The sequence below is a fragment of the Paenibacillus sp. NN59 genome, assembly GCF_057597225.1.
The window spans coordinates 1,095,757-1,153,427 of the sequence record NZ_CP199678.1; the positions used below are offsets into that span (position 1 = coordinate 1,095,757).

Annotated in this window: 46 protein-coding genes (2 of these 46 only partly in view); 33 read left to right on the forward strand and 13 right to left on the reverse strand. The window is 46.8% G+C overall.

The genetic code is table 11. From position 1 onward, the window contains the following. From gntC to ACT89M_RS04735, 7 genes are all read left to right on the forward strand, one after another. Positions 1-86, forward strand: partial view of a guanitoxin biosynthesis PLP-dependent (S)-gamma-hydroxy-L-arginine cyclodehydratase GntC gene (gene gntC / locus ACT89M_RS04705; RefSeq protein WP_308722292.1) — the 3' portion only. Its footprint begins 1,036 nt before the window's first position; 86 of the gene's 1,122 nt are visible here — the last part of the coding sequence; its start codon lies off the left edge, out of view; its stop codon occupies positions 84-86. Continuing rightward, positions 77-862: an alpha/beta fold hydrolase gene (locus tag ACT89M_RS04710; protein WP_253497057.1), complete on the forward strand. Its 786-nt coding sequence runs from the start codon at positions 77-79 to the stop codon at positions 860-862. Before gntC ends, ACT89M_RS04710 begins: the two co-directional genes overlap by 10 nt. Then, positions 859-1,710, forward strand: coding sequence for a DUF2785 domain-containing protein (locus tag ACT89M_RS04715; protein WP_308722293.1), 852 nt, complete (start codon positions 859-861; stop codon positions 1,708-1,710). The genes ACT89M_RS04710 and ACT89M_RS04715 overlap by 4 nt, the downstream gene beginning before the upstream one ends. 225 nt (positions 1,711-1,935) lie before the next feature. Further along, on the forward strand, positions 1,936-3,117 hold the full coding sequence (locus ACT89M_RS04720) for an alanyl-tRNA editing protein (protein ID WP_154891158.1): 1,182 nt from the start codon (positions 1,936-1,938) through the stop codon (positions 3,115-3,117). 20 nt (positions 3,118-3,137) lie between these two features. Beyond that, positions 3,138-4,526 carry a DUF1963 domain-containing protein gene (locus ACT89M_RS04725; protein WP_154891159.1) on the forward strand — a complete coding sequence of 463 codons (1,389 nt, stop codon included), beginning with the start codon at positions 3,138-3,140 and terminating at the stop codon, positions 4,524-4,526. A gap of 135 nt (positions 4,527-4,661) precedes the next feature. Beyond that, on the forward strand, positions 4,662-5,120 hold the full coding sequence (locus tag ACT89M_RS04730; RefSeq protein ID WP_154891160.1) for a GNAT family N-acetyltransferase: 459 nt from the start codon (positions 4,662-4,664) through the stop codon (positions 5,118-5,120). Between the two features lie 623 nt (positions 5,121-5,743). Beyond that, complete coding sequence (locus ACT89M_RS04735; protein ID WP_154891161.1) at positions 5,744-7,102, forward strand: amino acid permease; 1,359 nt, start codon at positions 5,744-5,746, stop codon at positions 7,100-7,102. A gap of 131 nt (positions 7,103-7,233) precedes the next feature. Here ACT89M_RS04735 and ACT89M_RS04740 read toward each other — a convergent pair whose 3' ends face one another. Together ACT89M_RS04740 and ACT89M_RS04745 are read right to left on the reverse strand one after the other, a co-directional pair. After that, a complete protein-coding gene (locus ACT89M_RS04740) occupies positions 7,234-8,214 on the reverse strand; it encodes an alpha/beta hydrolase (RefSeq protein ID WP_308722294.1) in 981 nt (326 codons plus the stop codon). A 16-nt stretch (positions 8,215-8,230) separates the two neighbouring features. Continuing rightward, positions 8,231-8,845, reverse strand: a complete 615-nt coding sequence (locus tag ACT89M_RS04745) for a TetR/AcrR family transcriptional regulator (protein ID WP_308722295.1) — start codon at positions 8,843-8,845, stop codon at positions 8,231-8,233. 330 nt (positions 8,846-9,175) lie between these two features. On the opposite strand from ACT89M_RS04745, the gene ACT89M_RS04750 reads away from it, so the two are divergent. From ACT89M_RS04750 to ACT89M_RS04760, 3 genes are all read left to right on the forward strand, one after another. Continuing rightward, a complete protein-coding gene (locus tag ACT89M_RS04750) occupies positions 9,176-10,483 on the forward strand; it encodes a WXG100 family type VII secretion target (protein ID WP_186809774.1) in 1,308 nt (435 codons plus the stop codon). A gap of 20 nt (positions 10,484-10,503) precedes the next feature. Then, on the forward strand, positions 10,504-10,869 hold the full coding sequence (gene cdiI / locus ACT89M_RS04755) for a ribonuclease toxin immunity protein CdiI (protein ID WP_154891164.1): 366 nt from the start codon (positions 10,504-10,506) through the stop codon (positions 10,867-10,869). Between the two features lie 529 nt (positions 10,870-11,398). Continuing rightward, positions 11,399-13,153, forward strand: a complete 1,755-nt coding sequence (locus ACT89M_RS04760) for a methyl-accepting chemotaxis protein (RefSeq protein ID WP_154891165.1) — start codon at positions 11,399-11,401, stop codon at positions 13,151-13,153. A 104-nt stretch (positions 13,154-13,257) separates the two neighbouring features. On the opposite strand, the gene ACT89M_RS04765 is transcribed toward ACT89M_RS04760, so the two are convergent. Then, positions 13,258-14,163, reverse strand: coding sequence for a LysR family transcriptional regulator (locus ACT89M_RS04765; RefSeq protein ID WP_154891166.1), 906 nt, complete (start codon positions 14,161-14,163; stop codon positions 13,258-13,260). 141 nt (positions 14,164-14,304) lie between these two features. On the opposite strand from ACT89M_RS04765, the gene ACT89M_RS04770 reads away from it, so the two are divergent. Next, positions 14,305-15,348 carry a 2,3-butanediol dehydrogenase gene (locus ACT89M_RS04770; RefSeq protein ID WP_154891167.1) on the forward strand — a complete coding sequence of 348 codons (1,044 nt, stop codon included), beginning with the start codon at positions 14,305-14,307 and terminating at the stop codon, positions 15,346-15,348. 198 nt (positions 15,349-15,546) lie between these two features. On the opposite strand, the gene ACT89M_RS04775 is transcribed toward ACT89M_RS04770, so the two are convergent. Together ACT89M_RS04775 and ACT89M_RS04780 are read right to left on the reverse strand one after the other, a co-directional pair. Next, complete coding sequence (locus ACT89M_RS04775; RefSeq protein WP_154891168.1) at positions 15,547-16,062, reverse strand: GNAT family N-acetyltransferase; 516 nt, start codon at positions 16,060-16,062, stop codon at positions 15,547-15,549. 123 nt (positions 16,063-16,185) lie between these two features. Continuing rightward, positions 16,186-16,953, reverse strand: a complete 768-nt coding sequence (locus ACT89M_RS04780; protein ID WP_154891169.1) for a helix-turn-helix transcriptional regulator — start codon at positions 16,951-16,953, stop codon at positions 16,186-16,188. A gap of 207 nt (positions 16,954-17,160) precedes the next feature. On the opposite strand from ACT89M_RS04780, the gene ACT89M_RS04785 reads away from it, so the two are divergent. From ACT89M_RS04785 to ACT89M_RS04800, 4 genes are all read left to right on the forward strand, one after another. Further along, positions 17,161-19,479, forward strand: a complete 2,319-nt coding sequence (locus ACT89M_RS04785; RefSeq protein WP_308722296.1) for a beta-L-arabinofuranosidase domain-containing protein — start codon at positions 17,161-17,163, stop codon at positions 19,477-19,479. A 693-nt stretch (positions 19,480-20,172) separates the two neighbouring features. After that, positions 20,173-20,904 (forward strand): hypothetical protein, encoded by a 732-nt coding sequence (locus ACT89M_RS04790; RefSeq protein ID WP_221789289.1) that lies wholly within the window; start codon positions 20,173-20,175, stop codon positions 20,902-20,904. Between the two features lie 12 nt (positions 20,905-20,916). Beyond that, a complete protein-coding gene (locus ACT89M_RS04795) occupies positions 20,917-22,605 on the forward strand; it encodes a vWA domain-containing protein (protein ID WP_487345003.1) in 1,689 nt (562 codons plus the stop codon). A 76-nt stretch (positions 22,606-22,681) separates the two neighbouring features. Then, positions 22,682-23,821 (forward strand): toxic anion resistance protein, encoded by a 1,140-nt coding sequence (locus ACT89M_RS04800; RefSeq protein ID WP_090917471.1) that lies wholly within the window; start codon positions 22,682-22,684, stop codon positions 23,819-23,821. Positions 23,822-23,912: 91 nt separating this feature from the next. On the opposite strand, the gene ACT89M_RS04805 is transcribed toward ACT89M_RS04800, so the two are convergent. The 4 genes from ACT89M_RS04805 to ACT89M_RS04820 all read right to left on the reverse strand — a co-directional run bounded on the left by ACT89M_RS04805 (position 23,913) and on the right by ACT89M_RS04820 (position 27,204). Then, positions 23,913-24,527, reverse strand: coding sequence for a hypothetical protein (locus tag ACT89M_RS04805; RefSeq protein ID WP_308722298.1), 615 nt, complete (start codon positions 24,525-24,527; stop codon positions 23,913-23,915). A gap of 112 nt (positions 24,528-24,639) precedes the next feature. After that, positions 24,640-25,359 (reverse strand): YoaK family protein, encoded by a 720-nt coding sequence (locus ACT89M_RS04810; protein WP_308722299.1) that lies wholly within the window; start codon positions 25,357-25,359, stop codon positions 24,640-24,642. 123 nt (positions 25,360-25,482) lie between these two features. Then, positions 25,483-26,526, reverse strand: a complete 1,044-nt coding sequence (locus ACT89M_RS04815; protein WP_487345004.1) for a cupin domain-containing protein — start codon at positions 26,524-26,526, stop codon at positions 25,483-25,485. 84 nt (positions 26,527-26,610) lie between these two features. After that, positions 26,611-27,204 carry a TetR/AcrR family transcriptional regulator gene (locus ACT89M_RS04820; RefSeq protein ID WP_308722301.1) on the reverse strand — a complete coding sequence of 198 codons (594 nt, stop codon included), beginning with the start codon at positions 27,202-27,204 and terminating at the stop codon, positions 26,611-26,613. Positions 27,205-27,399: 195 nt separating this feature from the next. Between ACT89M_RS04820 and ACT89M_RS04825 the strand changes: the two genes are divergently transcribed. Next, on the forward strand, positions 27,400-28,158 hold the full coding sequence (locus ACT89M_RS04825; protein WP_154891176.1) for an SDR family oxidoreductase: 759 nt from the start codon (positions 27,400-27,402) through the stop codon (positions 28,156-28,158). A 183-nt stretch (positions 28,159-28,341) separates the two neighbouring features. On the opposite strand, the gene ACT89M_RS04830 is transcribed toward ACT89M_RS04825, so the two are convergent. Next, a complete protein-coding gene (locus ACT89M_RS04830; protein WP_154891249.1) occupies positions 28,342-29,376 on the reverse strand; it encodes a LacI family DNA-binding transcriptional regulator in 1,035 nt (344 codons plus the stop codon). A gap of 448 nt (positions 29,377-29,824) precedes the next feature. On the opposite strand from ACT89M_RS04830, the gene ACT89M_RS04835 reads away from it, so the two are divergent. From ACT89M_RS04835 to ACT89M_RS04850, 4 genes are all read left to right on the forward strand, one after another. Further along, positions 29,825-31,114, forward strand: a complete 1,290-nt coding sequence (locus ACT89M_RS04835; RefSeq protein ID WP_154891177.1) for a sugar ABC transporter substrate-binding protein — start codon at positions 29,825-29,827, stop codon at positions 31,112-31,114. A gap of 68 nt (positions 31,115-31,182) precedes the next feature. Further along, complete coding sequence (locus tag ACT89M_RS04840) at positions 31,183-32,538, forward strand: carbohydrate ABC transporter permease (RefSeq protein ID WP_090917488.1); 1,356 nt, start codon at positions 31,183-31,185, stop codon at positions 32,536-32,538. After that, positions 32,535-33,371, forward strand: coding sequence for a sugar ABC transporter permease (locus ACT89M_RS04845; RefSeq protein WP_154891178.1), 837 nt, complete (start codon positions 32,535-32,537; stop codon positions 33,369-33,371). Before ACT89M_RS04840 ends, ACT89M_RS04845 begins: the two co-directional genes overlap by 4 nt. Before the next feature lie 229 nt (positions 33,372-33,600). Continuing rightward, a complete protein-coding gene (locus ACT89M_RS04850) occupies positions 33,601-34,887 on the forward strand; it encodes an MFS transporter (RefSeq protein ID WP_154891179.1) in 1,287 nt (428 codons plus the stop codon). 148 nt (positions 34,888-35,035) lie between these two features. Here the strand turns inward: ACT89M_RS04850 and ACT89M_RS04855 are convergent, their stop codons facing one another. Beyond that, a complete protein-coding gene (locus tag ACT89M_RS04855; RefSeq protein ID WP_186809776.1) occupies positions 35,036-37,192 on the reverse strand; it encodes an alpha-amylase family glycosyl hydrolase in 2,157 nt (718 codons plus the stop codon). 506 nt (positions 37,193-37,698) lie between these two features. Between ACT89M_RS04855 and ACT89M_RS04860 the strand changes: the two genes are divergently transcribed. From ACT89M_RS04860 to ACT89M_RS04870, 3 genes are read left to right on the forward strand one after another with little or no spacing between them, the layout of a single operon-like run. Next, entirely contained in the window at positions 37,699-39,090 is a 1,392-nt protein-coding gene (locus ACT89M_RS04860) for an alpha/beta hydrolase (protein WP_487345005.1), read from the forward strand. Next, positions 39,087-40,511: a cysteine peptidase family C39 domain-containing protein gene (locus ACT89M_RS04865; protein WP_487345006.1), complete on the forward strand. Its 1,425-nt coding sequence runs from the start codon at positions 39,087-39,089 to the stop codon at positions 40,509-40,511. Before ACT89M_RS04860 ends, ACT89M_RS04865 begins: the two co-directional genes overlap by 4 nt. After that, positions 40,508-41,860: an ANL family adenylate-forming protein gene (locus ACT89M_RS04870; protein WP_253497001.1), complete on the forward strand. Its 1,353-nt coding sequence runs from the start codon at positions 40,508-40,510 to the stop codon at positions 41,858-41,860. The genes ACT89M_RS04865 and ACT89M_RS04870 overlap by 4 nt, the downstream gene beginning before the upstream one ends. A 219-nt stretch (positions 41,861-42,079) precedes the next feature. On the opposite strand, the gene ACT89M_RS04875 is transcribed toward ACT89M_RS04870, so the two are convergent. Beyond that, entirely contained in the window at positions 42,080-43,852 is a 1,773-nt protein-coding gene (locus ACT89M_RS04875) for a glycoside hydrolase family 13 protein (RefSeq protein ID WP_308722305.1), read from the reverse strand. Positions 43,853-44,069: 217 nt separating this feature from the next. After that, entirely contained in the window at positions 44,070-44,645 is a 576-nt protein-coding gene (locus tag ACT89M_RS04880; protein WP_090917504.1) for a hypothetical protein, read from the reverse strand. Positions 44,646-45,124: 479 nt separating this feature from the next. Here ACT89M_RS04880 and ACT89M_RS04885 point away from each other — a divergent pair, with 479 nt between their 5' ends. The 10 genes from ACT89M_RS04885 to ACT89M_RS04930 all read left to right on the forward strand — a co-directional run. Next, positions 45,125-46,144, forward strand: coding sequence for an ABC transporter substrate-binding protein (locus ACT89M_RS04885; protein ID WP_154891182.1), 1,020 nt, complete (start codon positions 45,125-45,127; stop codon positions 46,142-46,144). Positions 46,145-46,240: 96 nt separating this feature from the next. Then, positions 46,241-47,254, forward strand: a complete 1,014-nt coding sequence (locus ACT89M_RS04890; RefSeq protein WP_154891183.1) for a FecCD family ABC transporter permease — start codon at positions 46,241-46,243, stop codon at positions 47,252-47,254. After that, positions 47,251-48,294, forward strand: coding sequence for a FecCD family ABC transporter permease (locus tag ACT89M_RS04895; RefSeq protein WP_154891184.1), 1,044 nt, complete (start codon positions 47,251-47,253; stop codon positions 48,292-48,294). Before ACT89M_RS04890 ends, ACT89M_RS04895 begins: the two co-directional genes overlap by 4 nt. A 13-nt stretch (positions 48,295-48,307) precedes the next feature. Beyond that, positions 48,308-49,132, forward strand: coding sequence for an ATP-binding cassette domain-containing protein (locus tag ACT89M_RS04900; protein WP_154891185.1), 825 nt, complete (start codon positions 48,308-48,310; stop codon positions 49,130-49,132). Positions 49,133-49,545: 413 nt separating this feature from the next. Then, entirely contained in the window at positions 49,546-50,568 is a 1,023-nt protein-coding gene (locus ACT89M_RS04905; protein WP_154891186.1) for an ATP-grasp domain-containing protein, read from the forward strand. Positions 50,569-50,640: 72 nt separating this feature from the next. Beyond that, entirely contained in the window at positions 50,641-51,996 is a 1,356-nt protein-coding gene (locus ACT89M_RS04910) for a diaminobutyrate--2-oxoglutarate transaminase (RefSeq protein WP_154891187.1), read from the forward strand. Then, complete coding sequence (locus ACT89M_RS04915) at positions 51,990-53,444, forward strand: MFS transporter (protein WP_253496984.1); 1,455 nt, start codon at positions 51,990-51,992, stop codon at positions 53,442-53,444. Before ACT89M_RS04910 ends, ACT89M_RS04915 begins: the two co-directional genes overlap by 7 nt. Beyond that, positions 53,401-55,134: an IucA/IucC family protein gene (locus ACT89M_RS04920; RefSeq protein WP_487345007.1), complete on the forward strand. Its 1,734-nt coding sequence runs from the start codon at positions 53,401-53,403 to the stop codon at positions 55,132-55,134. Before ACT89M_RS04915 ends, ACT89M_RS04920 begins: the two co-directional genes overlap by 44 nt. After that, positions 55,109-57,133 (forward strand): IucA/IucC family protein, encoded by a 2,025-nt coding sequence (locus tag ACT89M_RS04925; protein ID WP_487345008.1) that lies wholly within the window; start codon positions 55,109-55,111, stop codon positions 57,131-57,133. The genes ACT89M_RS04920 and ACT89M_RS04925 overlap by 26 nt, the downstream gene beginning before the upstream one ends. After that, positions 57,130-57,671, forward strand: the 5' portion of a protein-coding gene (locus ACT89M_RS04930; protein WP_487345009.1) for an HpcH/HpaI aldolase family protein. It continues 235 nt past the right edge of the window; 542 of the gene's 777 nt are visible here — the first part of the coding sequence; its start codon is at positions 57,130-57,132; its stop codon lies beyond the right edge, outside the window. The genes ACT89M_RS04925 and ACT89M_RS04930 overlap by 4 nt, the downstream gene beginning before the upstream one ends.

Below are 57,671 nucleotides of genomic sequence, written 5' to 3' on the forward strand. Positions count from 1 at the left end.
GGATTGGTTTCGGTCTCCATCCTGACAAATTTCGTGGCGCAATGGAACGGATGTCTCAATTCCTCACAGCAAAAGCATGGGAATAAATACTAATGGGTCTGGTTTTTTTAATAGGTATGACGAAGCTTATTATATATATGGGGATTGCAAATTGTATTGTAAATATTCACGAAATGGGACCCCAAGCGTTGTCTTTATTGCTGGCTTAGGCGACAGCTGTGAGACATGGAATCTGATTCAGGATCAGATATCAGAAGTAGCATCAACGTTCTCGTATGACCGCGCAGGGGTAGGAAAAAGTGAAGGAACTTCAGTACCTCGGACTTGTAAAGATCTGGTGAACGAGATGTTAGAATTGTTACTTGTACACAATATGAAATCGCCATTTATACTGGTGGGCCATTCTTTTGGAGGTTTAATAGCCAGATTATGCGGGAGCTTGTATCCAAATCTTGTATCAGGGATTGTTTTAGTTGATGGGGTTCCGGAATATAAGGAACTTGCCTATGAAAAGGTATTGACTGGAACACTGCGTGTAAGTAATAGGGAATATTACGAAAATCCACTTTTAAATCATGAGTTGATTGATAAGGTAGCTAGTTATGAACAGATTACTCAACACTCCCAGTTATATGATATTCCTCTCTCAATTATTACAAGAGGCTTGCCGGATCGGATGGAAGACACCTGGCCTGCTCAAGCCATTTTGGAAATTGAGCAAAAGTTACAATTTGACTTTCAGAAGTTGTCAACGTCAAGTAGACATAGGATTGCTTGTTGCAGTGGACATAATATCCATCATGATGAACCGGAAATTGTAATTGAAGAGATTATGGGCATATTAAAGGAGATGAAAAAATGAACGATTTGCGTGCAAAGCTTATCATGGATCTGCAGAGAATTGAAGCAGAGGATTACCACCTTCGTGAAGGGGAATATCTGCATGATATATTACCACTAATGCTGCGATATATCGGAGATCCGCATCCCGAACTTCGCGATGAGTTAATTTATCCAACGTTTTATAATTGGATACAAACCGAGAATTTATTTTCTCGAGAAGAATTATGTAATCTTCTAAATACTCTAATAGATGAGCAGCATTTGTTTTATCATATTGGCAATGTAGGAGATGAGACCGTATTCACAAGGACATTCTCTGCCCTACCAATTGCTTTAATTATTCGCAGCCATCGTCAGAATCCTTTTCTGAATTCATTTGATTTTATAAAGTTGAAGAATGTACTTCTTCGTTACTATAAGGAAGAGAAAGATTTGAGGGGTTACGTACCTCAAGGAGGGTGGGCTCATAGTGCAGCTCACGGTGCGGATATGTTAGTGGAGCTGATACAATGTCCAGAGAGTGACTCAGATTTGCAGTTAGACATTCTAAATTCGATTCAGAACATGCTGGAAAATAAAACACATATCTTCAGTGAAGAAGAAGATGAGCGAATGACAACCATTCTGGATACCATAATAGAACAGAGTTTGCTTTCGCAAAAGGATATCATATCATGGATTAACGGATTGGTTCGATGTAAAAGCTGGCCTAGAAATCGAGGTCAGGTTATATCCAGAGTGAATGTTAAAAACTTCTTACGCAGTCTCTATTTTCGTAGGTCCCAGGATGAACGAGATAATAATCTTGTTGAAGCAATCCGTTCAGCTGAGATGAATGTGAATAAATTCGCCAAGTCTAGGGTTTAGTTGAATAATAATAGGGACCGTTTTGTAGGCTAGCTTACAAAACGGTTTTTTTATCTTTGTAAACGGAGGATGCAGAGTGGAATATACAAATGTGCAGTTTATCCAATGGTATTCCTGATGTAAAAGCGAGGAATAAAAGTGGCAATATTGGCTTTTGCTATGGGAAATAGTGTAATCTGAGAGTAGAGGTAACTTACTTGAACGAGAAGGGAACGAATCCATTCAATGACTCAAAAAATTTACTATGACTCTGCCTACACGCGCGAGTGGCATACACATATTACCAATCGAATGACGAAAGAAGATGGCGTATACGTTACACTCGCCGAGACTGCATTTTATCCGCACGGCGGTGGACAGCCCTGTGATCTGGGACAGATTGGCGGCATTGCTGTTCTGGATGTGAACTTGGAAAACGGAGAAGTATGGCATAAGCTAGAGCGTTCCCCGGAGCAGGATGATGTGGACTGTGAGCTGGATTGGGAGCGAAGATTTGACCACATGCAGCAACATACGGGCCAGCATTTGTTATCAGCAATTACACTAAAACTGACGGATGCCATGACACTCAGCTTTCACCTGGGCATGGACTACGCTACGATTGATGTAGCTGCAGAGAATCTCAGCGCAGCACAGCTGGCTGAAGTCGAGCAAGAGGTGAATCGGCAGATTGTTCGCAATGCTCCGGTTCGTAGTTCATGGGTTACCGCGGAGGAAGCGACACGTTTACCTTTAGTGAAGCAACCGACAGTGACGGAGGACATTCGCATCGTGGAGATTGAAGATGTAGAGTACAATGCTTGTGGCGGTACACATGTGGCAGCTACAGGCGAAGTAGGCATCATTAAGCTGCTGAAAACGGAGAAGATCAAGAGCAGCACACGAATTTATTTTAAATGCGGTACGAGAGCTTTAAACGAGTTCATGGCCGTTCAGCAGGTGTTGAACGGTATTACGACCAAATTAAAGACAAGCCGGGACGAGCTTCTGGAGCGTATTGGGAAAATGGAACAGGAGCAGAAACAGCTGCAAAGCGAGCTGAATGCTGTCAAATCTGCCAACGACGCTTACTACGCACAGGAACTGCTTGCGGCACGGGAAGGGCTGGTCATTGCCCGGATTTTCGAGGACAAATCACTCAAGGACATGCAAAGTCTTGCTACCAAACTTACGGAAGAACATGAAGGTTTGGTGCTGTTTGCCAGCATCTCGGAAGCGAAGGTTGTGCTGGCTCAGAATGGACAGCCGTCCGAATGGGCGTGCGGGCCGTTTTTCAAAGGAAATCTCGGGGCTTACCAAGGCAAAGGCGGCGGTAGCGAGAAAATAGCTCAGGCAGGATTTGAGAGCAGTGAGGATGCGCTTGCGTTTTACGAATTCACCAAGGAGCAACTTGGACACCATTCCTAAAAATTGAAGGAGGCAGAAGCATGGCAGAACGTATTCCGTGTATACGTGAAGGATGCGACCATATGATTTTGCCAGCAACAGCGGCTAAAACAGGTGGGTATTGTATGCCTTGTAAGCAGGAGATGGAACGGGAGGCACATCAACGTTATATTGAAGCGAATCGGCGTGATGTTAATCTGTACGAGGGCGTTACGGACGCAGCGCAGATTCTGAAAATCATGCATGAACCCCGGACATATAACGAACTTATTCGATATGTACCGTATAAATACTCCATGGAACAAGTATATCTGTCCCTTGCGGTAGAGCAACAACGTGAGATGAAGCGTTACGCAATGGACTTGATCCGCTCAGATGACGGAGATAGCGGTAAGGATATCTTGCTGTATCTTGTTTGTTATCATGATCTGCCCCTGACGGCGGAAATTCCTGAACTTTTGGATAGGGATATCGTTTATCCAGCTGTTCTTTTTAAAAGTGCCTCTGGCGAGACGCGAGATCATCTGATTCAGCAGGTGAACAACGATAAGGAGAATCGTAACCACTTCCTGATCATGCTGGCCTACATCGGTGACGAAGTTGTTGTACAGCAGTTCTGGCAGTGGAAGCAGTCTCCGCCCGAATGGGCTGGCGAGCTATATGTCGAGCCTGAGCGTTATACGTTGCAGGCGGGGTGGGAGTTAACTGAAGAAGGTCAACGCAGAGAATTGTTTATCACCCCAAGTTATTTATTGTATGAAGCAGAACACAGTGATGTAGAGGCAGGCGAGAGTGAGAACCTGAATGGTTCTCCGATTTCTTTACTTGTGCCAAGCTCCAAGCTTTGTCCATGGTGTGGTAGTTCATTTATCAGCTTAATGAATTTACATGTGAAACATCCATCGCTTCGGTCTGTTCAATGGAACTTTCCACAACTTGATGTGCAAACCTGTTTGGTATGCAGCAGTTACAGCGTGGTGTACATGGAAATGGATACAGAAGGGAAACCAATCTGGAGTGAGTATAATGTGAAGCCGGACGGATTTGATGAAATTGATGTAGAAGAGATGAGCGTAGATGTTTCGGGAGTTAGCTCAAGTAGCTTAGATGTAGGTAGCCTTGCTGGCGAGGGAGAGTGGTCAGGAGGGGCGCAGGAGCAGGTACAGCGACGTTGGTTCCGTATCGCGCCGGAACCGCGTCAGCCTTTCCATGGTAGTGAGTGGGCAATGGAACCTTCTATATCACAGGTTGGGGGTCACCCCGGCTGGGTGCAAGATGCAGATTATCCAGTATGTCCAGCCTGCTCTGCTACGATGAAAGCTATCGGACAGTTGGACGGTGAGATGATTCAGGAGAATGGTGAAGGTGTGTATTACATGTTTGCGTGTGAGCCATGCCAGATGACAGCAGTATCGTATCAGCAATCATAATATAATCCACCCACTTTCTTATCGTTTTCCAGCAAGAAACCACTGTTGTTATAAAACCTGACATCGTTGTAATATATAATCATTGATCAGCTTCGTGGAGAGATAAATCACAAAATGTCGGCAGGAGTGGAAACGATGGAAATTAGAGTGGATGATTTGAGTGGGCATCAAGTAAAAGCACTAATCGCGGAGCATTTGTTAGGTATGGCGGCGGATTCCCCACCAGAGAGCATACATGCTTTGAATCTGGATGGGCTGAAGAAGCCCGAGATCACATTTTGGTGTGCATGGGAAGGCAATGAGCTACTTGGCTGCGGAGCCATTAAAGAATTGAACACGGGGCATGGGGAACTGAAATCGATGCGTACAGCTTCCGCTCATTTACGTAAAGGGGTAGCCCGCCATATTTTGACGCACATCATTGAAGAGGCTATGTCTCGTGGATATCAGCGCATCAGTCTGGAAACGGGTTCGATGGATTCGTTTATCCCGGCACGCAAGTTGTATGAAGACTTTGGTTTTGAATATTGCGAGCCGTTTGCTGATTATGTTCTAGACCCAAACAGTACATTTATGACCAAAGTTATCGGATAACATTATAGACGATGAATCTAAACGGAAACGGCCAGTCTCTCTAGTATAGGGGGGCTGGTTTTTAACGTTTATTTATGTGTTGAAGTGTTTATGGTTCTGAGGAAAAAATGAAACATTTGATACAGTTCATACAACGCAAAAAGTGGTAAACTTACATTTGAGATTTGAACGCTGTGACGCATCAATGAAATGGAGGGGCAAAAACATGCTCTACTGGTGGTTTGAAGGATTGAATCCCATTTTCGTTGTATTTGTGTTGTGCCCCTTAATCGCTTTTGTTCTGGGCGTCTGCTGGTACGCTACAAAATGGTGCAGCAGGGCGGTCGCATTAGGTATGTCTCTCTTGTTACCTTTATTGTACATCACCAGTAACTGGGCAACTTTCACCGCCAATTTGGGTGCGTGGGTGATGTATGGAGTGGGATATAGCCTGGTTACATGGGGAACATATCGATTACTTTGTACAGTTATGGGGTATAAATCATAGGCATGTCATAAGTTTGGGATGAATTGGCCATACAGATTGGGTGGGCTGTTTCATCATGGATAGGGTATACTGGACTTTATATTGCTCAAAAATAGACAAGGATTACAGACGTTTTTGTACCTCAGGAGGATTTCAATTGGCTCAGACTCAGACGGAAGAATCATTACAGAAAAAATTAAAACCCAGACACATTACCTTTATGGCGATGGGGGGTGTCATTGGGACAGGCATTTTTAAAGGCAGTGCAGGCACGATTGGACTTGCAGGCCCAGGTGTTATTGTAACGTACATTTTTGCCGGACTGTTGTTGCTTGTGGTTATGGCTGCGATGGCAGAGATGGCTACGGTGTACAAGAATAGAAATATGAAAGATTTCGTACAGGAAGCGTTCGGAAGCAGAGTTTCGTTTATAATGGGATGGATGTATTGCTTCTTGTGGTTATCTGTATGTGTTATCGAGGTCATCGCTGCGGGCAGTTTCCTGCAATATTGGTTCGCGGACGTGCCGCTCTGGATGCTCAGTCTGGCATGTGCGGCATTCATTATACTGGTTAATCTGCTCAGCGTTGGTGTGTTCGGGGAATTTGAGTTTTGGCTGGCCGGAATCAAAATTGCGATGATCATTATTTTTATCGTGCTCGGGGCAGGGCTGATCTTTGGTATTATTCCAAGTGACAACACACCATATCTGCAAAACTATACACAAGCTGGCGGGTTCTTCCCGAACGGATGGACATCGATCTTCTCGGCGCTTCTTGTTGTTATGTTCTCGTATGGAGGGTCGGAGCTAATCGGTCTGACCTTGACGGAAACGGAAAATGCGGAGAAAGTGATGCCAAAGATCGTGGGCAATTTCATGTTCAGAATCATCTTGTTCTTCACGTTGCCGATTCTGATTATCTGTGGCCTGATTCCTTGGAATGAGATTGGGCCGGAAAGCAGCCCGTTTGTACAGGTACTGGCATCAACTGGCCTGCCGGGTGCTGCACATATTATGAACTTTATATTGGTGACCGCGGTGCTGTCCGCAGCGAACTCGGGCATTTACGGAGCATCTCGTATGATGCATTCCATGGCTGTTGGCGGGGAAGCTCCTAAAGCACTTGCCAAGACCAACCGCAACGGAAGCCCGATTAATACCTTGCTGGTGTGTACCGTTGTGCTGCTGGCAGGTTCCATGTTAGGGCTGTTTGCCCAAGATCAGCTGTTTAGAGTGTTACTTGCGGTTCCGGGGTTTGTCGTGATTTTGGTCTGGATCTGCATCGCTGCTTCACAGCTTAAATTGCGCAAAAAGTATCCGGTTCAGCCTACATTCAAGGTATGGGGATTTCCATACATCACCGGAGTCGTTGTCTTGATCCTGAGCGTCATTGCTCTGATGTTTGTGTTTGATGAAGGCAACCGGTTCAGTATTAGCATCTGTCTCGGTGTACTTGCATTGCTGACGATCTGGTCTTTGATTCGATTCCGCAAGATGAATAACAAATCAGCTTAAAGAGGCTAAGTAAAAACAAGGTACAGATGATCTCACATTGTTGAGATGTCTGTACCTTTTTTGATAAGCATATCTATGTTGTTTCTTAGAAAAGATGATTTTGATTATACTGCTGACTTTAACAGATTAAATTATTTTCCTACATACTTATCCATAAAACGGTCCACTCTTGCAAAATACTCTGTTGGATAATGATTAATAGCATCAATGTGTTCGGTATTTGCTGGATACCATACCTCTGCATCAGGATTATTCTTCAAGTTCTCATAGATCTTTTCTGAATTTGTATAACTGATCTGTTGATCCCCAGTACCGTGGATGAGCATAACCGGTTTATTTTGCATCTTCTTAACCGCATCCATAGGCGACACAGAATCAAGATCAACGTCAAATGCCCAATTAGCCATCCATGTGGAGGTATAACCGAATGGAAATGCAGGTAATCCAGAGAATACAGGCAGACCCTCCCTTAAAAATAAACCGGCATTCCGAAACGGACTATCCGCTACAACCGCTTCAATATAATCACTTTCACTTGTAGCTAGCAGAGACGTAGCAGCTCCCATAGAGAAGCCAATGACGCCAATATGTTCGCCTACCTGACCTCTGGATTTCAAATAGTCAACAGCTGCAAGCAGATCATATTTCTCACGCAGACCGAGTGTGATCATCTCACCATCGGATTTACCTTGCGCGCTGAGATCAAAGGCCAATATATTATAACCTTTCGGAATGAAATGCTCTGCCAACTTTGGCGTACGTCCTTTGACGAGGCGATTACTTGTATATCCATGAACGACAATTAGCGTTTTGTTACTTGGTTTGTCTGAAGAAGTGTTTGCCGGGAAGAAGGTCCCTCTTATCGTATTATCATTTTTTAAACTCTTGAATTCAACGACCTCATAGGGGGTTTTATCCATGTTCAATTCATAACTGACATTGGTATCTCGTGGATGGTGTAACAGGATGTCTACGACTTTATAAGATATGAAGAATACGACAGTTAAGATAAGTACGAGTGCAATCGCCAGGCTCCATAATCGTTTCTTATGTTTTTTAATGCGATTTTTAAATGTCGAATTGAGTTCGAGTGACGGTTGTTGCTGCTTCATTTTCTTTCCTCCAGTGTTAGTTCTTGCTGTGTTGTACGGGGGCAAACAGATAATAGGCGTGTGCCTTTAGATTTTCCCATTCCGGATGATGAACAATATCTTCTCCGAGTGTTAACGCTACCCCATTTAAGAAAGAGATATAACTTCGTGAGATCATAGCCGGTGAGAAATCTGGGTTGAATTCTCCCAGGGATTGCCCCTTTGCATAAACAGCTTCAATCGTGTCCGTCATTACTTTTATACTGCTCAGAACCTTTTGAGTAAGCTCTGGGAACCGGATTCGCTGTCCCAATACAGACTGAACAAGTCGTAACTCATTGGTATAGAAGTAAATATGGTCGAATTGGTCTTTGACCATATTTTTAAGTAATTCGGCTGGCGTACCGTTTTGTTGGAGCATAGCAAGTGATTTCTTCTGGATATCTTCAAGCGGTTCCAGGACAGCCGCATGAAACAAAGCTTCTTTAGTTTGGAAGTATTGAAATATGGTTCCGGAAGTCACACCGATATTTTTAGCAATAAGAGCCGTTGTGGTGTTTGAGTATCCATTTTCCGCAAACAAGACGACAGCTTCTTCCAAGATGCGCTTACGTCGCTCAAGCCTTTTCTGTTCATTCACAGTTCTAGCCACAAAAATTCTCCTTTCTCTTATCTGCACATTAATTAATTTATTAATTAACTGATCAATTAATTAATAATATAGCCTAATCTATCTTATATGACAATAGTAAGTTTTGAATCGGTGCAGTGGGGGGCATCTAGGTCACAAAGACAGTTACAAATAGGGCGTACTGGGGGTAATAGGAACTAAAGGATTAAGTCAGGAGTCTCTACGAAAAGAATTTCAATCCAGTTATACTGAATCCCATGTGCTGGTGGATGAACTGGCATATATGAAACACAGAATTTTCGTGTAACAACGAAATACATAATTAGAACGATATCGATAACGAGGTACACCATGACAACGATTAAAGTAACCCCGGAACAGCTATTGTCCGTTTCAAAACAGTTCGCTTCAGCCCAAAGTCAGATTGCTCAGATGAATCACATCTTGAAACAACAGCTGTTCGAAATTGAAAGGCAGTGGAACGGGAGCACCAAGGAAAGATTTTATGCTGATTTCATCGCGGCGCAACGAGTGATGGACAACTTCAGTTCACTATCCCTCTCGATTGCCAAAACGCTTGAAGGACATGCGGAGAAGTTCAGACTGGCGGATCAGCAGACTACGCAATCCTACGATGCAAATTGTATGCCGCCTCCACCGAATGAATGCCGGGCTCCCACTGTAGACAATCGTAATGCTTTTCAAAAATCGGTGGATAGTTTGAAAGAACTGGGTACTGGTTTTATGCAGGCTGCAGATGACCGCTACCAGAAGCGTTACGACAGTGTCGGCGGATTTCTGGACTATTGGACGTTTGGTATCCCAAGTGGTCTGGTGGAAGGTTACATGGATAGAGCGGATAAAGCCTTTAATTCTGCCAATGATACAGCCAATTGGTTGACATTTGGCATCCATGGTACAATCCGTGAAGCGATATTCCCCACGAATGCCTGGTCCAGCGAACATTGGGCCAATATGATGGGCATGGGAGGCATGATGGTCGGCGGTGGCCTCACCGCTAAGATGATCAAACCGCATAATTTACTGACCTCGTCAGGAGGCGGCGCCAAGGTTAGTGCGTTTAATCGTTTGCCTGAGGCGGGACGGATGACGGAAAATAGTAAGATCACTCGAACAGGCGCAGAATGGGATGAGTACTTACGTTCAAAATATGGTGATGATAATGTTACATGGGTGAATAAAAATAATTTTGAGTATTTGGACGGTTTTGACGATCATCTAATAAATGCACAAAGTATTGTAAGGAAAAAGAATAAAGGGATTGTCGGAGGTCACAATTTAGAAAGTTTCGAAAGGATTTTAACAGACCAAGGTTGGAATCTTGAGGAACTTATTGTTTCGAAAACACCACATCCTACAATATCTGGAGTCCTCGAGATTGATTATAGAATTCCGGCACTTGATAGGGAATTGAAAGTAATAGCTGATCAGTATAAAAATATTCCAAGTCCTAAGACTGTATATGATCCAAAAGTAATTTCAAATGAACAAATGATACAATGGGGAAAAGAAGCGATGGCGAGTGGAGAGATTGTGGTTAGGGAAATTCGTGGAACAGCATCGAACGGTCTAAAATTCACAGGATATCTTAATGAAAGTGGAAAAGTAACCAACTTCTTTCCGACGATATCAGAATAATGTATAGGAGGATGATTTTGATGAATGCCAAATTAACAGAAAAAGAGTTAATAGATATGTATTATCGACATCTTGAGGGAAAATATTTTTTAGATGCACTTAAAAAATATAGCGTTGGAGAAGGGTATGGTGGTAGTGAAAGTGTTTGGTGTGTTTTTGCTGGTGAGATAGATGAGTGGGAAGAAGAATATTTCGGAGATACGGGGGTTTGTTATTTTTTTGATTATCCTGCGGTAGAGAAAGATCAGACAGTTGTACTGGATTACTCCACTTTTTATCAGTATCTATGGGAAGCCAGTATTGACTATTTAAAGAGTAATCCAAATGTTAAGGATGAGGTTGAAGTTCGACTAATAGAAATCAAGCAAAAGTTTAATATTGCATAAGCTGGGTAGGAGCATACCTAACTCATAGCATTACTTAGGTAGATAAACTAGTTAAACTTATTTTCTATGATTTTTTATGAATAGATATAATTACTTTCATTTTATACTCAAAATTGCAAAAGATTTAGATCTATCAGGTTGATTATGGTCAGATATTTTTCATGATTGACCTTTTATCCGATCAAATCATTTTATGTAGAAAATGAATATACAATTGTTATCTCAGACAGAGAGACTCTCTCGAAACATGACCCACATAAGATGATAAAGTAACTACAGACCTCCAACTACCATGTTGGAGTTTTTCTTTGCCTGAAATCCTCTAAAAACCTCGCTAAATAACTCTTTTTAAAGTCCCTAATACCAAAGCGAATACGGAAATGATAACGTTTTTATGTAAATCCAATATTTTCTTGCGTAATTCGACATATTCGTATACTATTTTCCCATACTTAGTGCTTCAAACATATGTTTTTTGGGTACGGCCTAGTCAAAAAGGCTTGGGTTCGTGGGGAGGAAGAGGGAGCAAATGATCGGTTTTTTCAGGAAACGTCTGGTTGTGCGCATTGCGGCTATTGTTACACTGGTCATTACGATTATAGCTGCGGGAAGTATGCTGACGCAGATCGCTAATGTGAAACTTGCTGCGCAGGGGGCTATCACAAGCTACAATATTCAGATTGCCGAGAGTTATGTGAAGCAATTGGATACAGCATCATATGTGGACTTTGCCAAGGACCCCAAGGAAAATGAGGAGTATCTTCGTATTCGGGATGAATTGGATGATTTTCGAGTGCGTATTGGTGCCATGTATGTGTATTTCGTCAAAATTGACGATAAAGGAACGCCACTGATCATGGTGGATGGCATGAAGGATGCGGATAAAGCTTCAGCAATTAACGAAGTAACGGACATTCCTGCAGATGCGGTGCAGAAGTTGCTACAAGGGGAAACAGCAAGTTCGCCGATCATTAACAATCCAGAGTACGGTAATTATATTTCTTCCTACGCTCCAATTCTGAATAGCAACGGTACTCTTGCGGGTGTAATTGGTATCGATACAGGGATTTCTGTTATCGGAGGTATCGAAACCGATATTTTGAGATCAAGTCTGCCGTTGTATGTGATCCTACTGCTCGCTACTCTTGCAGGTATTGCTATAGTGATGTGGTTTATCGTTAGAGGACTGCGCCCTCTACATCCGCTGAAATCAAGTGTGGAAAAGATGGCACAAGGTGAGCTTGCCGAAGCTAATCGCATTTTGACAGCCTATCGTTTGAAGAGCAGAGATGAGATCGGAACAACGTATCAGGCGATGATACATATGTCTGGGAATTTAAATAAAATAGTAAGTGACATGGTTGGAGGAGTAGCTTTAACAACCGAATTGTTATCCGAATCCACGAAAGAGTTTAATCGGAGTACCGAAGAGATGCTCGCGATGAGTAAAACAGTGGATCGTGCCGTTGAGGAAATAAGACAAGGTGCGCATACACAGAAGCAGAGTGCAAGTGACAGTGCGCATGCTATGGAAGAGATTGCAAAAGGCATCAACGATATATCTGAATCCTCCAATGTGGTATCGGATGCGGCAACAATGGCGCTGACTACGGCGGAATCGGGGCAGCAACGCATGACGATTATGAAGAAACAGATGGAAAACATCTCTGCAGTATCTGGAGAGGTTACCACGATGGTGCAGGTGTTAAACAACTATTCTACTGAAATTGGTGGTGCACTGCATACGGTACGTGACTTCGCAAGTCAAACCAAACTGCTCGCGCTTAATGCCTCCATTGAGGCTGCACATGCGGGTGAGCATGGAAAGGGTTTTGCGGTTGTGGCAGAAGAAGTGAGGAAACTTGCCGAAGCCTCCAGTTCGTCTATGGAACGAATCTCGGACTTATTACTTCGTATTGAACAGGAGTCACAGCAGATAGGTTCCCGAATGGGGGTTACTGCCCAGGAGATTGGTCAGGGGGTCGTATTTACAACTGAAGCCGAGCAGGCCTTCTCACAAGTCGTGGATGCGTTCCAACTAGTTACCCAGCGTATACAGGAGGTCTCTGCTGCGGCTGAAGAAATTACGGCCGGATCGGAAGAGGCGGCAGCTTCGGTCAACACGATTTCACAGATTTCCGCAGGCGTGTCGGATCACTCGGATGAGATATACCGTTTGATGCAGGATCAATCGGTGATGTTCCGTAAGGTGGCCGAAACGTCTACGATGCTGGAACAGCAAACGAATGAGATGAGTGAAGCGGTGAAAAAGGTGAAGGTGTAAGTGAAGCGCAACTAAATTTAGAGGAAATAAGTAAAGTGCTCCGCCACATGGCGAAGCGCTTTTTTTTTGCTAGGGGCATATAACCTATATACATGGACAGCAGATTATAGATGACCGAGTTCTATCGCTTGTTTGAAACGACGGGCAAATTGTTCTGCCGCAGCTGCAGCCTCCCTGAATTCCGTCTGCACGAAGCCGATCTGCATTTTGGGCTGCTGGATCTCGGTAATTTCGACCATCTTAATTAACCCCTCTTTCCAAAGCGGGTGTTGGTGAAAAGAAAAATCATGCCCAATAGTCGCGGCAATATTACTGGTTAACACAGTGCTGATAGCCTCCGAATTATTGGTCTTAAATAAGATGGATAAAGGCCCATATTCGTAGGTGAACTCCTGCAGAAAATCTTCAATGAAACCGTCCCGATATAACGCTAGATTATACTCTTTTAGTTGCTCTGGAGTCACGCGTGCGTGCTTAGCCAGTTCAGACAGTTGATGGGTGCATACAACAAGCTTGCTCGAATACATCGGTGTAAAATGTAACCCATCCAATTCGCGCAGTTGTTTCGCGTAAATGGCGATAAAGCCCAGATGGGTTTTATTATTGCGGATGTCCTCAATGATCTCCATGGAACCTTTCTCTTCAATCGATAATCTCAGTTGTGAATGATCTCGTTTCATATCTGCTGCCGACTGCACCAAGTAAGGCATAACACTCGGGAAAGTAGCCACATGAAGATCACCGGTCAATGTAGATGTCGTTGCATTTAGTGATTTCAATTCATCAATTCGCTGCAAAATGTCCAGCGCTTTGGCGATAAATTGTTTACCCTCCGGCGTGGGATGAGTGCCTTGTCTGGAACGCTCGAATAGTAGCAGCCCCAGCTCTTTTTCCAGGCGATGAACCGATTGGCTGATCGCAGATTGCGTGACATGAAGATGCTCCGATGCGGCGGAGAACGATTGCGTTTTGGCGATTTCGACAACGTATTCGAGTTGTTCCAGATTCATGCGATCATCCCTTTTTAGCATTAGTATAAGTAATGTTAACATAAGTATCTATAAATATGAATAATGGTTGAATAGCGATATAATATATAGACAAGCAGAACATTCTTGTATTAACAGTTTAGATAAAAGGGGATGTACAGAATGAAGGCAGCAGTGTGGTATGGTCATAAAGACGTGCGTGTGGAAGATCGTGAGGTTCCGGTTGCAAAGTCTGGCCAGGTGCAGATCAAAGTCGAGTATGCCGGAATCTGCGGTAGTGACTTACATGCGTATCATCATGGTGTAGGTATTCAAGAGGGAGAGAATCATCCGCTTTCAGGACAAAAAGCGCCGCTGACACTGGGACACGAGTTTGCAGGAACAGTAAGTGCTCTAGGTGATCATGTAAGCGGTATCAATATTGGTGATCGCGTGGTGGTTGAACCTCTCTACCATTGTGGAACGTGTGAGTACTGTATTCAAGGTAGATACAATCAGTGTACTCAATTTGGTTTTGTCGGATTGAACGCGGATGGCGGTTTTGCCGAATATGTAGTCGTGGAAGCGTATATGGTGCACCCGATTCCAGATCAAGTCTCTTTTGAAGAAGGGGCGCTTGTAGAACCGACTGCCGTTGCTTTTCATGCTGTGCGTCATAGTAAGTTAAAAGTCGGAAATAAGGTTGCTGTATACGGTGCAGGGCCGATTGGTTTGCTGACCATCTTGTCAGCCAAAGCAGCTGGGGCATCTGAAGTGTACGCTGTCGATGTATTCGAAGATCGTCTGGAACTGGCGGCTAAACTTGGCGCAATTCCGGTAAATAGCAGTAAGGTGGATGCAACACAGGTCATTACGCAGCAATCCGGTGGAATCGATGTCGCGTATGAAGCAGCTGGCGTGCAACCGACGATGGACAGTGCTGTGTCCGTGATTAAAAAAGGTGGAGAAGTTGTGGTGATCGCCGCGATTCCGAACCCGCTTCAAGTGAACTTCTTCGACATGTTGGTAAAAGAAGCGAATCTGACCGCCACATTGGCGTACCGACATATCTTCCCTGAGGTCATCTCACTCATTGCTGAAGGCGCACTCGATGTGAAGCAGGTAATCACCAAGAAAATTAAGCTGCATGATGTTGTGCAGGAGGGACTTGAGCTGTTGATGAGCGACAAGAGTCATGCGAAAATTCTGATTGAGATTGGCGGTTAAGCTCAGGTTCAAGATGCTAATCTTTTGTAACGTTATGATATCAAGTTTAAACAAAGAGGGCTGTTCCTCTTGTCATCTACAGATGGCAGGAGAACAGCCCTATGTTTCATGTTTATAAAGAGACGTAACATTCTCCAGAATGCACTATTACTTTGGATAAGCCTGGTAAGTCCGTATTATATGTCGTCCGTTAAGACTTTATTTTATCTCGTAACGATAACAGATTACCTGCCCTCCGCCCTCCACGGGACTAAGCTCCTGATCTTTAATAAAGCCAAACCGCTCATATAACCGAATGGCATTCACCATCTGACCACCGGTATAGAGATAAACTGCATTTTTGCCCAGCTCCTTCGTGGATTCCACACACCGCTGAAGCAGTTCACGGGCAATGCCATGTCCTCTCCACTCGGGATCAACACCCAGCAGACGAATAAACGGATAATCAATCGGCAGATCAAAATTGGGAGAGGCTTTATGTGCCGTTTCAAATAACTGAACGGTACCGACAATCCGATCTTCGATCTTGGCTACCCATAATTCAGTCAAGTATGGATTGTCCACGGATTCGCGGATATCTTTCAGGTAGGCTTCCCAACGATCCGATTGCTCAAACGAGCTCTGGTATTCCGCGTAACTGGCAACCAGAATGTCAACAATCTCAGCATGGTCAGCTGGGGAAGCAGGATGAATCGTAATGGCAGCCGTCGTCATGTCTAAATTCTCCTTTTCTTATAAGTAAAGTGGGGAATGATATTTCCTTGCATTATAACACAGTGAATTCAAACCGATATATTAGAATCTTCTATAAGTGATTTCAACATTTCTATATCTTTTTTACAACCGATTCAGCTGTGTACTGTATAGATGGTTGCGATATTCGGTTGGCGTACTGGCCTCGTGTTGTTTGAAGGTACGCAGAAACAGCTTGTAATCACTAAAGCCGCATTGGGCTGCAATCTCTTTCACACTGGCATTGGTGTTGAGCAACAGTCGTTTGGCACGGCGCATGCGTTCGGTGAGGATATACGTTTTGAGTCCGATTCCCTTTTCCCGCTTCACCATTTTGGAAATGTAGTCCTTGTTGAAATTAAAGTTCTCCGCAATCTCACTCACCGTAATATTCAGATGCAGATGGATATCGACCCACTTACAGATATGATCCACCACGGCGTTATGCTGGCGATAGTCTGAGCGCAGGTTACGTTCCATTTCTTTGAGAAGTAATAGCGCAGCAGCATCCGCCTCTTCGGACGAGAAGGAAGATACATGCAATAACTGCTTGAACAGTTGATTTGCCATAGAAGGAATCTGAATGGTTGAAAGAGTTGGAAAGTCACAGAATAAGCCAGGTGCTGTACCGTAATGTATCCAGTAGAAGCTCACAGGTGCGTCACTAATCTGGTAACCATAATGCGTTCGGCCCGCCTTTAAAAATAAAAGATCATCCGCACGAACAACGTATCGTTTGTCCTCCTCCGCAATATACATCTCACCTTCCAGCATCAAAATGATCTCATGAACCGGCATGCTTCGACGCATATGGCTCCAGTTGCCCTCTGATATGAATTTTCCACATAAATAGTGCTCCAATGGTTTTGACATAGGACGGATTTATCCACCTTTTCTTGGATTCTGAGTCTGCTGTAACTGTAGTTTATTTGATAATATGAGGACATTCAAGGGTGAAAGCTAGATGGCAGAGATAAGTTCTAGCCGGAGTGGAACACGGATTTTATCCTTTATCTCTAAATACAGCCCTACTAAAAGAAACCATTTGAAGTTATTTCATATGCCAAAGGAGCGAGCCACATGATCGATACGAGAAAAGGATTTCTGGGCCCCTCACAGGTTAACTTGCTGAAAGGTCCATTTCAAACGTCACAACATATCGGTGAACGTTACTTGTTATCACTGGAGATTGACCGCTTTCTGGCTCCATGTTATGAAGCCCACGGATTAACACCTCGCAAGGAACGATATGCAGGCTGGGAGGCACGCTCGATTAGCGGACATTCCCTCGGACATTACATGTCGGCTCTCGCGGTGACGTATCAGGCGACGGGTAATTCTACTTTAAAGCAAACGCTCGATTATGCTGTGAATGAACTGGCGGCAATTCAACAGACGACGGGCAGCGGATATGTCGGGGGTTTGTCTGAGGAGGCTTTCCGTATGGCTTTTCGCGCGGAGAACATTGGCGGATTTAACATCGGTGAATATTGGGTTCCGTGGTACAGCGTGCATAAAATCTATCGTGGTCTGATTGATGCCTATCAAAAGACGGGCAATGAGCAGGCTCTTGAGGTGGTTGCACGTTTTGCGGATTGGGCAGTGACGGGACTGAGTGCCATGACCGAGGAGCAGATCCAGACGATGCTGATGTCTGAGCATGGCGGGATGAACGAAGTGTTTGCCCAATTGTACGGGATTACAGGAAACTCAGCCTATCTGAGGGCTGCCCGTCAATTCACGCACCAACTCATTCTGGAACCGCTGGAGCAGGAGCGGGATGAGTTGCAAGGAAGGCATGCCAACACGCAGATTCCCAAGGTCATCGGCGCAGCCGAAATATACAATCAAGACCCTGCACGGACATCATACCGGACAGCGGCACAATTTTTCTGGGATACAACCGTGAAGCATCGTTCTTATGTCTTTGGCGCGACAAGCATATCCGAGCATTATGAAGCAAAGGGCATGGAGAGCCTTGGCATCAAAACCGGGGAGAGCTGCTGTACGCACAACATGATGCATCTGACCAAGCAGCTGTTTGCCTGGAACCGGGACAGTGCCTACATGGACTATTATGAGAACGCGGTCTATAACCATATCCTCGGCACGCAAGACCCGATTACGGGCAACAAAACCTATTTTGCCTCCACTCTGCAAGGGCATTACAAAATCTACGGCACACGTGATACGGCTTGGTGGTGCTGCACCGGATCAGGCATGGAGAACCCGGGCAAGTATGCAGAAGCTATCTATTATGAGGATGAACAAGACTTGTATGTGAACCTCTACATCGCTTCCGAGCTGGAGTGGGCATCACAGGGACTGAACTTAAAGCTGGAAACGGACTTCCCCTATTCGGAAAAAGCAATCCTGACAATCACCGAAGGCAGCGCCTCGGCTTGTCTAAGACTACGCGTGCCGTCCTGGCTTCAGGAGCCGATGACGGCAACCGTAGGCGGGGATTCGGCCCAGTCGTATACACGTCTGGAACCCGGCTATCTGTCCATCGATCGCGCTTGGTCAGCGGGCGATACGATTACTATTACGCTGCCGATGGCACTGCGTAAATATACAGCACGGGATGATGCCCACAAGGTGGCATTCCAGTATGGCCCGATTGTGTTAGCTGGTGCGCTTGGAAGTGAAGGACTTCCCGAGGATACCATTATCGACGAAACTGCACTGAATCCAAAAACAGCTCCCGTACCCGTTATCCAAACGGAAGAAGAGGATGTGAGCAAGTGGATCAAGGTTGTCGATAAAGAGAAGCTTACATTTGAGCTTAGTGAGGAAGTGACATCTACAGGTGAAGCGGTGAAACTAATTCCGTTTTATGATGTGCATCATGAGTTCTATACGGTGTATTGGGCGTTGAATGATGAAGGGGATGCGCTGGAGAAAGCGTTAAATGATATCACCATCGATAGCGTGCAGCCGGATGGTCAGCAGGATGAGATCGGGCATCAATTGGAGAGCAACTGCCGCGGGGAGCAATATAATGGCTCCGGTACAGACGGACGCAGCAGGCTGTATATGTGGCGTGAGGCTTACGGAGTAAACGAAGCAGCATTCGGCTACCGCTTGGCTGTCGAGCCGGATGCTCTGAATCATTTGTGCGTAGCCTATTGGGGCGGGGACTATCTACATTTTGACCGAGAGGGTATCCGGTATGAAAGGCAGTTTAGTATTTTGGTGGAAGATGTAGTTGTAGGGGAACAGCGCATTCATATGAACAAGATCGGCGAAGTATTCCGTGTCAGCTATGAGATTCCGGAAGAGGTCACCAGAGATAAAGAGAGTGTGAAGGTAACATTCCAGGCAATCGGGGACGACGGCTGTGCGGGAAAAGTGACAGAGGTTCGTACAACACGTAGCAGACCGGATTTTTGCGTGTGAGCGTCCAGTAACAACAAATCATCTGTACACCAAATAGCATCATCTGTGATCATTAGCTTGTTGAGTAAGTGAGTAGGTGGATTCAGATGTGAGGAACAATAACATACACAAGACGAAATGGGAGTTATCGCCGTTTCGTCTTTTTGGTATGCAATTCCCTGACGAAAACTCCTTCTCGCACTCCATCATGCTCCAGCCCGCTAAGACAAGTCTATATAAAAAATGACACGTAACCTGATTTTCCACGTATTACCGGATAACATTTCATTTACCACTAACGCGCCTCCGTAGTTCCTGGTTGTCCAGCAGTTCTTCTAAACAGCAAGTTGTGAAGCTCGTTCTGTTTTGTCCGTGAAAAGGATAATGGGATAAGCTCTATCCACGTATATTACTATGAAGAATACTGCTCCGACATCATAGCTTATGGAGTACAGTACCAATACCAGCGCGAGTTCTCTTTTAAATATCTGGCAAGAATCATTTAAAGATCTTTCAAATCCACTGGAAGACCACTCGAACTTCAAGTCAAACATCTACTTTATAGCGCTCTAATATTAACGTAAATATCCCTTCCATTTTCCAATCCTATCCACCTGAGAGCGTTCACATCATGTACAATAAGAAGATGAGAGACAGGGAATATACGACATTTAATCCTAATATCTAACATGAAAGGAGGCCTTAGGATCGACCATGACCAGGTACATACAATTGTTTGGGCTCATCATCGGCATCGTGGCCGTGAATGTTCTGGCCTTCTCCCCGGGTTTTGCTGGACTTGGATTCGGAGAGAATGCGTTCCAGACCGCACTTTCCGTGACGCTACTCTTCGGAAGCGTACTTGCACTTTTCTATGGCAGTTACAATGTATTGTTCAAACAGCCGGTGGTTTTACCCGTGAGACAGATCGAAACCCATGAAGATTATGTAGAAGCTTTGTCCTTTTACAGACGCATCAAAATCCTTGAAGAAGATATTACGCTGGGGCTGTCCCAACTGAACCGGATGAAAAAAAAGAAAGAGACATTGATGAATGTGCTTCATCAACGTTTTGACCCCGGCGAGCTGAGTTTTAAGAAATTCGCTTCGGTCACGGAAGAGGTAGAGAAGCTGTTATATCTGAACATTCGCAGCATACTGAATCGACTGAACGTCTTCGATGAAGCCGATTATGCCAGCATGATGAAAGCCAAATCGCCTGCGATCCCGCAGAGGATTTTTCAGGAGAAAACGAAAGTGTACAACGATTACCTGACCTACGTGAAGGATTCACTTCACACGAATGAAGAGATTTTATTGAAGCTGGATCAGCTGTTGCTGGAGATATCGCGTCTGGACAGTGTTGAAGCTGGAGATATTGAGCAGATGCCTTGTATGCAGGAGATTGATCAGTTAATCAAGCACACCAAATTATATAGACAGTGAGGGGTTGCACCTATGGCAAAGAAGGGAAAGTTTTTTCTCATATCCATGATCATGTTAGTCCTAGTATTTGGTCTCGTTTATGGAGGAATCACACTGACATCGAACTTTGGCAAGTCTACCACACAGGTCACGACCGAAAATGCAGGTAAGGAACTTGGCAAATTGTACGCGGACATTGCACCAGCTACGGCGGAACCGGTGAAAGGACAGATTGATCTTGATCCGGTTGATGTTGCAGAATCCCTTCCGGACATTTCCAAATTCCCGGTTACAGTGGAGAACACCACCAATGATTTCGTCGAAATTTTCTCCTCCACCGAGAAGTCGGGTAGTGGCGTGGATGGATGGTTAACCGAGGTCGCAGAGGCATTTAACCAAGCGAACATCACGGCCGGCGGCAAACAGGTATCGGTCAAAATCCGTAATATTGCTTCCGGTACCGCAACGGATTACATCAAGTCCGGTAAGTATGTGCCCGATGCCTTCACCCCGTCCAATGAGTTGTGGGGCGAGATGGTGGAAGCCAGCGGAGTGAAGACGAAGCTGATCTCGAAGCGGCTCGTTGGCAACGTACCGGGAATCGTCATCTCCAAAGCCAAATATGATGCACTGGTGAACACCTACGGCTCCGTGAACGTCAAAACGATAACCGAAGCTATTGCCAATAATGAGCTGACGATGGGCTATACCGACCCGTTTGCCAGTTCTACAGGACTGAACTTCCTGGTTACCGCATTAAATACGTATGACAGCGCTAATCCGCTGGGCGAGAAAGCCATTCAAGGCTTTGAAAAATTCCAGGCGAACGTGCCATTCACTGCATCCACCACGATTCAGATGAGGGAAGCGGCCAAGTCGGGCAGACTGGATGCTTTTGTACTGGAGTATCAGACCTATGTGAATACAGCCGATCTGAAGAGCGGATATGTGTTTACCCCATTCGGTGTAAGGCATGACAGCCCGCTATATGCTCTTGGTCAACTGCCGCAGAACAAACAGGAGATCATCCAGAAGTTCGCTGATTTTGTCACGCAAGATCAGTATCAGAAAAAGGCAGTAGAGTTCGGATTCAACGGCCTGCAAGATTACAAATCGGAGCTGGCTACGGTGGATGGTGGAACATTGCTGTCCGCGCAGAAAGTCTGGAAAGAGAAGAAGAACGGCAGTAATCCAATTGCAGCTGTGTTTGTGACAGATGTATCGGGGAGTATGGCCGGAGAACCACTCAACCGTCTTAAAGAATCTTTGCGCAAAGGTCAGAAGTATCTCGGTACGGACAACAGCATTGGTTTGGTTTCATACTCCAGCGACGTGACCGTAAATTTGCCGATTGCCAAATATGATACGAACCAGCAATCCATGTTTGTCGGAACGGTGGATAGTTTGCAAGCGAGCGGGGGAACAGCGACATTCGACGGCATCGTGGTTGCAATCAAAATGCTGGAGGATTACAAAGCAGCCAACCCTAACGTGAAACCGCTGATTTTTGTTCTGAGTGATGGCGAGACGAACGAAGGACATTCGCTCAAAGATATTCGAGACCTGGTGGAGACGTACAAAGTGCCGATCTACACGATTGGATATAACGCCGACATCAAAGCCCTGGAGAGCATCTCCAGCATTAACGAGGCGGCGAGCATTAATGCGGACACCGACGATGTTGTCTACAAAATCGGAAACCTGTTTAACGTACAAATGTAAGTCTAGATTAACGTACAGATGTTATTAACGTTCATATGTAAGCAGATACGGATGTAACTAAAAGGGGGAACTGTGAATGTCGTTTACGATGGAAATACCGAGCCAGAAGGAAATTCAAAAGGTGATTGAAGAAGAGATCAAACCGGTGCCCGCCGAGGTCGCGGAATTGCAACAGGTAGCAACTTCGAATGTGGATATGATTATGAACCTGGACCTCGAATCTCTGGAGAAGCGCAAAGAAATTTTGCAATCCATCGACGGCTTTGGCATGAACACCATGCGATCCTCTTCCGAGAAAAACGCGCTGCTTCAAGTCTCCGTTGGACATCTGTCCAAGACGGGTGACGAGGGCGGTCAGGTCGCCAAAGGCTTGACCGAGCTGCATATGCAACTGAAGGATCTCGACCCAAGCGTGGTCGATTTCGCCAAAACAGGCTTTCTGGGCAAGCTGTTCAATCCGCTGCGCGCGTATTTCCTCAAGTACCAGAAAGCCGACGCCGTCATCGCCGATATTGTCGTTTCACTCGACAAGGGCCGTGCCACGCTGCGCAATGACAACACCACGCTTGAGATCGAGCAGCAGAGCCTGCGCGAACTAACCAAGCGGCTTCAGAAGGAGATCCAGCTTGGTATGTTAATGGATGAATCCATTGATACACAGATTGAGACAGCCAAGGTTCGCGGGGAAGACCCTGAGAAGGTGCGGTTTATTACCGAAGAAGTATTGTTCCCGCTCCGTCAGCGTGTTATGGATTTGCAACAGATGCTGGTCGTAAACCAACAGGGAATCATGGCGATTGAAGTGGTCATTCGCAACAACAAAGAGTTAATTCGTGGTGTGGATCGGGCGAAAAATGTGACGATCTCCGCGCTTAAGATTGCAGTCACCGTTGCCAGTGCACTATACAACCAGAAGATCGTCTTGCAGAAAATCGAATTGCTTAACCGTACCACGAATGATCTGATCGCTGGCACATCCAAAATGCTGAAGGATCAGGGGACAGCGATCCAGAAGCAGGCTTACGAGGCAAGTATCTCGGTGGATACGATGAAGCAAGCCTTTACGGATGTGCTGTCTGCGCTCGACTCCATCTCGGTCTACAAACAAGAGGCTTTGCCAAGAATGCGCGAGACGATCGGTCAGTTCCGTGAACTGGCGGAGAGCGGGGAACAGCAGATTCAACGATTAGAAAAAGGACAGAAGCTTGGTCTGTAACTAATCTCTGAGAATAACTAGAAAAAGCAACCATTCCCTAATAACTAGTTAAGGATGGTTGCTTTTTTCTTGCAATAGTCGCATGCAGGTATTACTCGTACCCAATTTTGTCAGCATACGCTAACAATGAATCAGTAACTTGGTCAAGAATAACATCGGCAGCTTTAACTTTAGCATTACCTTGTTGAAGGATCGTGTAGTTCACTTTGTTTTTGGAAACAGCTTGTTTGTAAAGCATATAACCTTCAAGCTGCATATAAGTTCCTTTGATGAAGGAGGTATGAATTTTTTTGATTTCTGGGTTGTTGGATTGGATCAGTTTTGCTTTGAAGACGAATTTGGTATAATTCGGAATTACCGTATTCGTTAGCTTGAGAAACATCGATTTTCGATTCGCTGAAGATACGGTGCCACCTACACTACTTAAGGAATCAATGGCTTTAGATTCATAGGACCCGATAGCAAAAATCTGATCAAGATATTGTTTTAATTCCGCTTTTTCCTGAATAAACTCATCTTCTGCCTCAGGCTCTTCTGTATCGTCTATTAAATCTCCTTCAGATTGATATTCGTCGTCAAACTCGTCCTGTTCCCAATATGTAGAGAATTCTCCTTTGGCAGCATTGGCTTGAGGAGCAGGAAAGAGAAGCACCCCGCCAAGCAAAATGAAACTGGTCATTAATGAGATAATACTTGATTTTTTCATGTGAAATGTCACCTCCTTTTATCTTATTTCTGCACTCCTCTATAGTATACATGAAGCCGAGTGGGATTTCCTAGAACTAAAGGTGAAAAACGGTTGGCCCTTTTATTCAGGGTCAACCGTTTTTCAGACGTTGCATATAAACGACATAGGGGATAACCAGGACAAGAAACAACAGAGCCGCAATGAGGGATAGGAGCAGACCGCCATTAACGAGCATCCAGGCGCCCAGCGCCGCGCCAATGACAAAAATAAACCAAGATAGTGCCAGCACGGCCCATTCCGATGCAGGAGCTTTGCCACGTACAGCTTTGGCCAGAGCCTGACCGATCCCAAAAAGCGTACCCGATACAAAGCCTTTGCCTACATCTGCATGTGCAACCATCTGGTGCATCGTATTTTGCATGCCCATCGCCATGGTGATCGGGAATATAATATAATGCGTGTGGAACAGGAGCGACAACAGGATTGCGAAGAGAAACAATACACACTCCATGCCCAAAATAAGGGTCAGATGCCATTTCCCCCATGACTCTGTAATGAAAGTGCCGACAAATGCCCCTGCAATAAATAAAAGAACGACAGTCCCTGTCGTTGCCCATAACGCATAATCTGCTTCAAATAGAGCGATGCCCAGCTTGGTGCTGTTGCCGCTCATGAAGGATAAATACACTTTACCCAGCCCCAAATATCCAATGGAATCGAGGAAACCGGCAAGCAATACAAGAACGGAAGATAACAAAAGCCGGGAAAATCCCGGCTCTAAACGTTCTACCGTGTGTCCGATACTCTCGTTGTTAACGTTCGGGGAAGACGAGTCATGTACGGAATGCATAGGCATCTGTCCTCCATTTTCAGATAACCGTCAGGTTCGCTTCTTCTCGCTTAAGTCGCCATTCCCTTAACTGAGCTAATCTCCGGGAATGAACCTTGCGACACTCACGTATAGCCTTCTTGGTTATTTTCCCTTGTTCTGATCGGGTGCAATAAACAGCGTATCGTTAGGAAGCTGTTCTGCCTCATCACGGGACATGCCGAGATTCGTGGAGAGCACGTCTACCGGGTTGCCTGCGATCCATTCACTAAGATCAATGGCTTCATAGTGTCCGCTGTTGAATCCAATCAGTACACGGCAGACGTCATCACCCGTGTTTTTGATATAATGCCCCGCACCCATCGGAGCGTACCCGACATCTCCAGCTTCGAATTGTTCAGTGACAGCCTGCCCTTCGGCGAGAAATACCGTCATTTCGGCACTGCCACTAATGTAATACTGCCACTCATCCGCATTGGGATGCCAATGCAGTTCCCGCAGAGCACCTGGTTGAAGCTCGATCAGAGAACCCGCCATCGTGGTGGAGATGGGGAAATCTTCGACGGTTACCGTACGCTGCGTACCGCCACCTGGCGCGCGGCGTGGCTGTTTGGCATGCAAGGGATAACGATGCGGCGTGGTCAGTTCAGAGTTACGGCGATAAGTCGCAGAGGAGGAACTGTCATCGGGTACCGGGCCTTTGGCAAAATAGGCTTCGCCCTGATTGAGCTTGGCTGCTTGTTCGAGGGAGATACCAAGGTTCTGTGCCACGATATGATCCGGTGTCTGAGTCAGAAAGTCGGTAATGCTGAACGTATGATCCTCCGAAAAATCCCCATTGTCGAAAATCAAAATGAAATGGCATTCGTCCGGCCCGAGTCCCTGGATGGAATGACCGTATCCGCGTGGGAAATACCATACATCTCCGGGTTCAAAGGTATCGGTATACGCGTGTCCGTCCGGATGGATAACGGTGGTACGACAGGAACCGCTGATCACATATGCCCACTCGGCCGCATTGGCATGCCAGTGCAGTTCACGCATGCCGCCTGGTTCCAGGCGCATGGATACTCCCGCAATACCGATAGATGCGGGGAAGTCATGAACCGAGGCTCCGCGAGTGATGCCGCCGGGACCGGTCCGAGGTTCTTTTTGCTCAAGACGATGCTTGAAAGATTTCATCATCATTCCTCCTGCTTCAAATTTGAATTCACTAGACAATGTGTAAATAATTGAATAATAACTATATTATTATACCCATATTTTGAGAAATTATTCAGTTTTTAATCGTTGTGTGGGCGTATAATGAATAATTTTGAATAACTCTTCCGCCATATAGGTGGGACTGTGCTTGAAATCCTGTCTAATCCACTCCATGATCATGCCAAATATGGCATGAGACTGATAGCTTGCGAGCAGTTCCGGGTTAATATGGGGCGGGAAAATATGATTCAGATCCTGTAAAGACAGATCCCGCAGCACATCACAGATCATACGCTGAAAGCTGGAAGAAGCTTCGGATTGCACAACGAGGGTGTAAAATTGGGCGTGCTGATGCACATGTTCGAAGATGGTAATAGCGGAAGAGGGCATAAGACCCACCTGAAATTCCTTCATTCCCTCGTAAGGCTTGCGAAATGAAGTCACCAGATCCTGAGTCACATCATGCAGGATTTCGTTGAACAGATCTTCCTTGTATTGATAATGTCTGTAAAAGGTTCCCCGATTCAGATCAGCTAGCTGCACAATATCCGAGATGGAGATTTCTTTAAAATGACGTTTCTGCATCAAATGAAGGAGGGCTTCCTTCAGGGCGGCTTTGGATTTGCGGATTCGTCGGTCCATAGCTTCTGATGGTTCAGACATTGGAATTCCTCCCAAGTGATATTTATTAAAAGATAACGTACAAACAGGTGAGAGCCTGTTGTTTAACGTACATTTGGACAGGCTTTTACTGATTGTATCGAAAAGCTATGACTTATTATACTAAGGATAAGAGATAATGAACATTTGTTTGTTATCTTTATGTAAACGAATACATTTTAAAGGAGGAATAGACAAATGAAACTTCAAAATAAAGTGGCCATTGTCACAGGGGCAGGATCAGGAATGGGCAAAGCCATTGCCACATTGTATGCACAAGAAGGAGCCCAGGTCGTTGTTTCCGATATCAACGAAGAAGCTGCTCAGGCTGTCGTTCAAGAGATTCAGGCGAACGGTGGAGAAGCCTTCGTTCTTCTGGCTAATGTAGCGAAAGAGGAAGATGTACAGCAACTTATTGATCAAACGGTGAGTAAATACGGTACAGTAGACATTCTGGTCAACAATGCGGGGATTATGGATGGGATGGAGCCAGCTGCGGATATTAGCGATGAGCGGTGGGAAAAGGTTTTTGCGGTGAACACAACAAGTGTGATGCGAACCACACGCAAAGTGCTGCCAATTTTCCTAGAGAAACAGCAAGGGGTTATTGTGAATATTGCTTCAGCAGGGGGCTTGCACGGTGGACGGGCAGGAGCGGCATATACCGCTTCCAAACACGCTGTGGTGGGCTTTACCAAAAATACAGGATACATGTATGCCGAGCAAGGTATTCGTTGTAATGCCATTGCACCCGGAGCGGTTGCGACTAACATCGGGGCATCCATGACAGGTATTAACCCGTTCGGTGCGGGACGGCAGCAGCAGGGGATGGCGATCAACCCGCGAGTAGGAACGAGTGAAGAGATTGCCAAAGTGGCTCTGTTCCTTGGATCGGACGAGTCCAGTTTTGTAAATGGGACTGTCATTACGGCTGATGCAGGCTGGAGTTCGTATTAATTTGTTGGTAAATTAATTGTGCTTAGGAACGGGAAATAGTACTGACGCTTAGCAAGGATAGGGAAATAAAGCAAAAGAAAAGCCGCAGAAATGCGGCTTCTTTGGCATCTGTGCTCATCACAGATCTTGCCTGAGTTGTTAAAGGACAAACGTTTGCACTTCCCAAAAGATGAGGTAGAGCGCTTAACTCAGGAAGGGCTTTGCCTTCAAATATAGGGAGGACTCACGTACAATCAGGCGGTGCGGGATAATAACCGGGTTCTGAGCGAGAGGCTCGTTGCCAAGAATTTTTAGTAAAACCTGAACTGCGGTATACCCGAGCTGGTATGTGCCAATATCAATGGAACTGAGCGGAGGTGAAGCAAGTTCGGACAACGCGATATTGTTAAAACTGACCACACTGATATCCTCAGGCACTCGATATCCCAGCTCCGCAAGTGCTCTTAACACACCGAAAGCGACATTGTCATCGATAACTACAATGGCGGTAGGCCTGTCGGGCAGCGACATAAAAAGGGACATTGCCCGGAAGCCGCTTTCCTGTAAGAATTCACCCTCCACGATCCAGTCGTTCGTTGCCGTTAATCCGGATTCTTCAAGAGCCTTCCGATATCCACGCATGCGATCATGCGATAACGTAATATCAGGCGGGCCGCTCACAAAGCCGATGCGTGTGTGTCCCTGTGCAATAAGATGCTGCGTTGCATCATACGCGGTCTGCACATTATCGTTGTCGACCATAGGGGCATTCGGATGTGTCTCACTTCGGCCAATGAGAACAAACGGGAATTTTTCCTCTTCGAGAAAAGAGATGATGGGATCGTCCCGTTTGGAACCGAGCAACAGAATACCGTCGACCCTACGACCATGCACGAGACGGGAAATGGCCTGTAATTCATCATCGGAGGACGTCTCGGTGGACAGCAGTAACTCATAGTTGTTACGAGTCGCGTGGGTAATAATGCCGCGCAACAACTCTCCAAAGAAATAATTTTGAAAAAGCTCCTCCGCAGGACGGGGCAGCATAATTCCAAGCGTCTGTGTTGTTTTGGATACAAGGCTCTTAGCCATCATATTGGGATGATAATTAAGTTCTTTCATAATTTGTTTAACTTTAAGAGATGTTTCCGTACTGATTCTGGGATGGCCTGAAATCACCCGTGACACTGTAGAAGGGGAAACACCCGCCAATTTGGCAATATCCTTGATCGTAATCATGTAAAAAACCCCTTCTGATTCAATCATTTCAACATTCTCCTATGGTAATGCAAAGGGTACCAGAAATCAATTGTTAACTCGTTAACCCGGAATGCAAGTGGAGCAAAATAAAGGAAGATAGAGTTAGATCAAGGAAATAGGAAATTACTGTGAACAAAATTCAGGATATGGTTAAATTTGAAGGAATACAGCTTGTGCAAACGTTTGTACAAATAAAGTTCGGTATTGTATGATGTGGTATATATTATAGCGCTTACATCATTGAATTTACATACTTTTAACTTATTTACCCCTACATATCGAATGCATCAGTGACATTGTGTTTCATTTTGGGCAAACGTTTGTACAACGATTCACATGGAACACAAATCCTGACAATCTACGGCGTTTAAAGGGTGAAAAGCGCAAAATTTTCTTGAACTACACAGAGGGAAAGGGGACATTTCACATGAGAAAATGGCAAGGCACAGTTCTGTCCATCGGAATGGCTTTTACACTAGCTGCATGTTCAACCGGAGGAGGAGGAAGTTCTACTCCTGCAGCGCCAAGTGATAATCCAGAGGATACCGTGCAGCTGACTGCTGAGAATCTCCAGCCAGAAGAGGGCGCAACACTGGTCATCTGGGAGGATAAAAACCAGAGTAGCTTTATTCAGCAACGAGTCAAAAAATTCGAAGAAAAATATGGCGTCACGGTCAAAATGGAGGAATTACCGCCAACAGATCAGGTAACCAAGTTAACGACGGATGGCCCTGCCGGGCTTGCTGCGGATGTCGTTGTGTTCCCGCATGACAAGATTGGAAGCGCCTCGGAAGCAGGACTTATTTTGCCTAATGATATCTTCGAAGCTGAGACCACAGCTAATACCAGCGAGAATGCGCTGAAAGCGGTGACGTTCAAAGACATTTTATACGGATATCCGTACAGCGTCGAGACGTATGCCCTCTTTTACAACAAAGCCTTGTACCCCGAAGCACCGAAAAACTTTGATGAAATTATCGATTTTGCCAAAACGTTTAACAATACCAAATCCAATCAGTATGCGCTGATGTGGGAATTACAACAATTCTATTATAACTATGCTTTCCTAGCGTCTCAGGGTGGATATATCTTTGGGGACAACGGGATGGATAGCAGTGACCTCGGTTTGAACAACGAAGGAGCGCAGAAGGGGGGAGAATTCCTCCAAAAGCTGAAGGGTGAGGTGCTGCCGCTCAAGATGGGCGATGTGAACTACGATATCAAAAAGGGATTGTTCTCCAGCGGCAAGCTGGCCATGGATATTAACGGACCTTGGACCATTGCCGACTATCGCAACGCCGGAATTGATTTTGGAGTTGCTCCGCTTCCCGCTATTGATGGCAAGCCAATGACTTCCTTCTCGGGTGTGAAAGCCTATTACGTCAATGCGTTTACCCAGTATCCTAATGCTTCCAAGTTGCTGGCTGCATTCCTCTCGAACGAAGAAGCCCAGATGGAGAACTTTGACATGAACGGTACACTTCCGGCGAACAAAAATGTGGCGGCAGACGCCAAAGTACAGGAAGATCCGATCAACAAAGCCTTCCTTGAACAATTCAACAACTCGACACCGATGCCTTCCCTTCCAGCCATGGACAGTGTATGGGGACCTATATCGTCAGCTATTACAGATATTTGGGATAGCGGCAAGGATGTGAAAGCCTCCCTTGACAATGCTGTGAAACAGATTAAGGAGAGCCTGGCAACCACACAATAATGACGAAACAGCGATGACACGAATGAACGGTGAACGATGAATGATACCAAACGGAGAGGAGGGAGCATATGCGGCAACAGCATGTCCCGGTGTCTGCCCAGCCCAATCGGGAAAAGCAGCACCGGATGACAGCAGCCATATGCTCCATCATACTGCAAGGTCTCGGACAGTTATACAATCGGCAGTGGATTAAAGGCATTATTCTATTGCTGCTGGAGGGAGCAGGGCTTGCATACCTGCTTCCTCGGCTGTCCCAAGCGGTATGGGGAATATGGACACTGGGGGAGAATACACAGCGTTTTGTGAAAGTGAATGGTTCAACGGTGCTTCAAAAGGGCGACCATTCTATCTTTTTGTTGCTTGACGGAATTATTGTGCTGCTGGTCTTTTTTGTGTTTGTGCTTGTTTACATTCTGAATATCCGGGATGCGTATATGACCGGACTTGCAAGAGAGCAAGGGAAACCGACGCTGGGAGCCGCGGCAACGATGCGCAATGTAATGGACAAAAATTTTCCGTATCTGTTCCTGTCCATCCCGGCACTCGGTATTCTGTTTTTTACAATCATGCCGATTCTGTTCACCGTTACGATTGCGTTTACGAACTATGCGGCACCGGATCATATTCCACCAGCCAAACTGGTGGACTGGGTAGGGTTCAAAACATTTACGGATCTGATCCAGCTCAAATCCTGGAGCCAGACGTTCTACGGGGTGCTCACCTGGACAGTCATCTGGGCTGTCTTGGCTACCGTAACGACGTACTTCGGCGGAGTTCTTGTAGCTTTGTTAATTGAACAGAAAGGCATCCGCTTCAAAAAGTTGTGGCGTACCATTTTTATTTTGCCTTATGCCATTCCACAGATTATCTCGTTGCTACTGATGCGCAATCTCTTCAACGGTCAGTTTGGACCAATCAATACGTACATGCGAGCATTCGGACTGGAAGGCTTGCCTTGGCTGACGGACCCGTTCTGGGCCAAAGTTACTGTCATTGTCGTCAACATGTGGATCGGTATTCCGGTCAGCATGGTGCTCATTTTGGGTGTGCTTACCGCTATTCCGCGTGATCTGTATGAGGCAGCCGAAGTAGACGGCGCTTCTGCGTTCCAGAAGTTCAAGATTATTACGATGCCGTTTATTTTATTTGCCACGACACCGGTGCTGATTATGCAGTTTGCCGGAAACTTCAACAACTTCAACGTCATTTTCCTGCTAACGAACGGTAATCCGCTTCGCGGAGACTATCAGTATGCTGGGGCAACGGATTTGCTGGTGACCTGGCTCTACAAACTCACACTCGACAATAATAAATTCAATATGGCTTCTGCGGTAGGTATCATCATCTTCCTGATTATTGCTACCTTCTCCATCTGGAATTTCCGCCGCTCCAAATCATTCAAGGAGGAGGACATGATCCAATGAAGAAACGCAACAATCCGATTCGTTTGACGCTTAGTTACGTGCTTTTAGTGATTATTGCTGTCGTATCCATATATCCAGTTTTATGGATTTTTCTGTCGTCCTTACGTCCCGGCGCGGCATTGTTCAGTGAACGCTTATGGCCGGAAAGATTCACGCTATCCCATTATGGAGAGCTGTTTAACAATCCGTCCTTTATGTACGGCAGATGGTATATGAATACGCTGAAAATCGCATTCTTCACGATGATTTTCTCCACATTGATGGTGACGCTGGGCATGTACGCGTTATCCCGGTTCCGTTTTCGGGGGCGTAAAACGATTCTGTCCACCATGCTCATTCTGGGCATGTTTCCAAGCTTCATGAGCATGATTGCCATCTATATTATTTTGCTGCAAATCAAACTGCTCGACACGCATGCTGCGCTTATTCTGGTCTATTCCTCAGGGGCAGTGCTGGGCGGATTCATCGTCAAAGGTTTCTTTGACACCATCCCGCGCAGTCTGGATGAAGCAGCTCGTATCGATGGTGCCAGTCATCTGCGTGTGTTCACAAGCATCATCCTCCCATTATCCAAGCCGATGCTAACTTACGTTGCCTTAACCAGCTTCACGGGGGCGTGGATGGATTTTATTTTTGCCCGACTCGTGCTGCGTACCAAAGAAAATTGGACTCTGGCTGTAGGAATGTGGGATCTCGTGAATCGATATCAGGACAGTAACTTCACGATGTTTGCTGCAGGAGCTGTACTGATTGCTATTCCAATTACTTTGTTGTTTGTATTCCTGCAACGTTTCCTCGTTCAGGGGCTGACCACAGGGGCTTCCAAAGGGTAAGAAGACACCGTGCCTTCAACAGCATAGTCAGCCGCATTAATGGCAAGATGAGCCGCACTTGCGGCAATTCGACCAGGCACTTCCGCAACGCAACGTCATGTCTATGTCGACTGGCCACGCTTCGGAAGTGTCTGCTTGTGCTTAGGGGGATGTAGAATTATATCCAGGCTTTCTGATTAAGGCTTGCTTGTCGAGGGCTTCTAATGAAGAAAAAGGAGGAAGGTGATGTATGGGCATGAACCCTTCCAGTGAGCCTGAAGCTACAGTCTATCCAGGGGGACAAGCTACTCTGCAGAGCAGTGAAGCTCCGCGCACCCTATGGCGTAACAGGACGTTCCGCAGAATCCTGTACGGGTATGGCATATCTGTTTTTGGTGACTGTTTTAATAGTATTGCCATCAGCCTGTGGGTACTTCAGACAACGGGCAGTGCTAAGAGCATGGCTGCTGTGCAGATCTGCAATATGGTGGTCAGTTTTCTATTTGGATCAGTAGCGGGTACGGTGGCCGATCGGCTGGATCGAAGGAAGCTGATGCTGGCTTCAGACGTGTTTCGTGGTGTGATCGCTTTGCTGGTTGCAGTTAGCCTGTTCAGCTGGCATGTACCTTTTCCTGTATTGCTGTTATTGCTCTCTTTATCGATGTTTTCCAGTTTGTTTCAGGCTCCAGCATTTCATGCTTCCGCTGCGAGCATCGTGGGTAAAGAGCGCATCCAGCAGGCAACGGGTACCATTCATCTGGTGGACAATCTGGCTCGTATAAGTGGTTTGGCGGCCGCCGGGGTCGCTGTAGCTGCGTTTGGTGGTTTTGTCGCCATCCTGATTACGGGGGCAACTTTCCTATTGTCTGCAATCTGTGTGCTGCTGGCAGGGCGTTTTCCACAGGTGATGCGTGCCAGTGGTGACCCGAAATCTTTTGCACAGGCGTGGCGCAGTTCGTTTGCTTACATCTATCGGAGTCGACTCATTCGTTCCATTGTATTACTCAATCCGCTGATACTTCTCTTTTTCATGTCAGCGATGATGCTTATTCAGGTGATGGCTGTTAACGTATGGAAGGCAAATCCAGTTCAATTCGGGTTGATCGAGACCTGTATTCCGCTGGGATACATGATTGGATCAGGAGTGTTGATCGCTTCGGGAAAAAGATTGAAACATCGCGGGCGTTGGGTCTTTATCGGCTTACTTGTGTTAGGGCCTGTTTATATGCTTATGGCGAATGTATCCTCGCCTCTCATGGCCTTGCCGCTTATCATTGGTGGAGGAGCCATGTTTGCCTGTTGCACGATGCTCACCCAGATTATGCTTCGCACCGCCGTGCCAGATGAGATGCAGGGTAGCGTTTATGGTGTCGTTGGCACCATTACAAGTACAGCGCCGATTCTGGGGCTGACAGTAGTCTCGATCTTTGCGGATCACTGGGGTGCCGCCGCCGTATTGGAAGGCGTAGGGATGATGTTGCTTGCAACAGGAATCGTTGCCATCACAACCTTGAAGTCCATTCGAACCTATACTTAGATATTCATACAAATGAAGACAGGCGGTTTTTTCAACAAGATCTTAACGAAACATTCTCTATCACAAATCCGATCACATAGCAAAACCCGGAATATACGCTACATTTGCGTATTCCGGGTTAGCTTGTGTATTCAATGATATGAAGTTCTTACTGCCAGTTCACCGTAACGGTGGCTGTTCCGCTTGCTGGTGTAGTGAATGTGTGGTTAGAACCGGTTTCCCATGTAATCGTTGAACCGTTTTTCTTGAAAAATTTGAACTCCAGCTGTTTGCCTGCCGGTACGCTGACATCATAGTACCAGGTTGGGTATTGATGAATGACCTGATTGAATGCTGGTCCAATGGCAGTGGAACCGGTGCTCCAGTTGCCAAGCTCGGCTACATTGCCTGTCAGATAGAGGTTCTGTCCAAGCGTTGTGGACGCATTGTTTACGACGAAGCGAACGGTGACCTGATCGCCAGTCAGGATGGTGAAGTTGTTGTAAGCATTGCTGTTTACTCCGCTCGCGGCAACTTTGACTGCATAGTTGCCAGCGGCAACGGAAGGGATGGTTACCTTAATCTGTGTATCTTCCCAAGACGTAATCGCTGCTCCGGTAACCGCTGTAGTGCCGAAGAAGACCGTGCCTTTCGTCGAGCCGAATCCACGGCCATCAATTGTCACCACATTACCGGGTTTCCCCATAACCGGACCAACATGACCGATGGTTGGTGTTGTTTCGGCAGTTGTGTATTGCCATACTGCCGTTGCACCCGCAGCAAGGGTGAAGTTGTTAATGCTACCGTTCGTGGCGGTGATGTTATTTCCGTTCAGCACCCCGCCAAGTACATCCGTGTATGAGCCTGTAGGCAGGGAAGTGCTTAATCCTGTAATGCTTGCTGACGTGGAAAGATTGCGGTTTACCGCGACAACGGCTACGCTCTTGCCGAATTTACGCTCATAAACATATACATCATTATTAATCCAGCGCTGCTGTGTGGAACCGTAGGCAATGGCTGGATTGGATTTGCGCAGAGGCGCAAGTTTGCTGATGACGTTAAAAGCTGTAGTGGATTTGGAGAACGAAGGCATTTTGGCACGGTTATCCGGATCGCCATTCCCCGTCAAATACTGTTCAGTACCATAGTAGATGGCAGGCACACCACGTGAAGTCAATGTGAAGGCCAAAGCCTGTTCCAGACGGCGATTGTTGACCGCACTTGTTTTGAAACGATCCATATCATGGTTGTCGATAAACGTCACCTGATCGTTCACTTGGTTGTAGTCCGTAGCTGTACTGTTAATCATGGAATCCAGTGCGTACATGTTGGACGTGTTATCACGGAACACATTACGCACCGCAGAGTTAAAGCGGAAGTCGAGCAGGCTCATACCAGACTTGTTAGCAAAATCCGTGTTATCTGCATCGGATGCAGCTGATCCCAGGAACCATTCTCCAAAAGTGAACACGGGTTTGTGTGCGTAGATGGAGGACATCCAGCTCTTTTGCCAGCCGAGAGGCATATGTTTTACCGCATCCACCCGAATACCGTCAACGCCCATATCAAGCCACAGTTTGATCGCATCTTTGAAGTATTTGTCGATGGTCGCATTATTGTGGTTGAAGTCGGCCAGGTCATACAGATTTTTGTAGATGCCGTTCTCTAGGGAAGAGAAGTCGGAGCCGCCATTGTGATGGAAGTACCCGTTGGTATCATTGGTATAACCGCCTACCAGTGTACCGTTATCGTACAGTCTGCCATTTTCGGCAAAAGAGGTGTCGGTTTCCATCGCTGGAGAGGTGTGATTCGGTGCAAAGTCAATGACAATCTTGATGCCTTTGGCATGAGCCGTCGTAATCAGGTTCTGAAAATCCGCCATCGTGCCGAAGTACGGATTGGTCTTTTTGAAGTCTCGAGCCCAGTAGCCGTGGTAGGCAGTATTGGTTACGCCGCTATAGTTGATCGTCGCAAAAATATTTTCGACAGGCTGGGAGATCCACAACGCTGTGACACCCAGATCACTGAAATAGTTATCGTTGATTTTGTTGATTAACCCTTGCCAGTCTCCGCCGCAGTACAGCTTCAAATTGCTGCATGTGGCATCATAAGCAGCTCCGGTGGGGTTGTTGGAGGGATTGCCATCCAAAAAGCGATCCGTAAATACTTGGTAAATCACATCAGTACTGAAGCTCTGTTTGTTGGTCACAGCGGTGTCCGGATCGGCGTATACAGCGGAAGCTGGCAAGAACGGCAGGGCGCTGCCGGCAAGCAAGCCGAGGGTCAGTGTAGTGCTGAGGAATGCGCGTTTGGCCAGTTGAAACATGGTAATCCACCCTTCGTGAATGTAGTAGTTTTTGATAAACAACCAACGGACTTTGAATTATAGCGCTTACAATAGTACAGGTTGATTCACTGAGATGTTTGGATTCCTCCTTCCAGGCGCAAACGCAGGCAACCCCGGTATCTCCATGGGGAGTTACCGGGGTTGTCCTAAACCACTGGGGTTTAAAAGCATAGCCCTCGAGTTATGATCACAACGCTATCTTAAGAAAATTTGGTTTTTATGTCAATAAATTTTTTCTGAGTATTTTTTTTCTATTTTTATATTTACAAAAGTATCCCGCTCGATTTAAACTATTCGCAGATTCAATCAAATTAAGGGCTATGCTTTCCGGATCAGCTTGTAATTCAGCTGACCTATCCGGGACAACCCCGTCTCTCCTGAGGCGGGGTTGTTTGTTGTCACCTAGGATTCACAGCAGAATCCGGGGGAGGTTTGCTTAGTTAGTTTGTCCTGAGGGAAAAGGAAGAGAGAGGCGGTTGATGGCAGTGAGCACAGGATCTGTTATAGCGTGTCTGAAAAACATTCAGGCATCGCAGCTCGGCAATAAGAGAAACATTTACGTATATCTTCCGCCAGGTTACGAGGAGCAGATTGAACGGCATTACCCGGTGTTGTACGTTCATGCAGGACAGCGGGCTTTTGGGCCATCCAGTCCGGGAAACGAAACGTGGCAACTTGACCTGGCAGCAGATGAACTCATCTCTGCTGGCCGGATTGAACCCATCATTATTGTTGCCATTGCCCACGTTCGTCCGGTTACCCGCAACGAGTTCTATCACTACGTTGATGCTGAGCAGGAAGCAATCGGCATAGGAGGCTCCGGAATTGAATACGAGCAATTTATTATTGATGAGCTTAAACCGATGATTGATCAGCGATACCGGACAAAGAGAGATAGAGATAACACGGGATTACTCGGTTCCTCGGCGGCTGCATTATGCACCTTGCATATCGGGATGCGTCATCCAGATGTGTTTGGCAAGCTGATCATGATGTCTCCGTACTTTGTGGATGCACAATTGGATGAACAAGCTGAGAATGGACTGCGGGAGAAAAACATGTACCGACTGCCGGATACCATTCCGGATGTGAACATGTGGGTGGATATTGGAGACACCGAAGGACTGTTCCTGCCTGAACAGGTGAGAAGGGTTGTACAGAAGATGCTGGATCAGGGAGCGGATGCAAAAAAGCTGGCTTACTTCGAACAGGCAGACGCTTGCCATCAGGAAGCGGATTGGGGAGCGCGAGTACATTTCCCCCTGTTGTACATGTTCGGTCAAGAAGGGCAACCGACTTCATTAGAGCTATATGGCAGAGATGTCATCGGACTAGAAGGTGGAATGCAGGTAAGGGTTCAGGCGCGGTTCCAGTGTGATAACGGTCTGAGTCAGACCTTGCTAAGCGGAGAGTATGTTTCAAGTCATCCTGAAGTTCTTCAGGTTCTTGCAGACGGTACGCTGATTCCTCAGGCCATAGGAAGTGCTACAATTACGCTGGAATCGGGTGATTTAACGGCTACACGAGATTACAGGGTTATATCTGAACTAACCCCCGTTGTACAGGTCTGTATGCAGGCAAAGCTTACACCAACATTCAGATCATCGGAGCCATGGGAAAAATTCATCTACGGCGGGATGGGCATGAAGCTCATGCATGCAGGTGATGGTCACTATGAAGGCTGTTATCATATTCCGCGAGACAGTGGCTTCTCTTTCCGTTTTACCCGTGGTTTCCGGTTATTCGAGACGGATCAGGAAGGCAATCCCATAGCCAATCGAATATTTCGTGCAATCGAAGACATGTCTCTCCACTATCATATTCAGGCTTGGGGCAGTGCATCTGCCAAAGTAGAAATAGGAGGCTCCCTCAAATGATAATCCATTCCTTCGCTCCAACACTGGACATCCCTTACTATTATCCATGCAATTTCCCCTTGATTCATGAAGTGCTTGAGCGGCAGGGTTCCGTTTCAAGTCTTGCCATGCTGGCTGCCAGCCGATTATATACGCTGCCATCATGCGAAGATAACGGCTTGGTGAAGACTTATTTTCACAAGCTGGATTATGAGGAACCGATCTGGAAGATTAACGACCAGCGGGAGCTGGGCAGCTTTGAGGAAGGAAAAGTGCTGATCCGGCAGCAGCTTGAAACGGGCAGACTTTTTTTGGCCACAGGCACCAGCTACCATCTGCCTTATTGCGACGACTATCACAATCCCGAGTATATTAACAAACATGTCAAACAAGGCTCAAGGCATTACCTGATGGATCATTGGCTTGCCGTGTATGGCATGGATGAAGACCACATGTATGTCTACGACCCTGTGTTTTACAAGTTTAAAGGCAAGGTGGAGCATGCAGCTTTCCATGATTTTTGGAGAGGGCATCAGACGATCCCTGAACTTGCGGAGGTTAAACGGAAGGAGACGCTGCGAACCTACGGAACAACGGATATTCAGGCCAAAGTCCTGCTGGATTCGCAGGGGTACCGGGAGATGCTGGCCCAGGCATTGACTACTCAGGTACATGAATTTTTGACAGGTAGAACGATCATGGAGGGAGCACGGCGTTTTTATTTTGGACATGCTGTCTCTACCAGTCTGATCGATGCACTGGAAGGAAATGCAGGAGGGAATGCAGAGAGCGAAGCGCGAATATCGGGTCTGCTTTTTGATATGCGGTGGAGTCGATATTATTTCCGGGACGTGCTCAAGGAGTCTGCTGAGTGGCTGGGTGCGCCGCTTGACCAATACGCCAAGGAATATGAGAACATCATTCTCCGATGGGAAAAGGCCAATAGTTTGCTTCAGGTGGCAAGGTTGAAGCAGCGTGAAGGGTGGCAAGCTCAGTTGTCAGGTGTAGTGCAAGAGCTAGCCGCAGATGAATACAACTGGTATTCGTCGTTAAGAAAAGCACTGCCTCAAGCTTCCACATATCCGCGGCAATCCCAAACAGATATAGACAACGAAAATGAACACAAGGCTGCCCTGCTACGCATTGTACTGGATAGCTGTCGGGAGCTGAATGCGTATCATAACACATTCATTGCCTTGGATGAGGGCGGTAATGCACCACTATATGGTCGGGATGGACGACTGAATTCACTGGAACTGGTGTCTTTACTGGCTGTGGTAGAGCAGGGCATTGAAGAGCATTGGGGAAGAGGCCTGGGGAACGCTCTCGCCGAGATTGCTGCTGCTTCCTTGCCGGAAAGTCCGTATCAGACGGTCGGCTCGCTGGTGAATTATCTTGCACAGCAGCAGACCTTGGGCAGTGATGGGGAGGGTGTGAGGTGATTGATTTTTTGCTAGAGCGCTTTACCGCTCACATGCAGCACCCGGCGTTTATTTGGGAGGAGCAAGAGTACAGTTACGACTGGCTGGTTCGTCAGATTTTTCTCATGGGAGAATGGATCGAGAGAGAGAGGATATCGGGGCGGGTTGTCACATTGGAAGAGGACTATTCTCCCTATGCAGCATCGGCAATGCTGGCATTGCTTGGAGCAGGGTGCATCGTGCTTCCGATCGACCGTAATTTGGTCGAAGCGAAACGGGACGAGTACGTAAAGCTTGCACATGTAGCTGTACGCTTGGGTGTAGACGCAGGCAAGCTTTTGGTGAGACAGATGAGCGAGACTCATGAAGAAGAAGCGATGCCGTCCATTTTGACTGAATTGCGACTGGAGCAGGTGGGCGGATTAGTTCTGTTCTCCTCAGGTTCGACGGGAGTAAGTAAGGCGACGGTTCACCGGGCAGACCGGTTGTTACAGGCCTTTCGACGGCAGGTGCGTCCGCTACGTACTATCCCTTTTATGATGTTTGACCACATCGGCGGGGTGAATACCATGCTACAATCGCTATCCAGCGGCGGGTGTCTGTGTATTGTGATGAACCGTACTCCGGAGGAAGTGTGTCATACCATTCAGAAACATCGTGTACAGGCACTGCCCGTATCCCCGACATTTATGAATCTGCTGCTTTTGGGAAAACAAGATGAGCATTACGACCTTTCCAGCCTGGAAGTGGTCTCTTATGGCTCGGAAGTAATGCCTGAGTCGGTTTTGGAAGCCTGGACTCGGCGCTTTCCGAGGATTAGGACGATTCAAGCTTACGGCATGTCCGAATTGGGGATTTTACCAACACGTTCTAAAGAACCGGGTTCGCTGTTATTTTCCATTCAGGATGACGAGGTGAAGTGTCGGCTTGTAGATGGGGAGTTACAGATTTATACCGCAACGGCGATGATGGGTTACCTGAATGCTCCGTCTCCTTTTACAGAAGACGGTTGGTTGCGAACGGGAGATGAGGCAGTGGTGGAGGAAGGATATATCCGCATTCTGGGTCGGCGTTCCGAGATTATTAATGTAGGTGGCTGGAAGGTGTACCCTGCCGAAGTGGAGAGTGTGCTTGAAGAGATGGATGGCATTGAAGCGGCGGTAGTTACGGGAGAAGTGAGCGGGATAACAGGCCAGCAGGTGAAAGCGACAGTGCGACTCGCTAATCCTAGTTCACTGAAAGAGCTTCGCAGGGCTATATGGGCCTATTGCCAAGACAAACTGCCTGCATACAAAATTCCGCAGAAAATTGTGATTACAGAGGAAGCACTCGTCAGCTCCCGTATGAAAAAGGTAAGAAAGCCGGTATGATCGCCGCCGGATCATGCGTAACCGCTTAATCAGAGAATGATCAGGCTGATGAATCCAATACAATCCATGAACTGGAGAACGCATAAATCCGAAGGGATGTGCGTTTTTTTTGTTCATACAGGAGAGACGTTGCTTAAGACGTAAGGGTGTGCTTTTTATACAAAAAAGGGCCGGACGTTATTCACGTTCAGCCCTTCGGAATTGTACCCTTTACCAAAATCATGCTTCTGCTGGCTGTTTCACCTCACATTGCAACAAAGAGAAGCCGTATGCGCCGAGCTCCAAGGTCAACTTGTTCTGTCTTGCCTCAACCGAAGCCGCAGTATACAAGTCACGCCATACGTTATGATCTCCCCATCCAAGCTCCAGTTTACGAGGCTCATCACTGGCATTGATCACCAGTACCATACGTTCTCCCGTCTCCGAATCCACACGTTCCATAGCAAGGCAAGGATCACCTGCTTCGGCATACATAATCTTTAACCCCGCGCTGCGCAAAGCTGGATGTTTCTTACGTACCTCAATCGTATGGATGAAGAATTCAAGCAGTTCCCGGTTCTGTTTGCCCACGTCCCACTCCATACATTTGCGGCAACCCGGGTCATATCCACCGTCCAGTCCGACCTCATCTCCATAATAGACGCAAGGCGCACCCGGATAGGAGAAAAGCAACGTGACAGCCAATTTCATTTTGCGTATATCGCCATCACATAACGTCAGTAACCGCGGCGTATCGTGGCTGCCCAGCAGGTTAAACGCTGCTTCGGTAACGGGTTGGGAGTACGCAGCAAGCAGTTTGCCAATCTCGTTGGCGAATCCGAGTCCATCCAGCTTGCCGTGCACGGCATAATCCAGTACGGAGTTGGTAAAAGGGTAGTTCATGACTGCATCGAACTGGTCGCCTTGCAGCCACATTAATGAATCATGCCAGATTTCACCGAGCAGATAAGCATCGGGCTTGATCGCTTTGACCGTCTGACGGAATTCACGCCAGAACTGGTGATCCACCTCATTGGCCACATCCAGTCGCCAACCGTCAATATCCATCTCCTCTATCCAGTAGCGTGCAACCTCAAGCAGGTACGCTTTGACATCCGGGTGCTCCGTGTTGAGCTTCGGCATGAGCGGCTCAAAGGCAAAGGTTTCGTAGGTTGGGATGCCATCCTCAACCCGTGGCGGCCAATCCTTGATGTAGAACCAGTCCGCATAAGGGGAATTAGCGCCATTTTTCATTACGTCGATAAAAGGAGGAAACTCTTTTCCCGAATGGTTAAATACAGCATCCAGAACGACTCGTATACCGCGAGCATGACATGCGTCCACTAGCATTCTCAATTGTTCATTCGTGCCAAACTGAGGATCAACTTTCAAGTAATCCGCGGTATTGTATTTATGGTTGGTCGTGGCCTCGAACAATGGACAGAAATAGATGGCTGTGATCCCGAGTTTATGAAAATGATCCAGATGATCCATCACGCCTTGCAGGTCTCCGCCAAAGAAATTGGTAGGTGTAGGCGTACCGCCCCAAGACTCAGCGTTTGCTGGCGTTAGAGATGGGTCGCCATTCGCAAAACGTTCGGGGAAAATTTGATAAAATACAGCATCTTTAACCCAGGCAGGCGGTTCAAAAATATCAACCGGATTCATGAATGGAAAATCAAACATTTCCAGCGGATGATCCGGCAGTACCTGTTCAAATCCTCGCTCTGTCATCCACACAGAATCTTCCCCCTGGATTAGCTGAAAGGCATAACGAAGTCTGCGGTAAGGCGGAGATGTCTCGGCTTCCCAGTAATCAAACATTTCGTCCCGGGCGAAAATTTGCATAGGAATATGTGTGATCGTCCGATCCCAGGCATATTTATCCCCTGTAATCGCAATAACGGCATCCAAATCTCCCCGTTTGGACCGCAAGCGAAGATGCATGGTTGTTCGATTATACGCATAAGACCAGTTCAGTTTGGGACGATGATAAATGGCTTCTAAAATCATAGATATCACTCCTTGGCACATGGTTAAATGCAAAATAGGGCTAGAGAATGCCGTGAAAAACGCGTAGAAAACGCAAAAAAGGCACAACCTCTCATGTTCACGAGGTTGTACCTTTCGGCAGCATAGCCTTTTGATTATACGGATATTATACGAATTATTTTTGCAAAAGAAAACACTTTTTTTCCTTAATTATCAATTAATTATGGAGCCGAGTATACTACATCTGGAATCCCAGTTGTTCTCCGTATGTCTTAACTTCTTTGAGGTACTGCTCGATGCTCTTCTTACCCGCAGCAACCTTGTCATTGCCCTGCTTGAGGAACGTACGGTTTATTGTTGTTTTAGACACGGCCTTTTTGAACAACTGATAACCTTCCAGTTGTGCGTAGCTGCCTCTAATCAATTTGTCATGGATTTTTTTCAACTCCGTATTCTCCGGTTTGATCTGCTTTAGCATGGAAACATACTTTGTGTAATTCGGGATAGCTGTGTTGTTTAACGTCAAAAAGAAAGATTTGCGATTGGCAGAGGTGATGTATGTGTTTCCGCCTATGGCGTTTATAGCTTTCGTTTCATAAACAGCCGCTGCTTCCAATGCATCTAAATAATCCAGAAAATCTTGGTCATCCGCCGTAAGTTCCTGTTCTTCCTGGTTGATTGTCTCTTCCGTGTTTACCTCGTCCGAAATCACAGTGGAATTGTCTGCTGCCGCAGCGTAATGCCCTGTTGGAAGAACTATGCCGCCGATCAACGCCATACTCATCAGGATCGAAAGAATCCAATTTTTTTTCATAATGTCCGTCCCCTGTCTCTATATGTGATTTTATTCCAAGGGATAATCTAACATAAGAAGAGTTTCATTTACAGGAATAATTTAGGAATAAATGATGAGTTATATGAGCCGACTCTAAGTACGAAAAGTACAAAGTACGGTCAAATTATTCATAAATATAAGACTTTTATGTATAAATATTAATTTACTTGTATACCGTCACATCATGAAATAGAAGGATAGTTCAAGTTGTATTTGGACCAGAAGAAGTAGGTGACAATTGGCATAAGTGGTTACACCAACGTTGGATAATATCGATTTATATTATATGTATTCACCTGAAATTTGCTTTTATAGCGGCGTTTATAGAATAAATGAAGCTGGATATGAATCGTAAATATTTTTCCAAATAAGTGCTTGTCTAAATCATCCAACTCCATTACAATACAATTGATAATGAGATTCAATATCATTTAGAGTGAAAAGGGGAGACGGGTTCCATGTTTCGATTCAGCAAAAAGTTATATATTTATGCAGCACTTATTCTTATGATTTCGCTGCTGGCTGGCTGTGCTTCAGGGGGAAGTGCGGGTACAACCAATACAGCAAGCTCAGCAACAAGTGGTAAAAGTGCTGAAGGTAGCACGGATGGAGATCAAGCGGTCAAAGCTACAGACGAGACTCGGGTAATCAAACATGCCATGGGGGAAACAAAAATCACGGGAACTCCGCAACGAATCGTGACACTGTTCCAAGGTGCGAATGATGTCGTTGTTGCACTTGGCGTGAAACCGGCAGGTGTCGTGGAATCATGGGTGCAGCAGCCGGTATATGAATATCTGCGTAAAGATCTGGATGGCGTACCGCAAGTAGGTCAGGAATCCCAGCCGAATCTGGAAGAAATCAACAAGTTGAAGCCCGATCTTATTATTGCTACCAAAATTAGAGATGAAGAAATCTATGATCAGCTGTCCCAGATCGCACCAACGGTCGTGACCGAAACGCTGTTCGATTGGAAAGAAACATTGAAGATGGTCGGGGAAGCAATGAACAAAACAGAGCAATCGAATAAGCTACTTGCCGATTGGGAGACACGCGTAGCGGATTTCAAAGAGAAAATGGGTGACCGTCTGCCGATTGAAGCAACCATTACTAACTTCAGAGCAGATCAGGTTCGTATTTTCTACATGGGTTATGCAGGTAAAATCCTGAAGGAACTTGGATTTACAAGACCAGCGGGCCATGATGCAGATAAATGGGGTGTTGAACTGACATCCAAAGAGGCCATTCCGGATATGAATGCAGACATGATTTTTAATTTCAATTCAGGTACGGATACGGCTGCGATCGAGAAAAATTATAAAGATTGGACGAGCAGTCCGCTCTGGAAAAACCTTGATGCTGTGAAAAACAATCAACTGTACCAGGTCGATGAGGTAGCCTGGAACATGGCAGGCGGATATACATCAGCCAACATGATGCTGGACGATCTATACAAGCTGTTCAACCTGAATAAATAATAACCGGATCAGGATCCGCCATGCACCAGAACTTTCGTTAGCAAAGTGTATGGGCAGGCAGGTCCTGTTTCACTTCATAGATGAAAGAGTGAGAGTATGTTTCCCCTTTTTACCAAGGCGAGTGCCAAAATATACGGGTTGGTTGGGTTGTTCATTCTTATGTTGCTCGCTGCAACCGCCAGCATGATTCTGGGACGCACCCCTATTACGTTTCATATGTTGTGGGATGCGGTTCAGTCCTATGATGAAACATCAGTAGAGCATGTGGTGCTTCTGACAGAGCGATTGCCACGCACGATTATTGCGGCTGTTGTAGGGGCAAGTCTGGCTGTTGCAGGCGGACTGATGCAGGCACTGACGCGTAATCCGCTCGCTTCCCCGAGTGTGTTCGGGATCAACGCAGGTGCAATTTTCTTTATTGTTATTGCTGTTGTCGTATTGTCCGTGTCTTCGTTAACCACGATGATGTGGTTTGGATTTGCCGGAGCGGCAATCTCGGCAGCTATTGTATATGGTTTGGGTTCACTGGGGCGTGATGGTCTGACGCCAATCAAAATTGTATTAGCGGGTACCGCTATTTCAGCCTTGTTTGCCTCTTTTACGCAAGCGATTCTTGTTCTGGACGGCACGGGACTGCAGGATGTTCTGTTCTGGCTTGCCGGTTCGGTAAGTGGGCGAACACTAGAAATGCTGTATCCCGTTTTACCTTATATGGCGGTAGCCGCAGTGGTGTCGTTATTTATGGGGAGAGCTATAAATTTGTTATTAACAGGGGATGACATTGCAAAAGGGATGGGGCAGAACGTACTACTGGTCAAAGTGATGATGGGAATCGTTACGGTAGTACTCGCGGGTGGTTCTGTAGCAGTTGCCGGTTCCATAGGTTTGGTGGGTCTGGTCGTACCACATATCATGCGTGCATTTGTTGGTAATGACTACCGCTGGCTTGTCCCGTATTGCTTCTTGGGTGGAGCGATATTGCTAATGTCAGCTGATGTCGTAGCAAGGCTTGTCATTATGCCGCAGGAAGTTCCACTGGGTGTAATGACGGCATTAATCGGCGGACCCTTCTTCATCTATATCGCCCGGAAGGGGGTGACGAAGATATGAGGAAGATGCTGACGTATCGGAATAAAAAAGATACTGTTTCCATTCAAGTGGAACGTAAGTCCGTGATGGTTATCGCTGTATGTGTCCTTCTGTTTCTGGTAGCAGGGGTAGTCGGAACAAGCTTAGGCAGTGACTTTATTTCTCCACTGGACGTCCTTCGCACCATCTTTGGACTGAATGCAGGAGAGCATGATTTCGTCGTGCTGACACTCAGGCTTCCACGTGTATTGTTATCTCTGCTTGTCGGGGCCGCACTGGGAATGTCGGGAGCACTGCTCCAGGGAATTATCCGTAATCCACTTGCCTCACCTGATGTCATCGGTATAACGGGTGGTGCTGCAGTGGCAGCTGTAGGATTTGTAACATTACTGGGTGGAGCCGTAAGCATTAAATTGCTACCACTCTTTGCGGTCATGGGTGCGATGGTCACAGCATTCATCATTTATATCTTGGCCTGGAAAAAAGGAGTCAGTCCGATCCGGCTGGTGCTGATCGGTATAGGCGTATCGGCTATAACGGGCGCTGGCACGACCTTTATGTTGATTTTAAGCCCGTTCTATACAGCAAGTCAGGCTTATATCTGGCTAACTGGAAGCATCTATGGAGCCACATGGACAGATATTCAGACGATATTACCTGTGATTATCATCGTCCTGCCCCTCGCCATGTGGTTTGGTCGCAGTTTGAATGCGCAGGAGTTCGGAGATGACCTTGCCACAGGGCTTGGCGTTACGGTGCAGTGGCATCGATCTGCCTTGTTATTATGCAGTGTGCTTCTCGCCGGGATTGCGGTGTCTGTCGCAGGTACGATTGGCTTTGTGGGTTTAATTGCTCCTCATATTGCACGAAAACTGGTAGGGCGGATGTTTGGCAGCTTGCTGCTGGTATCCGGCTTTGTAGGTGCTTTATTGGTATGTACAGCCGATCTCATTGCCCGAACGGTATTTCTGCCGCTGGATATCCCTGCAGGCGTATTTACCGCAGGAATTGGTGCACCGTTTTTTCTGTATCTATTATTTAAGAATCGAAACCATTATTGAGGAGGAGAGAGCCGTGAGTATTCTGGAAGCCAAGGAGCTTACCATCTCCTATGGAGCAGATCCGATTATTGAAAACCTGAACCTGACCATTCCGAAGGGAGAGATTACAGTCCTGATCGGCAGTAATGGTTGCGGCAAATCGACGCTGCTACGTACGCTGGCAAGACTGCTGAAGTCCAGCTCAGGCACTGTGCTATTGGATGGTGAAGAGATTGCAAAGCTACCCACCAAAGAAATCTCAAGACGCATGTCTATTCTGCCCCAAGGACCGACGGCACCGGAAGGTTTGACCGTGAATCAGCTGGTTCGCCAAGGACGCTATCCTCATCAGACATGGCTTAAACAATGGTCGCGTGAGGATGAGCGCATGGTTGAACTGGCTCTTGCGTCCACACATCTGACAGAACTTGCAGATCGTCCTGTTGATGCGTTATCCGGTGGTCAGCGTCAACGTGCATGGATCGCGATGACCTTGGCACAAGGTACAGAAACATTGCTGCTGGACGAGCCTACGACGTATCTGGATATGACACATCAGATTGATATTCTGGACCTGCTGTTTGAATTAAATGAACGGGAAGGGCGTACCATCGTGATGGTGCTTCACGACCTGAATCTGGCTTGTCGATACGCACATCATATCGTTGCGGTGCACAACAAGTCCATCTACGCAGAGGGCAAACCGGAGGATATTATTACTCGTGATCTCGTACGAAACGTTTTTCAGATGGAGTGTGACATTGCTGTAGATCCGTTATTCGGTACACCCACCTGTATCCCGCACGGAAGAGGCAGGAAGCTGCATGAAACGCAGCAACGTTATACACAGATGGCTTGATAAACAAGAGCTTCGAGGCACCTGTTGGTCAAAAATACCCGTAATGCTGAATCGGTACGTTTGCTTTGCCTTTTTTGGCAAATGCTACGATTCTTATAGCATCATGGACACAGGCGTATACGTCATGTTCTTACGGCCATCCACCCCCAAAATTATTCCTCAGTACCATCAATTTATTGTCATGGGGATAACGAAACAGGCAAGCAGAGGATTTGGAAACTCCATAGCTTGCCTTGTTTGTTATGCCTAAGTATGCCAATACTCCACGATTACAATACCAATACCCTTCTGAAATAAAGATATTTTTTCCTTAAAAGTTTCATATTGACAACGGGTGAATAATTACCATAAAATAGATTTTGTATGATACTGATAATCATTATCAATAAAATCAACCGATAGGAAGGTCGGATATGAATTTACTTCGTTCCAAATGTTCCGTATTTCCAGAAGGTTTTGAGAATCTACAGAATCGGCTGATTCTGAACAAAGCAAGAGAGATGGGGATCGGGTGCGAGTTGCTGGTGGATGGTTGTGAGGATTTTCTAAAACTGTCCTTGGAGCACAAACAGATCATCATTAACAAAACGAGAACTCATCGGCTACCGCTGATCGCAGGACTGATTGCCAAGAATAAACAGGCATGTAATCTGATCCTGCATGAACAGGGGATGCCAGTTCCCCCTCATATCGTTGTAGCGGCCATGGGAGAAGAGGCCGAAGTTTTCCTTCATCAATACAGTTCCATCGTAGTCAAACCGCTGGATTCGAGCAGCAGTCAGGGGGTTACCCTGGATGTACGCACCGTTGCTGAGCTGGAAGCGGCAATTCATCTCGCAACCCAATATGGCAGTAGCATTCTGCTACAACAATATGTCATTGGAACCGACTACCGGGTGTTAATTATCAACGAACAGGTAGCGGCGGTTAACCAATACCGTCCTGTGTATGTGACGGGTAACGGCAGTTCGTCTGTCCGTGAACGGATTGAAATGCTGAACCGGAACCGCATGCAGGACACAGAGATCGGTATGTACGAAGCTTTCCCCGCGATTGACCTAGACAATACTCATCTGCTGGATACATTGCGTAAGCAAGGACTTGCTTTGAATGACGTGTCTCCTGTGGATCAGGAGATTGAACTGTATGACCTCCGTAATTCGGCGGCCGGAAAGATCAGTGAATTTTACAGGGATTGTACGGATGACATTCACCCGGATAATGTCCGCATGATGATACAGGCAGCCCGAGCGCTCCAGATTGACGTTGCAGGTATCGATGTTCGCTGTAAGGACATTCGAGTACCTATTACAACGGAACAGGGAGGCATTCTGGAGGTCAACGCCTTGCCAGATCTCACTCACCATGTGTATCCACATGGCGGCACGACACGAGACGTTGTTCGGCAGTATCTGGAATATCTCAGTCAGAGTTAGCGCTTAGCATTATTCAATAACGAATGTACAGGCAGTTGGGCCTGAATCGATGATAAGGGGCGTTAGAGAGTTATGTCAGTAGAGGTTCAGACGGAATACCTGAAGCTGCAGAACGAGAAGGAGTCCAACGCACGAGCGTACCCACGGCATTTCCCGCTCGTCATCAGCAAAGCTCAAGGCATCAAGATCACGGATACGGAAGGCCGTGAGTATTACGATTGTTTGGCAGGTGCGGGCACACTCGCGCTTGGACATAACCATGAATCAGTCGTAGGCGCTATTCGGGATGTTCTGGATCAGCAGATTCCATTACATACACTCGATTTGGCCACACCACTTAAGCTTTCGTTTATGCAAGAGATATTCTCTTTACTGCCCGAAGAGATGCGGAATACATCCAAAATTCAGTTCTGCGGCCCAACGGGAGCGGATGCGGTCGAAGCCGCAATTAAGCTGGTGAAGCATGCTACAGGCGGGAAGTCCATTCTGGCTTTCCAAGGTGGATATCACGGTTCAACCCAAGCGACGATGTCCATGAGCGGCAATTTGAGTAAAAAAGAAAACCTGCAAAGTCTCCTGCCGGATGTGCATTTCTTGCCATTTCCCTATGAATATCGTTGTCCGTTTGGTGTTGGTGAAGGCATGACTGCCCGATTAAGTGCACAGTATATCGAGAATGTACTGGATGATTGCGAGAGCGGAATAGCTGCACCGTGCGGAGTGATCGTAGAAACGGTACAGGGCGAGGGTGGAGCGATTCCTGCAGATATTGAGTGGCTGAAAGAGTTACGCCGAATCACTGCGGAACGAAATATTCCGCTCATTATTGACGAAGTGCAGACCGGCATTGCACGTACGGGGCGGATGTTTTCGTTTGAACATGCGGGCATTGTGCCTGATGTCATTATTTGCTCAAAAGCCGTAGGTGGCAGTCTTCCCATGTCGGTTGTGATCTATAAGGAGGAGCTGGATCAGTGGAAACCCGGTGCGCATACGGGCACATTTCGTGGCAATCAGCTGGCCATGGCAGCAGGTCTAGCCACGCTCCGTTATATTCGGGAGCAGAATGTGATGCAGAACGTGCATCTGCGTAGTGAGCAGTTCATGGCAAGGTTACAGGCGATGAAAAGCTGTTTTGCCGAAATTGGTGATGTTCGTGGCCGCGGGCTAATGATCGGTGTTGAAGTGGTTAACCCGCAAGGGGGTAAGGATCGTCTTGGACATTATCTACAGCATGGTGAACTAGCGTCCACTATACAGCAGCAATGTTTCCGTAATGGACTCATTGTGGAAGTTGGCGGACGTCATTCTGCGGTTGTGCGTTTCTTGCCGCCGCTGAATATTACGGAGAAGGAAGCAGGCGAGGTACTCGCGATCTTTGAGCAATCGGTATCGGAAGCCATTGCATTAACGGCAGCTTTATGCTGAGTGTATCGCTGCTTCGGCGGCATGCGGTTTTACTCGCCATTCTACTAGGAGCCTTCACACTTGTGCTTACCAACAGTGCCTTTAACCTGCTGCTTCCGTATTTTATCGAATATTATGACATTTCCGCCACGGCTGGGGGCTGGATCATTGCCCTGTATATGCTCGCCATGACATTAACGATGCCGCTGGCTTCCCTGGTCGTAGATCGGCTGGGGCGTAAGCAGACGTATATGCTCGGTATTTGCATCTATGGAGTATTTTCGGTGCTCGGAGCATTGCTCCATTCCTATATTGAAGTATTGCTACTTGTAAGGTTCATGCATGGTGTGGCAGCTGGCCTGATGATTCCTTTATCCCTTGTGTTGCTGTTCGATGTCTACGGCCCGGAGGTTCGAGGACGCATTACGGGTGCATGGGGACTGCTGCTGATGCTAGCTCCTGCGGCTGGACCGACCCTTGGCGGATTTATCATTCAGTATGGAAGGCTGGAGATGCTGTTCTGGTTGAATGTACCCTTGGCTGTTTTTTCATTGATCGGCTGTGGACGAGTGATTCAAGCCTACACACCTGCTCGCAGGAAAAAGTGGCATCCATCCAGTGTGATGCGGCTTGTTGGCGCAGTGGGTGCACTCAGTCTGGGCGTACAGGTGTACGCCAGCCCAGCAGTAGCTCCATGGATATCATGGACACTGATTGTGCTTGGCCTAGTGCTTCTTATTCGTTTTATCCAGGTTGAGAATGAACGTGATGAACCGCTGATCCGTTATTCGTTACTGCGGAGAAAAGGTGTATTTCCTCTTACGGTTCTGATCTCTACGATTCAGGATTGTGTCATGTTTGGCGTGATTTTTGCGCTTCCCCTGCTTTTTCAGGAGGTATTTCAGTTGTCACCGGCGCTTTCCGGTGCCTTGTTCATTCCGCTCTCGATCTCCACGAGTCTGTTCATGTGGATCGGAGGAAACTTGCTGGATCGCGGGAGGTCACTTCAGTTTATCGCTTGGGGCACATTGCTGGTATCGATCTCTATTCTGACGTTTGCCTTTCTGCCCATGGGGGCGTCCATATGGATCATCGGGGTGCTTATGGCGTGCCGGGGCATTGGCGTAGGACTGTCCGGTATGAGCATTTCTGCAATTGGGCTGCAGGCGTTACCTGAGGAAGACATGCATGAAGGATCGGTGCTGTCCACAACGATTGAACGACTGGCTTCATCGTTTGCAGTCATGGGCATGACGCTGTATTACGATATGCGCTGGCAATGGCTCGCCGGACATGGAAGATCGATTGAGTTAGCGAAATGGGGAGCCGTTAAAGAAATATGCGTAGGTCTTGGTTGTGCCATTCTGCTGACGTTACCTCTAGTCTTACTTATAACTCGAAAGAAGGTTGGCTTCATTGTTCAAAATGGAAAACAAACTCCGGTCCAAGGCGGAGCAACAGGCCGATGAGCATTCCTGCAAGTTGCTGCTGAACTGTTATATCCGTGAGCTTGGGCCGAAAAAAGCTGAACATATGCAGCTTAACCCGGATACGCTGACGTATACGATTGCTTTTCCAACCAGCCGTGTAAGCGTGATGGGGTTGCTATCTTACTACTCGGCGATGGGGGAGCATGAATATCTCAGCATGAACTGGAATGGACAAGCCGTGCATAGCCGGGATCTGGTACGCTGGATCGCTTCTGAAATTAGTGGAGATCAAGGTGGGGGAGCCGAACGCGTTCGTGAATTTACTCAAAAAGTGGAGAACAGTGTGGCTAACATGACCTTGTACATTGAGCAGGCGTCCGATCTTGAGATATATGACTATATTACCTCTGAACAATCCCTGCTGTACGGTCACCCGTTTCATCCTTTTCCCAAAAACTCCAGAGGTTTCACTGCCACGGATGTACAGCGATACAGTCCAGAACTTCGAACCTCTTTTCAGCTCTGTTACATCGCCGTAAGGCAGGATGTGTATACAAAGGAATGGGTACAACATGCGGACAAAATGGATCTGCATCAGCTTCTGGGAAGCCATGAATGGTCTGTCTCCAAAGAAAAGCTGGCCATGTATGGGATTGTGCCAATCCATCCGTGGCAGTATGCGTATATCTCCGGTCTGGACGAGGTGCAGTCCTACATCGTTGAAGAAAAGATATTGTTGCTCGGCCAGGCAGGGCCTCTTGCCTATCCGACTTCTTCCGTACGTACAGTATACATTCCGGACTGGAACTGCAACATCAAGCTGTCGCTGCATATGCAGATTACGAATATGATTCGCACCAATAGTGCCGAGCAGATGCGGCGGACACTGGATGCGTCCAATTATGTGTGGCAACAGGGCTGTTTCGAAGCGGAGCCTTGTACCCATATCGCATATGAGACAGGTGTAGCGACATGTAAGTTTGAGGACGAAGAACTTACCCGATTATTCACCGTTGCTTATCGTCCGATTGAGTTCGACGCTGCGAGTACCTATGTATTGTCCAGTCTGGTGGAGTCGCCATTGCCAGGAGCACCATCCCGCTTAGTGACCATGCTGTGTGGTAGACAGGATGATGCCGATGTCGTTGATCGTGACAAGGTAGAGCAATGGTTGTCACGATACTTGGACTGTTCACTGTTGCCGCTTGTGCGGGCGGCCGGAGAGAAAGGCATTCATTTTGAAGCCCATTTGCAGAATACGTTGGTGACGCTGGAGCAGGGCATGCCGGTTGCTTTTATCGTACGTGATCTGGAAGGGGTCAGTGTAGATGAGCAGCTAGTGGATGGATGGCAGCGGCATGAGCAAAGGGAGATTCTAAGTTCAGAAGTGTCTGAGCTGTTACGTTATTCGCGTGAGAAGGCATGGGCGCGAACCTCGTATTATTTTATCGTGAACCATCTGGGTTCGTTAATTCATGTATTGGCTCGGGATGTGAACGTATCGGAGGAATACTTCTGGATGCAGGTACGTGAGATGCTTGAGAAAGAATTAGCACGAACAGGTAACGCTTATGTAGAGCATTTGCTGACGGCAGACGCTTTTCTAGCCAAACAAAATCTGGTGAGTTGTCTCACGGGCATTAGTCAAACTCCGGCTTATGTGCCGGTAGGTAACGTCATGAAACGTTTAGGGAGTGAAGCACGTGAGATTCGTGGAAATCAGCAATGAGGCAGAAGAGAAGAAGGAAAGTAAACCAGCAGAAATGTTAAAAACAGAGACAACTGAAATAAGCGGAACAAGTGGAACAAATAAGATTAACAGCACGAGTGAACGAAGCGGAAAAAAAGAACAAAACGAACAAAACGAACCTAATGAATCACACGAATCACCCCAATCAAATGAATCACATCAACCAAACATAGCGGGTAAAGGACGTAGAATGCCAAATGACAACGCAGTCCCTGTGTACGTGGAAGTTCAGGAAAGGATCATACGCCAGGCGCTGGAAGCGATGTGGTTCGAAGACATCTTGGATCGTCAGGTGAGCGGGAGTGAGTGGTCGACCTGCGGTGTTACTGCAACTGGTGAATCCGTGGTGTATTCGTGTGACGCAGAGCAGAAGTTTTCGTTTGCACGGGTGAAGGTGAAGGCCGGGTCGATCAAGCGCGAAGGCGTGGTCTGCACGGATCTGGATGTGTTTTTGGAAGAGATGGTGCTGAATCGTTTGCAGGGTGCGAAACTGACGGCATTTGTTCAGGAATTGCAAGAAACGATGGCTAAAGACAGTCAGTGCCGGGCTTTGTTGCCTCTTCGCATTCCGGCAGGGGATCGTCACTACGATGCGCTGGAAAGTCACATGACTGATGGCCATCTGTATCATCCAAGCTACAAGTCCAGGTTAGGATTCTCGCTGAAAGACAATCTAGCCTATGGCCCCGAGTTCAATGCCGACGTTCCACTCATTTGGGTTGCGGTGAGAAAAGAATTGGCTCAAGCGGCTACATCCGATGGATACGAAATGGCAGCACTGCTGGAACAGCATCTGACCAAGGAAGATTTGCAGCAATTTCGTCAGGTGATTTCGGACAAAACGGCTTCCTTACATATGGATGCTTACGTATTCATTCCGATTCATCCGTGGCAGTGGGAGCACGCGATCGAATCCATATTTGCCAAACAACTAATGGATGGAGACATCATATATCTGGGGGCTTCGGCCTCAGCCTATCGTGCGCAACAATCCATTCGTTCCCTCTCTAATCGGGAAAATCCAGAAGCACCTTACATCAAGCTGGCTTTAAGTATTACGAACACATCTAGCACACGTATCCTCGCCCAACATACGACGCAAAACGCCCCCCTGATTAGTGACTGGCTGGATCAACTGGTGCGCGAGGATGAAGTGTTACAGCGGGAGCAGTTTGCCATTTTAAAAGAAATCATGGGTCTGTCGTTCCGTTATGAACAATTACCTGTTACGCAGTACGGCCGTGCTTACGGCACCCTGGGGGCGATCTGGCGGGAGAATGTATCCGTTCACCTGAATGAGGGCGAGACGGCTTGGCCACTGAATGCTCTTATGCTGGTGCAACGAGACGGGGTTCCTTATATCCAGGAGGCGATCGAGCGACATGGGGTTCAGCCATGGGCAGAGGCCTTGGTGCGTACACTTACACTGCCTGTTATCCATCTTTTGTATGCGCACGGAATTGCGTTTGAATGCCATGCCCAGAATATCATTTTGGTGTTGGAAAATGAGTTGCCGAAACGCATCATCCTGAAAGATTTACATGATGGCGTTCGTTATGTCCCGGATCAGCTACTACACCCGGAACGTGCACCGAAGCTGCATCCTGAACCGGAAACTCATCGCAAATTCAATCGATATTCGTTCATCTATGCCGGAGATGTGTCGGAGGTACGTGACTATACGTACGATGCGTTCTTTTTTATCTGCATGACGGATATTGCGCTGTCGCTGGAGCCATACGGTTTGTCCGAAGAAGCCTTTTGGCAACTGTGTGCCGGAGTGATTATGGGTTATCAGCAGCAGCATCCCGAGTATGCCGAGCGGTTTGACATGTTTGATCTTTTGGCAGAGGATGCCCTGATTGAAGAGATGACGAAACGGCGTTTGTATGGGGATGGGGAGTTATATTTCCGCAAAACAAACAATCCACTCCGGTTGGCAAAGGATATGCTTGAACAGAAGGCAACAAAGCGATGAGGAAAAATACACTTCAGGAAAAGATTGCTTGCAAACAGCAGGTATTTGGCCTATTTGTATCGATTCCGCACCCGATCGTCATCGAGATGATTGGTCATGCCAATTATGATTTTGTCATCATTGATCTGGAGCATACGGCAACGTCGATAGAATCGGTAGAAGAGATGATAAGAGCCGCCGAACTGGTGGGCATCACACCTCTTGTGCGGATTGCTAAGGTCGAGCGCACGGAAATTTTGAGGGTGCTCGACTGCGGGGCACAGGGCATCGTGATTCCCCATGTGGAGACGCTCTCGCAAGTGAAGGAAGCCGCACATCATGCGTATTACCATCCATTGGGCATGCGTAGTCTGAACAGCGGACGTCCAGGTGTATTCGGTAAATTCCCGCTAACGGAATACATTACGGAAGCCAACTCGCAGGTGATGATCGTGCCGATGATTGAAAGTGTGAAAGGGGTACGTCAGAGCTCGGAGATTTTATCTCATCCGCAGGTGAGCTTTGTGCTGGAAGGTGCAGCGGACTTATCACAATCACT

Bases quoted from the DNA above. Each gene is read 5' to 3' on its own strand.
- ACT89M_RS04875 (WP_308722305.1), bottom strand. From the start codon at position 43,852: ATGATTTTAGAAGCCATTTATCATCGTCCCAAACTGAACTGGTCTTAT.
- ACT89M_RS04835 (WP_154891177.1), top strand. From the start codon at position 29,825: ATGAGAAAATGGCAAGGCACAGTTCTGTCCATCGGAATGGCTTTTACA.
- ACT89M_RS04790 (WP_221789289.1), top strand. From the start codon at position 20,173: ATGACCAGGTACATACAATTGTTTGGGCTCATCATCGGCATCGTGGCC.
- ACT89M_RS04820 (WP_308722301.1), bottom strand. From the start codon at position 27,204: ATGTCTGAACCATCAGAAGCTATGGACCGACGAATCCGCAAATCCAAA.
- ACT89M_RS04810 (WP_308722299.1), bottom strand. From the start codon at position 25,359: ATGCATTCCGTACATGACTCGTCTTCCCCGAACGTTAACAACGAGAGT.
- ACT89M_RS04715 (WP_308722293.1), top strand. From the start codon at position 859: ATGAACGATTTGCGTGCAAAGCTTATCATGGATCTGCAGAGAATTGAA.
- ACT89M_RS04730 (WP_154891160.1), top strand. From the start codon at position 4,662: ATGGAAATTAGAGTGGATGATTTGAGTGGGCATCAAGTAAAAGCACTA.
- ACT89M_RS04910 (WP_154891187.1), top strand. From the start codon at position 50,641: ATGTCAGTAGAGGTTCAGACGGAATACCTGAAGCTGCAGAACGAGAAG.
- ACT89M_RS04805 (WP_308722298.1), bottom strand. From the start codon at position 24,527: ATGAAAAAATCAAGTATTATCTCATTAATGACCAGTTTCATTTTGCTT.
- ACT89M_RS04765 (WP_154891166.1), bottom strand. From the start codon at position 14,163: ATGAATCTGGAACAACTCGAATACGTTGTCGAAATCGCCAAAACGCAA.
- ACT89M_RS04760 (WP_154891165.1), top strand. From the start codon at position 11,399: ATGATCGGTTTTTTCAGGAAACGTCTGGTTGTGCGCATTGCGGCTATT.
- ACT89M_RS04710 (WP_253497057.1), top strand. From the start codon at position 77: ATGGGAATAAATACTAATGGGTCTGGTTTTTTTAATAGGTATGACGAA.
- ACT89M_RS04840 (WP_090917488.1), top strand. From the start codon at position 31,183: ATGCGGCAACAGCATGTCCCGGTGTCTGCCCAGCCCAATCGGGAAAAG.
- ACT89M_RS04865 (WP_487345006.1), top strand. From the start codon at position 39,087: ATGATAATCCATTCCTTCGCTCCAACACTGGACATCCCTTACTATTAT.
- ACT89M_RS04850 (WP_154891179.1), top strand. From the start codon at position 33,601: ATGGGCATGAACCCTTCCAGTGAGCCTGAAGCTACAGTCTATCCAGGG.
- ACT89M_RS04845 (WP_154891178.1), top strand. From the start codon at position 32,535: ATGAAGAAACGCAACAATCCGATTCGTTTGACGCTTAGTTACGTGCTT.
- ACT89M_RS04785 (WP_308722296.1), top strand. From the start codon at position 17,161: ATGATCGATACGAGAAAAGGATTTCTGGGCCCCTCACAGGTTAACTTG.
- ACT89M_RS04770 (WP_154891167.1), top strand. From the start codon at position 14,305: ATGAAGGCAGCAGTGTGGTATGGTCATAAAGACGTGCGTGTGGAAGAT.
- ACT89M_RS04880 (WP_090917504.1), bottom strand. From the start codon at position 44,645: ATGAAAAAAAATTGGATTCTTTCGATCCTGATGAGTATGGCGTTGATC.
- ACT89M_RS04725 (WP_154891159.1), top strand. From the start codon at position 3,138: ATGGCAGAACGTATTCCGTGTATACGTGAAGGATGCGACCATATGATT.
- ACT89M_RS04915 (WP_253496984.1), top strand. From the start codon at position 51,990: ATGCTGAGTGTATCGCTGCTTCGGCGGCATGCGGTTTTACTCGCCATT.
- ACT89M_RS04905 (WP_154891186.1), top strand. From the start codon at position 49,546: ATGAATTTACTTCGTTCCAAATGTTCCGTATTTCCAGAAGGTTTTGAG.
- ACT89M_RS04830 (WP_154891249.1), bottom strand. From the start codon at position 29,376: ATGATTACGATCAAGGATATTGCCAAATTGGCGGGTGTTTCCCCTTCT.
- ACT89M_RS04740 (WP_308722294.1), bottom strand. From the start codon at position 8,214: ATGAAGCAGCAACAACCGTCACTCGAACTCAATTCGACATTTAAAAAT.
- ACT89M_RS04815 (WP_487345004.1), bottom strand. From the start codon at position 26,526: ATGATGATGAAATCTTTCAAGCATCGTCTTGAGCAAAAAGAACCTCGG.
- ACT89M_RS04795 (WP_487345003.1), top strand. From the start codon at position 20,917: ATGGCAAAGAAGGGAAAGTTTTTTCTCATATCCATGATCATGTTAGTC.
- ACT89M_RS04720 (WP_154891158.1), top strand. From the start codon at position 1,936: ATGACTCAAAAAATTTACTATGACTCTGCCTACACGCGCGAGTGGCAT.
- cdiI (WP_154891164.1), top strand. From the start codon at position 10,504: ATGAATGCCAAATTAACAGAAAAAGAGTTAATAGATATGTATTATCGA.
- ACT89M_RS04825 (WP_154891176.1), top strand. From the start codon at position 27,400: ATGAAACTTCAAAATAAAGTGGCCATTGTCACAGGGGCAGGATCAGGA.
- ACT89M_RS04920 (WP_487345007.1), top strand. From the start codon at position 53,401: ATGGAAAACAAACTCCGGTCCAAGGCGGAGCAACAGGCCGATGAGCAT.
- ACT89M_RS04855 (WP_186809776.1), bottom strand. From the start codon at position 37,192: ATGTTTCAACTGGCCAAACGCGCATTCCTCAGCACTACACTGACCCTC.
- ACT89M_RS04885 (WP_154891182.1), top strand. From the start codon at position 45,125: ATGTTTCGATTCAGCAAAAAGTTATATATTTATGCAGCACTTATTCTT.
- ACT89M_RS04895 (WP_154891184.1), top strand. From the start codon at position 47,251: ATGAGGAAGATGCTGACGTATCGGAATAAAAAAGATACTGTTTCCATT.
- ACT89M_RS04750 (WP_186809774.1), top strand. From the start codon at position 9,176: ATGACAACGATTAAAGTAACCCCGGAACAGCTATTGTCCGTTTCAAAA.
- ACT89M_RS04890 (WP_154891183.1), top strand. From the start codon at position 46,241: ATGTTTCCCCTTTTTACCAAGGCGAGTGCCAAAATATACGGGTTGGTT.
- ACT89M_RS04780 (WP_154891169.1), bottom strand. From the start codon at position 16,953: ATGTCAAAACCATTGGAGCACTATTTATGTGGAAAATTCATATCAGAG.
- ACT89M_RS04775 (WP_154891168.1), bottom strand. From the start codon at position 16,062: ATGACGACGGCTGCCATTACGATTCATCCTGCTTCCCCAGCTGACCAT.
- ACT89M_RS04800 (WP_090917471.1), top strand. From the start codon at position 22,682: ATGTCGTTTACGATGGAAATACCGAGCCAGAAGGAAATTCAAAAGGTG.